Origin of the sequence: Thermogemmatispora sp. (genome assembly GCF_042408735.1) — a bacterium.
GTDB lineage: Bacteria > Chloroflexota > Ktedonobacteria > Ktedonobacterales > Ktedonobacteraceae > Thermogemmatispora.
This window is the reverse complement of record NZ_JBHOQV010000163.1, coordinates 1-55,513: the sequence shown is the minus strand read 5'-3', so window position 1 is coordinate 55,513 and position 55,513 is coordinate 1. Positions and strand designations below refer to the sequence as shown.

52 protein-coding genes are annotated in these 55,513 nt (G+C 62.7%); 29 read left to right on the top strand and 23 right to left on the bottom strand.

Going from position 1 to position 55,513, the window contains the following annotated elements; all coding sequences use genetic code 11:
- Nucleotides 1–405: 405 nt before the first annotated feature.
- The gene (locus ACFMO7_RS18435; protein ID WP_376796956.1) at nucleotides 406–891 is read right to left on the bottom strand and encodes a hypothetical protein; all 486 of its coding nucleotides are present in this window, start codon (nucleotides 889–891) and stop codon (nucleotides 406–408) included.
- 418 nt (nucleotides 892–1,309) lie between these two features.
- Here ACFMO7_RS18435 and ACFMO7_RS18430 point away from each other — a divergent pair, with 418 nt between their 5' ends.
- The 3 genes from ACFMO7_RS18430 (at nucleotide 1,310) to ACFMO7_RS18420 (ending at nucleotide 4,625) form a co-directional block, all read left to right on the top strand.
- The gene (locus tag ACFMO7_RS18430; RefSeq protein ID WP_376796955.1) at nucleotides 1,310–2,347 is read left to right on the top strand and encodes a thiamine pyrophosphate-dependent dehydrogenase E1 component subunit alpha; all 1,038 of its coding nucleotides are present in this window, start codon (nucleotides 1,310–1,312) and stop codon (nucleotides 2,345–2,347) included.
- Complete coding sequence (locus ACFMO7_RS18425) at nucleotides 2,344–3,360, top strand: alpha-ketoacid dehydrogenase subunit beta (RefSeq protein ID WP_376796954.1); 1,017 nt, start codon at nucleotides 2,344–2,346, stop codon at nucleotides 3,358–3,360. Before ACFMO7_RS18430 ends, ACFMO7_RS18425 begins: the two co-directional genes overlap by 4 nt.
- 497 nt (nucleotides 3,361–3,857) lie before the next feature.
- Nucleotides 3,858–4,625: a hypothetical protein gene (locus ACFMO7_RS18420; protein WP_376796953.1), complete on the top strand. Its 768-nt coding sequence runs from the start codon at nucleotides 3,858–3,860 to the stop codon at nucleotides 4,623–4,625.
- Nucleotides 4,626–4,681: 56 nt separating this feature from the next.
- Here ACFMO7_RS18420 and ccsB read toward each other — a convergent pair whose 3' ends face one another.
- The 4 genes from ccsB to ACFMO7_RS18400 all read right to left on the bottom strand — a co-directional run bounded on the left by ccsB (nucleotide 4,682) and on the right by ACFMO7_RS18400 (nucleotide 8,351).
- Nucleotides 4,682–5,758 carry a c-type cytochrome biogenesis protein CcsB gene (gene ccsB, locus ACFMO7_RS18415; RefSeq protein WP_376796952.1) on the bottom strand — a complete coding sequence of 359 codons (1,077 nt, stop codon included), beginning with the start codon at nucleotides 5,756–5,758 and terminating at the stop codon, nucleotides 4,682–4,684.
- Between the two features lie 247 nt (nucleotides 5,759–6,005).
- Nucleotides 6,006–6,569, bottom strand: coding sequence for a PadR family transcriptional regulator (locus tag ACFMO7_RS18410; RefSeq protein WP_376796951.1), 564 nt, complete (start codon nucleotides 6,567–6,569; stop codon nucleotides 6,006–6,008).
- Nucleotides 6,570–6,781: 212 nt separating this feature from the next.
- Nucleotides 6,782–7,531, bottom strand: coding sequence for a DedA family protein (locus ACFMO7_RS18405; protein ID WP_376796950.1), 750 nt, complete (start codon nucleotides 7,529–7,531; stop codon nucleotides 6,782–6,784).
- The gene (locus ACFMO7_RS18400; protein WP_376796949.1) at nucleotides 7,512–8,351 is read right to left on the bottom strand and encodes a YjbE family putative metal transport protein; all 840 of its coding nucleotides are present in this window, start codon (nucleotides 8,349–8,351) and stop codon (nucleotides 7,512–7,514) included. The genes ACFMO7_RS18405 and ACFMO7_RS18400 overlap by 20 nt, the downstream gene beginning before the upstream one ends.
- A 460-nt stretch (nucleotides 8,352–8,811) precedes the next feature.
- On the opposite strand from ACFMO7_RS18400, the gene ACFMO7_RS18395 reads away from it, so the two are divergent.
- The gene (locus tag ACFMO7_RS18395; RefSeq protein ID WP_376796948.1) at nucleotides 8,812–9,720 is read left to right on the top strand and encodes a hypothetical protein; all 909 of its coding nucleotides are present in this window, start codon (nucleotides 8,812–8,814) and stop codon (nucleotides 9,718–9,720) included.
- A gap of 325 nt (nucleotides 9,721–10,045) precedes the next feature.
- Here ACFMO7_RS18395 and murJ read toward each other — a convergent pair whose 3' ends face one another.
- From murJ to ACFMO7_RS18370, 5 genes are all read right to left on the bottom strand, one after another.
- Complete coding sequence (murJ, locus tag ACFMO7_RS18390) at nucleotides 10,046–11,818, bottom strand: murein biosynthesis integral membrane protein MurJ (RefSeq protein WP_376796947.1); 1,773 nt, start codon at nucleotides 11,816–11,818, stop codon at nucleotides 10,046–10,048.
- Between the two features lie 203 nt (nucleotides 11,819–12,021).
- Nucleotides 12,022–12,642, bottom strand: a complete 621-nt coding sequence (locus ACFMO7_RS18385) for an adenylyltransferase/cytidyltransferase family protein (protein ID WP_376796946.1) — start codon at nucleotides 12,640–12,642, stop codon at nucleotides 12,022–12,024.
- Entirely contained in the window at nucleotides 12,635–13,663 is a 1,029-nt protein-coding gene (locus ACFMO7_RS18380; protein WP_376796945.1) for a bifunctional heptose 7-phosphate kinase/heptose 1-phosphate adenyltransferase, read from the bottom strand. The genes ACFMO7_RS18385 and ACFMO7_RS18380 overlap by 8 nt, the downstream gene beginning before the upstream one ends.
- Nucleotides 13,660–14,475 carry a WecB/TagA/CpsF family glycosyltransferase gene (locus ACFMO7_RS18375; protein ID WP_376796944.1) on the bottom strand — a complete coding sequence of 272 codons (816 nt, stop codon included), beginning with the start codon at nucleotides 14,473–14,475 and terminating at the stop codon, nucleotides 13,660–13,662. Before ACFMO7_RS18375 ends, ACFMO7_RS18380 begins: the two co-directional genes overlap by 4 nt.
- Before the next feature lie 56 nt (nucleotides 14,476–14,531).
- Nucleotides 14,532–14,822, bottom strand: a complete 291-nt coding sequence (locus tag ACFMO7_RS18370; RefSeq protein WP_376796943.1) for a DUF503 domain-containing protein — start codon at nucleotides 14,820–14,822, stop codon at nucleotides 14,532–14,534.
- A 438-nt stretch (nucleotides 14,823–15,260) separates the two neighbouring features.
- Here ACFMO7_RS18370 and upp point away from each other — a divergent pair, with 438 nt between their 5' ends.
- The 3 genes from upp to ACFMO7_RS18355 all read left to right on the top strand — a co-directional run bounded on the left by upp (nucleotide 15,261) and on the right by ACFMO7_RS18355 (nucleotide 17,477).
- Nucleotides 15,261–15,929, top strand: coding sequence for a uracil phosphoribosyltransferase (upp, locus tag ACFMO7_RS18365; RefSeq protein WP_376796958.1), 669 nt, complete (start codon nucleotides 15,261–15,263; stop codon nucleotides 15,927–15,929).
- A 20-nt stretch (nucleotides 15,930–15,949) separates the two neighbouring features.
- Complete coding sequence (locus ACFMO7_RS18360) at nucleotides 15,950–16,432, top strand: hypothetical protein (protein WP_376796942.1); 483 nt, start codon at nucleotides 15,950–15,952, stop codon at nucleotides 16,430–16,432.
- Between the two features lie 226 nt (nucleotides 16,433–16,658).
- The gene (locus ACFMO7_RS18355) at nucleotides 16,659–17,477 is read left to right on the top strand and encodes a M55 family metallopeptidase (RefSeq protein ID WP_376796941.1); all 819 of its coding nucleotides are present in this window, start codon (nucleotides 16,659–16,661) and stop codon (nucleotides 17,475–17,477) included.
- Nucleotides 17,478–17,776: 299 nt separating this feature from the next.
- Here the strand turns inward: ACFMO7_RS18355 and ACFMO7_RS18350 are convergent, their stop codons facing one another.
- The 3 genes from ACFMO7_RS18350 to clpB form a co-directional block, all read right to left on the bottom strand.
- A complete protein-coding gene (locus ACFMO7_RS18350; RefSeq protein ID WP_376796940.1) occupies nucleotides 17,777–19,615 on the bottom strand; it encodes a methyl-accepting chemotaxis protein in 1,839 nt (612 codons plus the stop codon).
- Between the two features lie 318 nt (nucleotides 19,616–19,933).
- A complete protein-coding gene (locus ACFMO7_RS18345) occupies nucleotides 19,934–21,331 on the bottom strand; it encodes a LuxR C-terminal-related transcriptional regulator (RefSeq protein ID WP_376796939.1) in 1,398 nt (465 codons plus the stop codon).
- Nucleotides 21,332–21,446: 115 nt separating this feature from the next.
- Nucleotides 21,447–24,047, bottom strand: coding sequence for an ATP-dependent chaperone ClpB (gene clpB / locus ACFMO7_RS18340; RefSeq protein WP_376796938.1), 2,601 nt, complete (start codon nucleotides 24,045–24,047; stop codon nucleotides 21,447–21,449).
- A gap of 280 nt (nucleotides 24,048–24,327) precedes the next feature.
- On the opposite strand from clpB, the gene scpB reads away from it, so the two are divergent.
- Together scpB and ACFMO7_RS18330 are read left to right on the top strand one after the other, a co-directional pair.
- Nucleotides 24,328–25,002: an SMC-Scp complex subunit ScpB gene (scpB, locus tag ACFMO7_RS18335; RefSeq protein ID WP_376796937.1), complete on the top strand. Its 675-nt coding sequence runs from the start codon at nucleotides 24,328–24,330 to the stop codon at nucleotides 25,000–25,002.
- 114 nt (nucleotides 25,003–25,116) lie between these two features.
- A complete protein-coding gene (locus ACFMO7_RS18330) occupies nucleotides 25,117–25,989 on the top strand; it encodes a deoxyribonuclease IV (RefSeq protein ID WP_376796936.1) in 873 nt (290 codons plus the stop codon).
- 222 nt (nucleotides 25,990–26,211) lie between these two features.
- Here ACFMO7_RS18330 and ACFMO7_RS18325 read toward each other — a convergent pair whose 3' ends face one another.
- Nucleotides 26,212–26,973 carry an FG-GAP repeat domain-containing protein gene (locus ACFMO7_RS18325; RefSeq protein ID WP_376796935.1) on the bottom strand — a complete coding sequence of 254 codons (762 nt, stop codon included), beginning with the start codon at nucleotides 26,971–26,973 and terminating at the stop codon, nucleotides 26,212–26,214.
- Between the two features lie 1,039 nt (nucleotides 26,974–28,012).
- Between ACFMO7_RS18325 and ACFMO7_RS18320 the strand changes: the two genes are divergently transcribed.
- The 20 genes from ACFMO7_RS18320 (at nucleotide 28,013) to ACFMO7_RS18225 (ending at nucleotide 46,660) form a co-directional block, all read left to right on the top strand.
- On the top strand, nucleotides 28,013–29,041 hold the full coding sequence (locus ACFMO7_RS18320) for a hydrogenase expression protein HypE (RefSeq protein WP_376796934.1): 1,029 nt from the start codon (nucleotides 28,013–28,015) through the stop codon (nucleotides 29,039–29,041).
- Nucleotides 29,042–29,176: 135 nt separating this feature from the next.
- Entirely contained in the window at nucleotides 29,177–30,979 is a 1,803-nt protein-coding gene (locus ACFMO7_RS18315; RefSeq protein ID WP_376796933.1) for a nickel-dependent hydrogenase large subunit, read from the top strand.
- Between the two features lie 87 nt (nucleotides 30,980–31,066).
- Nucleotides 31,067–31,726: a NifU family protein gene (locus tag ACFMO7_RS18310; RefSeq protein ID WP_376796932.1), complete on the top strand. Its 660-nt coding sequence runs from the start codon at nucleotides 31,067–31,069 to the stop codon at nucleotides 31,724–31,726.
- A complete protein-coding gene (locus tag ACFMO7_RS18305) occupies nucleotides 31,726–32,499 on the top strand; it encodes a DUF5947 family protein (protein ID WP_376796931.1) in 774 nt (257 codons plus the stop codon). Before ACFMO7_RS18310 ends, ACFMO7_RS18305 begins: the two co-directional genes overlap by 1 nt.
- Nucleotides 32,486–33,142, top strand: a complete 657-nt coding sequence (locus tag ACFMO7_RS18300) for a DUF6084 family protein (protein ID WP_376796930.1) — start codon at nucleotides 32,486–32,488, stop codon at nucleotides 33,140–33,142. Before ACFMO7_RS18305 ends, ACFMO7_RS18300 begins: the two co-directional genes overlap by 14 nt.
- Nucleotides 33,139–34,227 carry a hypothetical protein gene (locus tag ACFMO7_RS18295; RefSeq protein ID WP_376796929.1) on the top strand — a complete coding sequence of 363 codons (1,089 nt, stop codon included), beginning with the start codon at nucleotides 33,139–33,141 and terminating at the stop codon, nucleotides 34,225–34,227. The genes ACFMO7_RS18300 and ACFMO7_RS18295 overlap by 4 nt, the downstream gene beginning before the upstream one ends.
- A complete protein-coding gene (locus ACFMO7_RS18290; protein ID WP_376796928.1) occupies nucleotides 34,224–34,595 on the top strand; it encodes a hypothetical protein in 372 nt (123 codons plus the stop codon). The genes ACFMO7_RS18295 and ACFMO7_RS18290 overlap by 4 nt, the downstream gene beginning before the upstream one ends.
- Nucleotides 34,592–35,212 (top strand): hydrogenase maturation protease, encoded by a 621-nt coding sequence (locus ACFMO7_RS18285; RefSeq protein WP_376796927.1) that lies wholly within the window; start codon nucleotides 34,592–34,594, stop codon nucleotides 35,210–35,212. The genes ACFMO7_RS18290 and ACFMO7_RS18285 overlap by 4 nt, the downstream gene beginning before the upstream one ends.
- A gap of 49 nt (nucleotides 35,213–35,261) precedes the next feature.
- Nucleotides 35,262–35,366, top strand: coding sequence for a DUF6893 family small protein (locus ACFMO7_RS18280; RefSeq protein WP_376796926.1), 105 nt, complete (start codon nucleotides 35,262–35,264; stop codon nucleotides 35,364–35,366).
- Between the two features lie 96 nt (nucleotides 35,367–35,462).
- Nucleotides 35,463–35,849 (top strand): hydrogenase maturation nickel metallochaperone HypA, encoded by a 387-nt coding sequence (locus tag ACFMO7_RS18275; protein ID WP_376796925.1) that lies wholly within the window; start codon nucleotides 35,463–35,465, stop codon nucleotides 35,847–35,849.
- 12 nt (nucleotides 35,850–35,861) lie between these two features.
- Nucleotides 35,862–36,581: a hydrogenase nickel incorporation protein HypB gene (hypB, locus tag ACFMO7_RS18270; protein WP_376796924.1), complete on the top strand. Its 720-nt coding sequence runs from the start codon at nucleotides 35,862–35,864 to the stop codon at nucleotides 36,579–36,581.
- A gap of 29 nt (nucleotides 36,582–36,610) precedes the next feature.
- Complete coding sequence (hypF, locus tag ACFMO7_RS18265) at nucleotides 36,611–38,971, top strand: carbamoyltransferase HypF (protein WP_376796923.1); 2,361 nt, start codon at nucleotides 36,611–36,613, stop codon at nucleotides 38,969–38,971.
- Between the two features lie 174 nt (nucleotides 38,972–39,145).
- Nucleotides 39,146–39,418 (top strand): HypC/HybG/HupF family hydrogenase formation chaperone, encoded by a 273-nt coding sequence (locus tag ACFMO7_RS18260; protein WP_376796922.1) that lies wholly within the window; start codon nucleotides 39,146–39,148, stop codon nucleotides 39,416–39,418.
- A 25-nt stretch (nucleotides 39,419–39,443) separates the two neighbouring features.
- Nucleotides 39,444–40,055 (top strand): SIS domain-containing protein, encoded by a 612-nt coding sequence (locus ACFMO7_RS18255; RefSeq protein WP_376796921.1) that lies wholly within the window; start codon nucleotides 39,444–39,446, stop codon nucleotides 40,053–40,055.
- Nucleotides 40,052–40,333, top strand: a complete 282-nt coding sequence (locus tag ACFMO7_RS18250) for a HypC/HybG/HupF family hydrogenase formation chaperone (protein ID WP_376796920.1) — start codon at nucleotides 40,052–40,054, stop codon at nucleotides 40,331–40,333. The genes ACFMO7_RS18255 and ACFMO7_RS18250 overlap by 4 nt, the downstream gene beginning before the upstream one ends.
- A gap of 141 nt (nucleotides 40,334–40,474) precedes the next feature.
- Nucleotides 40,475–41,206: an SIS domain-containing protein gene (locus ACFMO7_RS18245; RefSeq protein WP_376796919.1), complete on the top strand. Its 732-nt coding sequence runs from the start codon at nucleotides 40,475–40,477 to the stop codon at nucleotides 41,204–41,206.
- Nucleotides 41,190–42,329, top strand: coding sequence for a hydrogenase formation protein HypD (hypD, locus tag ACFMO7_RS18240; RefSeq protein WP_376796918.1), 1,140 nt, complete (start codon nucleotides 41,190–41,192; stop codon nucleotides 42,327–42,329). The genes ACFMO7_RS18245 and hypD overlap by 17 nt, the downstream gene beginning before the upstream one ends.
- 186 nt (nucleotides 42,330–42,515) lie before the next feature.
- Complete coding sequence (gene hypE / locus ACFMO7_RS18235; protein ID WP_376796917.1) at nucleotides 42,516–43,634, top strand: hydrogenase expression/formation protein HypE; 1,119 nt, start codon at nucleotides 42,516–42,518, stop codon at nucleotides 43,632–43,634.
- 213 nt (nucleotides 43,635–43,847) lie between these two features.
- The gene (locus ACFMO7_RS18230; protein WP_376796916.1) at nucleotides 43,848–44,840 is read left to right on the top strand and encodes a hypothetical protein; all 993 of its coding nucleotides are present in this window, start codon (nucleotides 43,848–43,850) and stop codon (nucleotides 44,838–44,840) included.
- A 902-nt stretch (nucleotides 44,841–45,742) separates the two neighbouring features.
- Complete coding sequence (locus ACFMO7_RS18225; protein ID WP_376796915.1) at nucleotides 45,743–46,660, top strand: hypothetical protein; 918 nt, start codon at nucleotides 45,743–45,745, stop codon at nucleotides 46,658–46,660.
- Nucleotides 46,661–46,915: 255 nt separating this feature from the next.
- Here the strand turns inward: ACFMO7_RS18225 and ACFMO7_RS18220 are convergent, their stop codons facing one another.
- From ACFMO7_RS18220 to ACFMO7_RS18180, 9 genes are all read right to left on the bottom strand, one after another.
- The gene (locus ACFMO7_RS18220; RefSeq protein ID WP_376796914.1) at nucleotides 46,916–47,368 is read right to left on the bottom strand and encodes a F0F1 ATP synthase subunit epsilon; all 453 of its coding nucleotides are present in this window, start codon (nucleotides 47,366–47,368) and stop codon (nucleotides 46,916–46,918) included.
- A gap of 1 nt (nucleotide 47,369) precedes the next feature.
- On the bottom strand, nucleotides 47,370–48,788 hold the full coding sequence (gene atpD / locus ACFMO7_RS18215; protein WP_376796913.1) for a F0F1 ATP synthase subunit beta: 1,419 nt from the start codon (nucleotides 48,786–48,788) through the stop codon (nucleotides 47,370–47,372).
- 269 nt (nucleotides 48,789–49,057) lie between these two features.
- Complete coding sequence (atpG, locus tag ACFMO7_RS18210; protein ID WP_376796912.1) at nucleotides 49,058–49,954, bottom strand: ATP synthase F1 subunit gamma; 897 nt, start codon at nucleotides 49,952–49,954, stop codon at nucleotides 49,058–49,060.
- Between the two features lie 19 nt (nucleotides 49,955–49,973).
- Entirely contained in the window at nucleotides 49,974–51,533 is a 1,560-nt protein-coding gene (gene atpA, locus ACFMO7_RS18205; protein ID WP_376796911.1) for a F0F1 ATP synthase subunit alpha, read from the bottom strand.
- 483 nt (nucleotides 51,534–52,016) lie between these two features.
- Nucleotides 52,017–52,661: an ATP synthase F1 subunit delta gene (atpH, locus tag ACFMO7_RS18200; protein WP_376796910.1), complete on the bottom strand. Its 645-nt coding sequence runs from the start codon at nucleotides 52,659–52,661 to the stop codon at nucleotides 52,017–52,019.
- Nucleotides 52,661–53,188 carry a F0F1 ATP synthase subunit B gene (atpF, locus tag ACFMO7_RS18195; protein WP_376796909.1) on the bottom strand — a complete coding sequence of 176 codons (528 nt, stop codon included), beginning with the start codon at nucleotides 53,186–53,188 and terminating at the stop codon, nucleotides 52,661–52,663. Before atpF ends, atpH begins: the two co-directional genes overlap by 1 nt.
- Nucleotides 53,189–53,660: 472 nt before the next feature.
- Nucleotides 53,661–53,876 (bottom strand): ATP synthase F0 subunit C, encoded by a 216-nt coding sequence (gene atpE, locus ACFMO7_RS18190; RefSeq protein WP_112429942.1) that lies wholly within the window; start codon nucleotides 53,874–53,876, stop codon nucleotides 53,661–53,663.
- 348 nt (nucleotides 53,877–54,224) lie between these two features.
- The gene (gene atpB, locus ACFMO7_RS18185) at nucleotides 54,225–55,163 is read right to left on the bottom strand and encodes a F0F1 ATP synthase subunit A (protein ID WP_376796908.1); all 939 of its coding nucleotides are present in this window, start codon (nucleotides 55,161–55,163) and stop codon (nucleotides 54,225–54,227) included.
- A gap of 59 nt (nucleotides 55,164–55,222) precedes the next feature.
- Nucleotides 55,223–55,450 (bottom strand): AtpZ/AtpI family protein, encoded by a 228-nt coding sequence (locus tag ACFMO7_RS18180; protein ID WP_376796907.1) that lies wholly within the window; start codon nucleotides 55,448–55,450, stop codon nucleotides 55,223–55,225.
- Nucleotides 55,451–55,513 lie beyond the last annotated feature (63 nt).

The following is a 55,513-nucleotide window of genomic DNA, read 5'->3' as shown; positions in this document are numbered from 1 at the left end:
CTCTTCAATCCTCCCTGGCACTGGCCGGAGAGCGCTCACTCACACTGATTGACGCCCTTGCGCAAGCCGTGACGCTTGCGCTCGCAGCTTGACAGCGAAGACATGCGGCAGCGGCAGCAACCGCTCTCGTTAAAGACTGTAACATGATCAGCTCGCTTAGACAAGGGGCTGCACGCTGGCTATCCATCTGTGAATCCTGCTTTTGTATGTAGCAGCAGGCACCAGGAGAGGGGGGCGGGTGAATAGGAATGGGTCGTCGGCTGACCGGCTGGCTGGCCGGTCCGCTCGCTGATCCAAGGGGAAGCGAACGCCGCAGCCGTCCCCCTTGTCTTCTGCGAGCCTCGGGTATCTTCGACAGAAGAAACTAGATGAGCTGTCCGGTACGCCGCCCGAGACCGAGCCGGCTTACCAGGGCAAGAGCTGGTTGCGCCACTCGCTCGGCTGCTCCTCGATGACCGCCGGCTGCCATCCTGGCTCTCCGTAAAGAATATCCCCCTTCCAGTTGGGATTCTTGCGGCAGAAATGATAGCGAATGCGCCAGCGCTGGTTGACCCGCTGCTTCTCGTGATAGGCCGTCTCTACTCCTAGGTGAAAGCTGAGCAGGCGGGCATAGTAAGGCTGTAGACGATACTCCAGGTCGTCGGTATCAAGGTTATGCTCCGTGAAAGTGAGCTGCAGCGTGAAGACGTAGGGATAGCTGAACACCTCTGGAGCACGATCTTCTTCTTCAAGATAATGAATTAATACGAGCATTCCCAACATTTCGAACTGGTAGTAGAGGGTATCGCGGGCGGGCTGCCGCTTGGAAGGAGGTAAGGAAAGGAGCGTGCCAATCTCGCTGGCCAGTTGATGCAAGGATTTCTCTGTTCGGATGAAGACCTGGAAAGACATACAGATACTCCTTACAGGGGCGGAGATCCGAGGACAGTCGTGCCATTTTGAGTAGCCCTCTTTCTGACTGAGAGTGCTATAAGCCTCATCTTACTGCTCATGAGAGGGCCTGTCAATCTTCATCAAGCTGGTTGCTGCCTTGCCTTGACAGCCTCGCCGGGGATCGGGTAGAGTTGAAGCAGACGAGAAGACAAGCAGAGCTGAGCTAGGTGACCTGCTCACGGGCTTCGTGATCTGCCCAGACAGAGCGGGCACCAGTCATGAGCTGGGGCAGGTCCTGGCCTTCTCTCCTGCGTCAAGGTGGTCCTGCCAGGCGTTCATCCTCACCTCGGGCCTTCTTCTTCCCAAGCCGGAAGCGGCTCGGCGAATCTCTTGTAGCGCTAGCGCCTTTTAGCCAGCCAGTCAGAAGGAGGTGGCCATGATCAAGCCTGAACCCAGCCTGCAGGACCTGCAGTATCTTCTTGCGCAGGCCGGGCTGGACGCGGACCAGTTACTCCGGGCCTATCGGCAGCTCTGCCTGATTCGCTCCTTCGAGAACCTCATTGCCGACCGCTACTACATCGGCAAGGCGCCTGAGTTCAACATGGCCGCTGGGCCGATCCGGGGAGAGATGCATCTCGCCGTCGGCCAGGAAGCGGTAGCGGTAGGCGTTTGCTCTCTGCTGGAAGAGAGCGACGCGGTTGTCAGCACCCATCGGCCTCACCATCATGCCCTGGCCAAGGGAGTTGAGCCAGGGAAGCTGGCAGCGGAAATCTTTGGCAAGGCCAGCGGTCTCTGTGGTGGCAAGGGGGGCCATATGCACCTCTTCGACACGAGCAGGCATTTCGCCTGCAGCGGCATTGTCGGCGCCTCCTTTCCCCAGGCGGCGGGGGCGGCCTTTGCCTTCCGCAGGCTTGGTCAGCGCAACGTGGCTGTCGCCTTTGCCGGCGAGGGAGCAGCCAATCATGGGACATTTGCCGAGACGTTGAACGTTGCCAGCCTCTTCCAATTACCTCTGGTGGTGGTTATCGAGGACAATTTCTACGCCGACTCCACTCCAAAGTGGGCGGCCCTCGCTACGGTTCATCACTTTCAGCGAGCCTTGAGCTTCAATGTCCCCTCGTATGTCGTTGATGGCATGGATGTCATCGATGTTTACCGGGTGGCGAAGCTCGTCATCGAGCATGCGCGCGCTGGCATGGGGCCAGCCCTCATCGAGGCGGTCTGCTATCGCTATCGCGGCCACTTTGAAGGTGATGCCGAAGAGTACCGCACGCGCGAGGAGGTGGAGCGCTGGCAGGCTCTCGATCCGATTGGGCGCCTGGGCGAGCGCCTCAAGAGGCTTGGTTGGGCTGATGAGGCGACGCTGAGCCACCTGCGAGAGGAGGCTCAGCGCGAGGCGGAGGCGGCCATTCAGTTTGCGGAGAGCAGTCCATTGCCGGAGCCGCAAGAGGCTCTGATGGGGGTCTTCCGATGAGAAAGCTCAGGGGTTTAGCCTTTGCTATTGCTGAGGCCATTGATCAGGAGATGGCTCATAACGAGCGCCTCGTGGTCCTGGGAGAGGACGTCACCTACTGGGGGGCCGTCTTCGGCTTTACGATGGGCCTCTTCCCGAAGTATGGACGTGAGCGCGTGGTTGACACGCCTATCACGGAGCAGACCTTTATGGGAATGGCCGTGGGAGCGGCCTCGGTCGGACTCCATCCCGTGGTCTCTCTAATGTTCGTCGACTTCTGTGGGGCCGGCTTCGACCAGATGTTTAACCACATGGCTAAAAACCATTACATGTCTGGGGGACAGTTGCCGATGCCGGTGACGGTCATCACTGCCATCGGTGGCGGCTACGGCGATGCCGCCCAGCATTCTCAGGTCCTCTATGGTCTCTTTGCTCACCTGCCGGGCTTCAAAATTGTCGTGCCTGCCACAGCCTATGATGCCAAGGGCCTGACGGTCCGGGCCCTGGCGGATGAGAATCCGGTGATCATCTTCGGGCACAAGCTACTGACGGGCCTTCCCTTCTTACCCTTCGAGGGCGAGGAGGAAGAGGTCCCCGAAGAGCGTTACACCGTCGAGTTCGGCCAGGCCGCTGTTCGCCGGCAAGGTACGGACCTGACCATTCTTGCCGCCGGCCTGATGGTGCCTCGCAGCTTGAAGGCTGCCGAACGGCTAGCGCAAGAGGGCATCTCGGCGGAAGTGATTGACCTGCGGACCCTGGTTCCCCTGGACGAGACTACGCTGGTCGCCTCGGCCCGCAAGACTGGTCGAGTGCTGATTGTTGATGAGGACTACATGAGCTATGGGCTGAGTGGCGAACTGGCCTTTCGTATTCAGGCCGGCGCCTTTGGCGCTCTCAAGGCCCCCATCCAGCGACTGGCCGTGCCCGATGTACCGATTCCTTTCTCGGAGCCACTGGAGAGGACCGTTATCCCCAGCGTCGAGCGCATCTATGAAGCGGCCCGCAGCCTCGTTGGCGTCCGCGCGATGGCTTAAAAGGTAGGTGAGGTGCAGCTCCCTCTCGCTCTTGCGCGAGGCAGTGCCTGGGTAGGGTAGGGCTGGCCGGCCTGAGCGGATCGGCTCCGGTTCAGCCCTATCCCTCGTCAGGGGACAGCGAGCCTTGCACCCCTTACTCCCTCCTGCTATACTAGGCAAAAGCCAGCGGGCAGGTTCCACCCGGCTGCATCAGCAGGGGTGAGTGAGGGGTCGACAGCAAGGCAAGAGAGGCAGTGGCCGCTGCGGTGGGCTGGCCTATGCTGCGGAGATGGCTGCGTTGTGGTGGGCCGTCTCTCTCTGCTGTTGCCAGGGCTGATGCTAGCCCACGAGAGAGCGGCCTTGTTGAGTCCCCGCGTCGCTTGCCGTCTTGATGGCGCGCAGCTCGCTCTCCCCTCTGCTCGGACGGAGAGGGGAAAAGGAGAGGAGACGAGTCGTCAACGGGCGGGCCAGTCGACGAGGGAAACTGCATAGCAAACGAGTAAAGAGCAACGAATCCTATGGCTGCAAGACGTAAACCCGGCCTGCCAGCTCTTCCACCTGTGCAGGCCGGTCCTATTCTGCATGCCACGCCGCTGGTAGAGCGCTGGTTTTGGCACTACTGGCAGCGGTTAGAGCTACCAGATGACGAGCTGGCGCTATTGGCACTAACCCAGGATCGACGTGAGTATCAGCGCTGGACTGGCAAACGTCTCAACTTCATGGTGCTCGGCTGCTACTGCTACGTGCAGCTTGCGGGGAAAGTGGCTTCTTCCCTGGCCGATCGGGCTGGCCGCAGACCTGGCCAGGCGGAGGGAGGGCGAGGCAGCCCCACGCTGCCACTGCCAGGTTTTGGCGAGGGGCCGCCGTCCCGCCTTGTGACCGTGCCGGGCGAGGCGCCGCGCCATCGACACTGCATTTTCATCGAGCCGGACATGCAGCCGCGCTCTATCGAGGTCACCGTAGCTCATGAGCTGATCCACCTCGCTGACCGCGTACGCGGCACTCCACGACGCCACCGCCATCATGGCTATGATTCCATCGCCGCTGACGAGGCGGCCATCACTGGCTATGATCTGGAAGAGCTACGACAGCTCCTCCATGAAGAAAGCGCCCGCCGCGAACAACTCCGACGGGCGCGAGCGCCTCTGCGCTATATCTATGTCTGCCCTAACTGTGGCAAGGAATACCCACGTGCGCGCCGCTACAGTCGCCCTGTCTCGTGCAGCCTCTGCGACAAGACCTATAACCCCCGCTATCGGCTGCTGCTGGCGCGCGAGCTACTTTGAGAGCTGCGCCGCGCCGAGCGAGCTGTGCGGCTGGCTGCCAGCGGGAAAAAGCTGGTCTACTTGGCGTAGCTGTGTAGGCTTGGCACCAGGAAGCTCACGCCGTAGTAGGTGAAGAGCGTGGCGGCGAAGCCTATGACCAGTAGCCAGCCGATGCGTTGACCACGCCAGCCGCGGATGCCGCGCGCGTGCAGATAGACAGCGTAGATCAGCCAGGTGATCAGGGCTGAGGTCTCCTTGGGGTCCCAGCTCCAGAAGTGGCCCCAGGCGTAGTTCGCCCAGTAGGCGCCCAGGATCAGATTGAGGGCCAGCAAGGGGAAGCCAATGATGACCGCTTTGTAGCCCAGCTCATCGGCGGCCTCCGCGGAAGGCAGCCAGGCGATGCGCTGGCCACTGCCGCCCTGGAGCAGGATAATCAGACCCGTCCCAAAGGCCACGCTGAAGAGGGCATAAGCGAAGATGGCCATCGAGACGTGCAGCGTCAGAATGGGCTGGTCCTGCAGGGCCGGGATCAGCTGGCTGGAACCTGTGATCAGGTTATAGGTGGTTCCCACGTAGATCGCGATGACCAGCGTCACTACCGAAAGCAGACAGACGTAGAGGCCCCAGGCGCGCACTCGCTCGTGAAAGCGCGCCTCGAAGAGCAGATAGCTGAGCAGCAAGGCCGCCGTAAAGCTGACGCTGAACTCGAAGAGATTGCTCCAGGGAGCGTGGCCCGTCACAAGCGTGCGTAGCACCTGCGAAAGAATCAGGGTCAGCGTTGCGAACCAGCCAACTGTCGTGCCGATCCGTCCGATGGCGATCAAACTACGATTCAGGGGGATTGGCTTCTCTCCGTCGGGCTGCTCGTTGAGAATAACTTCGCTGCGCACCAGGGTCGCTACGCCTCCCTCGCCACTCGCTGAAACAGCCGCCGCCTGCTTGTTGCCGCGGGCCAGCTTTCCCTGGCGCCGCTGGCCTTGCTCTTGACTGGCGACCTGCCTGGCCAGGCGCGCGGTGCCGATCGTATACCACAGATAGGCTACCGTCATGACGCCGATCATACAGAGGCCAGTAGTGAAAAGATACTTCGACAGGGTTGCCAGCCCCTGCAGAGCCGCCGTACTGCTACTGGCCGTCACCATAAAAAGCTGCATCGCTAACCTCGTTAATCATGTCATATCAGGACTGCCAGGCTGCTTCTATTCTTCTTGCTTTCCACACCTTGCGCGCATCAAAGGCGCGCAAGGAGAGAGATCGATCGAAGGCTTGGATCTGGTTATTAAAGAATAGTAGCATAGCGGGGAAGGGGCGTCAAATGAGAGAAGAGAGCGCAGGCGGTGGGGCAGTCTCGTGTCTATTATCCTGATGATCAGGTCGCTAAAGAGGGGCCGGTCCCTCTGGCTAGGGCCTGCTGCTCACAAGGCTGCAGTCATGTTGCAGCTCCTGAAGCCAGGCGATGAGCGCGCGCGTCTGATGGAGGCGGCTGCGCAAGACGACGCGCTCAAAGAAGGTCAGATCCTGTACAGGGGCGCGCTGCTCCTGATGGGCTTGCAGCTCTTCCAGATGCTCTAGGAAGGCCTGGCAAGCGGCGATCTGGCGCTCGATCAGCGAGGGCAGCTCGTCGGGAAGAACGTGGCGGATAAAGTAGAGCTTCAATAAGAAGAGAATGCGAATATCGCGCGGGCGCTCAACTGGCTCCGTCAGCCAGTGCCGAAAGTAGTCCCTGCCAGCATCGGTCAGATGAAAAACCTTGCGCGGTGGACGCGAGCCTTGCGGCTCCAGCTCCGCAACGATATAGTTGAGCCGCTCCAGCTTTTTGAGAAAGGCATACATCTGGCTCATCTCCAGGTGGACGATCTGGCCCAGCGTACCGCCCTGGAAGTGCTGGAACATCTCATAGCCATGCATGGGGCGCGCCTCCAGTAGCCCCAGAATGGCATATTCAGCAGGCTCGCTGACGTGCATACGCCGCTCCTCTTGTGCAACAAACCGGTTCCTGGCTGGCGCGGTCTGTGCTCCCATTATAATCTACGCGCGGAGAGGCGACAAGCGGTTGCGGCTGGCTGATCCGACAGAGCCAGCGAGCGCAGCCGGATCCCGGCCACGGACGGCTCCCAGGACAGGAGCGGAGAGCAAGAACTGCACAGGACCTGACGCTGAATTGCGAGCTTTCTATCTTAGGCACCTGGGCGCGCGCGCTCGCTGGTAGCAGGGTCGCTCTGGTGCTGGCTTAGGGCAAGCCCCATCTCAGGGATGGGGCGCGAAGCTGACCGCGGGCCTCGCCGCCTGGAGCGCGAGCGCGAACGACTCAGGCGCCAGGCCATCCAGCCCAGGGCGATGCCCAGCACCACCAGGGAGGCGGCCCAGCCGCTCCCCTGCAGCAGGCGACTCAGCAGCGCGTACTCGCCGGCCAGCAAGTAGCCGAGGAGGCAGTAGAGGCCACTCCATAAGCCGGCGGCCAGCAGCTCCCAGAGCAAAAAGCGTTGGTAACGCATAGCCAGCATGCCGGCGCTGAGGGCAGTCAGGGAGCGCATGTGACCGACCAGATGGGAGAAGACAATAGCCTTTCCCCCATGACGATGGAGCCAGCGTCGAGCCAGTCGCAGGCGGGCGGCCAGCCGCCAGCGCCGACCGTAGCCCACAGGAAAGCGACGGAAGACGACCCTGGCGAGCAGTAGGCGTCCCATCAGATAATCGCAGTGATAGCCGAGCAGCGTGCCCAGCCAGACGCAGAGAAAAACTCCTCCGATATTGAGCTGGCCACTGCCCGCCAGAAAGGCTGCCAGCAGGGCCAGGGAGCCGCCAGGCAGCAGCAAGCCCAGCAGGGCCGTATTCTCGCAGAAGGCTCCCAGCAGCGCGGCAAGGTAGCCGTACTGCTCATAGAGCTGCTCAAGCTGGTCCAGGACCTTAACGCTGTGCTCGCTCATCTGGCCTTCTCGGCAGAGAGATCTCATCGCGCATGGAACCTGCCGCCGTCGGGCGGGACTCCGGGGGCGTCGCAGAGTGGGAAGAGGAAGAAGCAGCCTGCGGCTGTGGCCGGCGCGCGCGCAGGCGCAGAGCGATGTCGACGGCCAGGATCAGGCCGAGACAAATGGCATAGACCAGGTATTCGCTCCACCAGACCTGCTTCAAGAATGGTCCCAGACGCAGGTCGCTCAGAATCATATGGCCTGCCGTCCAGCCGAGGACCAGGGCCGCCACATCGAGCAGCCAGGGAAGGCGTCCGATCAGCTCCGCGACCAGGGCGCTGCCAAAGAGCAGGATGAGCAAGCTCAGCAATATGCCGGCCGCCAGCAAGAGCAGATTGCCGTGAGCCAAAGCGCCGACAGCGATGACGTTATCCAGGCTCATGGTGGCGTCGGCAATCATAATGGTCAGCAAGGCCCGCCCGAGCGAGTGTCTGCCCTCTTGGGAGAGCGCGCCTGCTCTGGACGAACCGTCGCCTCCGCCTCCAGATGACTGCTGGTTCTCTGGGTGATTGATGCGTTCTACCAGCAGATGAATAGCAATATAGAGAAGGACCGCTCCGCCCAAGGCTTGCAGAAGCGGGAACGTCAGTAGTAAGGTAGCGGCGATCGCGAAGAGGATGCGCAAAACCACGGCTCCCCCGCCGCCGATTACGATCGCCAGCCAGCGCTCTCGCCGCGGTAATCGTGCTGCCGCGGCCCCAATGACCAGGGCGTTATCGCCGCTGAGCACCAGGTCGATCAAGACAATGCCGCCAATAGCCCCAAGGATTTCCAGCACCGTTTCCCTCTTTCCTCTCCTCCTGAGTGATGTCATCCCTCGCGTCCCCCCTTCACCATCCCCCACCTGGCCAGGCTGTCTCTGCTGGGCAGGTCGTCTGAGGCGAAAATCGAATCGACACTGCCAGAGGCCAGTTTGCTCAAGGCGCTCTCGCCTGCGAGGTCTCTAGTGGGAGTACGAGAGAGGCGCTCTTCTAGTTACCAGCAATCCTACTGACAGCGACGCTGAGACACAAGTTACCTGAAAGTAGTGACTCTCTTCCCCTGTAAGCGAGTGCCTCAACTGGCATTTTTAGCAGGTCTATGGTATGCTCTCTAGTACCAGGACAAGCGCAGATAGATGTCAACCTATCACTGCGGCAGAGCATGCAATCACTCCTTGCATCCTTGCAAAGTGCTGTGTTACAATAGCCGCATCTTTGCGTTGCCAGACGAGAACAAAAGTTCTAAGGGGCCTATGCATGGCGAACGGGAGCAGCTACAGACGCAACAGCCAATCAGAGGACCAACCGTTATTATTTGTGCCCCCGCGGCGCAGGGCGACGCGCATCCTGCCCGCAGACGAAGGAGGAGTGACGGAGGCGCCGCGCATGCGGGGGCGGGCCTCCTCCTTGCCAGTCACAACGATTGAATTGCCGGAGAGTCGTCTCCCCGCGGGGACGTTGAGGGCCCAGAGGCACTGGCTTGGGCCGTTTTTGATCTGCCTGGCCGCGGTTGTCCTCGGGCTGCTGGTCATGTTGAGTGCGGTCATCTATGAGCGGGGCACGCATCTCAATCTGGTGACCGTACCCGGTCAGGTCTATCCGGTACAGATTGGCGGTTCCTTCGACGCCTTCAACACCTGGGAGACCAGCACTGGCCCCCTACCACCCAAACAAAGCATTCCCTCCCATCCCGGTCCTTACTCGGTCCTGGGGAAACCGACAATCAGCGCCGACTTCATTAATAAGGTCCTTGCCGCCTATCACTCGCCGGCGGCTGGCAAAGGCAAAGCCCTCTACGATTATGGCGTGCAGTACGGCATCGACCCGGTCTATGCGCTGGCCTTCTTTATGCATGAAAGCACCTTTGGCACCCAGGGGGTAGCGCGTGAGACGAAGTCGCTCGGCAACATCCGCTGTATTCCCACTCGTCCCTGTACCAGTCCTGACGGGCATGGCTTTGCCATTATGTATAGCTGGGAAGATGGCTTCCTCCAGTGGTACAAGCTGATCCGCAATCTCTACGTGGCCCAGTGGGGCCTTGTGACCATCGAGCAGATCATCCCGAAGTATGCTCCGGCTGCCGATCACAATGACGAGAAAGCTTACATTCAGGCCGTTGAGCATGCCGTCGATACCTGGCGGGCCGGCAGCATCTACGTGACCTGAAAGCCCCAGAGCGGCTCTGGCAGCCTGGCCGGCCCGGTGGCCACTCCCGTCCATCGCGTTCTCCTGCTCCGCCACGCCTGGGCAGGGCAGGCTGCCAACCCGGTTTCCGCCCGAGCCGGGCTGAGCTGAGCTGAGCGGACGATTAGCCGCCCGGCTGCCTTTACTGGCGCCTTCCTTTCTTTTCTTTGCTTTGCCCAGGGACCTCCTCACCGCCTGTGCGCCGCGCGAAGCCTTCTCTGACCCGGCTGCGCTCTCTGCCTGCCTGGACCAGGCAGGCTCGGAGAGGAGCAAGCCTGAACTGCTCGCTTGCTAGCCTGGAATGTTCTCATTTTCTGCCCAGTTTGGCCAGCACGGCCCGGGTGAGCAGGTGAATCTCCTCAACCCGCAAGGCCAGGATGCAGGCGAAGTAGACCGCCGCTGCCAGTCCGCCAGCCACGACCACTGTCAGCAGGGCGCCCAGTGTTGTCGCCGGTGAGAAGAAGGGCAGGTGTTCCAGTCCCATCTGCAGCAGCCAGGCAGTAAGGCCCATAACGCTGGCGGCCAGCAGAATCTTGCCCAGGGCGGGGAGAGTCTGGCGCAGCCGTAGAGAGCCGTGCCGCGCCCTCCAGATCAGGAGCAGGATCAGGGCGTGCGAGGAGTTCTGCACCGTATTGGCGAAGGCCAGGGCTGGCATGCCGATTGTGCTGTAGCCCGGCAGAGCAACGGCCAGATAGCCCAGAATCGTGATGAAGCCCACCGTGACCGGCACAACTGTATTTTTGCGCGCGAAGAAGGCGGCCATCAGGAGCTGATCGACGGCCACAAAGGGCAACTGATAGGCGTAGTTCTGCAGGGCTGTGGCCGCCAGGATGGTATCGTGCTGGGTATAGCGACCGTGGCGATAGATCAGATCGCAGATCGGCTGGCGCAGTATGATCAGTCCCAGGGCTGCTGGAATCATCACCATCAGTCCCAGGCGAATACCGGCCATCAGGGTCTCCTTAAACTGCTCCTCCTCGCCAGCGTTGGCCTGAACGGAGAGCAGCGGCAAAATCGAGAAGGCCAAAGCCGAGGCCACCAGTCCAATGGGGAACTGCAGCAGGCGGGTAGCGTTTTGGAGAGCGGTGACGTTGGCGGCTCCGTCACCGGGCGTCAGCGAGGCCAGGTGCAAATCAAAGTTGGCCAGCAGCACGTTGAGGACAAAATAGCTGACGGCCACTGGGGCATAGAGCTTGAGAATGCGCGGAATGCCCGGGTGACGGAGACGAAAGGCGAAAAGATAGCCCAGCTTCTGACGCCGTATCCCCGGTAACAGCAGGAGGATCTCGCCGGCGGCACCCAGCAATACCCCGCAGGCGATACCGTACTGGCCAAAGTGCTGCTCACCGATGATGGCGCCGACGATGACGCCGACGATGATGCCAATGTGGAACGCGGCGGTTGCAAAGGCTGGCCAGCCGAATTCTCGCAGCGTATAGAGAGCGGCTAACAGGACCGAGAAAGGGCCAAGGCCGACGAGCGAGAAAAAGATGATCTGCGAGTAGTGAAGCGTCAGCGTCTTCTCAGCTCCCGTATAGCCCTGGGCGATGAAGTTGACAAAGAAAGGCGCCAGCAGCGCGTAGGCGGTGGCTATCAAGAGCATGAGGAGGGTGACGACGTTCACCAGGGTAAAGACCAGTTGGCGAAACTCCTGGCGTTTCTCGGGCGCCACGTAGTCGCTGAAGGTAGGGATCAGGGCCTTATCGACCGAGCCATTGATGACGAAGTCATAGAAGGTTTGCATGGAGACGCTAGCGGCCAGAAATGGTCCGGCGATGCTCTTGCCGAGGGCCGCGATGACGATCTGGCGCACCATGCCCATGATGCTGCTGCCCAGATTGCCAAGCATAACGAGTGAGGCGCCGCGCGCGACCTGGCCATGGGGGCTGGCTGGGGCTGCCGGCGTGGCTGCGCTCTCGCTCTGCTCTTCTCCTACCTCGACCGGCAGCGGTAGTTCTCTTTCGACGGTCGGTGGGCTTACCATGATCAGCGGCTGCGGCTCAGAGGCGGGCCCCTGGGCTGGTGATTCCTCCGCTTCCGCTTCGGGCTGGGCCGGATGAAGTCCTTCGTAGTCTGCCATAGGCTAGATTGATCCTATCTCCGTGCGATTTAGGGCTTGCCTGTCCGGCTATCGGGCGCCTGGCCATCCTCGCCGCCCCTCGCCGACTCGGCCCGCTCAGTCCAGCCAGCGCAAGAGCGGAAAGCCTCTGGCCGACAGGCCAGGGAGGCCAGATAGACAGGCAGCAAAATAAAAACCAGAAAAAGAAGCAAGAGGGCCGATACTCAAGGCAGACGCTTGATGGCCATGATCAGCTCGGTCGTTGAATGATGGGCCAGGTATGGGAGCAGACGAACGCTGCCGCCATAGGTCTGGACGACCTGGGCTTCTGGCAGGCGGGTAGGATCGGGCGCGTTGCCGCCATGGGCTGCTGTCGAGGGAGCGGCGTAGTCTCCGCCTTTCACGTAGATCGCTGGGCGCAACAACGCTACCAGATGGCAGGCCGTTGGCTCGCCGAAGATGGTCACGTAGTCGACACAAGCCAGGGCCGCCAGAATCTCGGCCCGCTCCTCCTGAGGCACCAAAGGTCGCCCGGGACCTTTCAGGGCCCGCACGCTCTCATCACTATTCAGTCCAACGATCAGGAAATCGCCCAGGGCACGGGCCTCCTGTAGATAGCGCACATGGCCCAGGTGCAGCAGATCGAAGCAGCCATTCGTAAAGACTGCCCGCTCGCCGGCCTGCTGACGCCTGCCTACCAGGGTGGCCAATTGCTCGCGCTCCATGATCTTGGCGCGCGTTGCCAGGGGCCCGGCGAAGCGCTCGGCGGCCTGGGACAGGACTGAGGCGCGCTGGTTCTCCCTCTCGGTTCTCTGCTCGGGTGCTTCTTCGCTATGGTTACTCATGCAGCGCATCCATCAATTCTTCCGGTGTATTGCTGGCGCAGCCGAGACGGCGGACCACCAGGGCTGCGGCCACGTTCGAGAGAAAGGCGGCCTCGGCCATCGTCGCGCCGGCCGTCAGGGCCAGGGTGAAGGTCGCGGCTACTGTATCGCCGGCCCCATTCGTATCAACCACCTCGCTGCTGTGGCGGTTCAGGCGGTAGATCGGAAGGTGCAGCGGTTCCTTGCCAGCCTCAAACAGGCTCATCCCCTCGCTGCCGCGGGTAATCAGGACACCGCGGGCCTGGCTGCCCTCTAGCAGGCGGCGCCCGGCCTCGTTCAGCTCCTCCTCATTGCGAATCGTCGTGCCCAGGGTCGCTTCGGCCTCGGGCTGGTTCGGCGTTAAGGCCGTCACGCCCTGAAAGCGAAAGAGCGAGCCATGCGAGTCCACCACAATGATTTTGCCCAGCTCGCGCGCCAGTGGCAGGCAGGCGGCAATGATATCGGGGCTGATCACCCCGTTTTCGTAATCGGCGACCATGACCGCATCCATCGCGGGGAGCATCCGCTGAATATAAGCGATGATCTGGCTTTTGCAGGGTTCGGCAACCTCCGAGGTATCGACGCGGTCCAGGCGCACGATGTGCTGACGGACCACCTGCGGGCTTCCGGCCAGGATGCGTGTCTTGGTGGAGGTCGGGCGATGGGGGTCAGTGAAGAGGCCCTCCTGATGAATGCCCCAATCGCGAATGGCCTGACGTAAACGGGCGCCGGGGGCATCATCGCCAACCACGCCGGCCAGAAAGACCTCTGCGCCCAGTGCGCGGGCATTGACGGCCACGTTTGTCGCCCCGCCCGGAATAGTACGCTCTTCGCTCAGCTCGAGGATCAAGACCGGCGCCTCGCGCGCGATGCGCGTCGGTCGCCCGATCAAATACTCATCGGCGACCATATCGCCGATGACCAGCACGCGCTTACCGGCGAAGGCCGAAATAAGGGTCCGCAGGCGTTCAAGCCTGCTGGCGCCAAGCTCTTCCTGCATCATGCCTGTGAGTGCCTTCCTCGTCCCTTGAAGATTACCAGCAGTGCAAAGCGGGGCAGCGCCAGCATGCGGCGCCAGCGCCACGGCTCGCGGTAGAGGCGATAGAGCCATTCCAGGCCCAGGCGCTGCCAGGCGTGAGGCGCCCGCTTCTTGTGGCCCGAAAGGAAATCGAGAGCGCCGCCGACTCCTATAGCGACGGCCACTGGCAGGCGCGCCAGATTGCGCCAGATCCATAATTCCTGGGCGGGGGCGCCGTAGGCCACGCAGAGCAGGTCGGCCTGAGCGGCGGCCAGACGCTCAAGAATAGTTTCCTCTTCGGCGGGATCAGGCGAACCGGCGTAAGTGCCGGCGATCTGCAGGCCCGGGAAGCGGCTGCAGAGGCGGGCGGCGGCGGCCTCTGCCACACCGGGGGCGGCGCCCAGCAAATAGAGACGGTAGCCGTGGATGGCACAGCGCTCCGCCAGGGCTGGAATCAGATCGGTCCCCGTGATGCGCTCGGGGGCGGGCTGGCCTAGATAGCGGCTGGCCCAGACCACGCCAATGCCATCGGGCACGTTCAGCGCCGTCTCATCAAGGACCCGGCGAAAGGCCGGATTGCGGCGCGCCTCCATCACAAACTCAGGGTTGACCGTCGCGACCTGACAGCAGGGCAGACGATTGCCGCTGGCGCGCCGGCGGCGAATCCGCTCCTCGATAAAGGTAAGTGCTTCCTCCTGCGTAACGCGATCGATGCGCACGCCAAGCACAGAGACAGAACGAGCGTTCCCCCAGCTCTGGCCAGGCGTGCTCTCCACTTGCTCTACTGATGACATCATGCCTATCTTCACTACTCAGCTTGGTCTGGCGGACCTGGCAGGGGAGGGCATCACCATCACCAGCTCATGACCTCGGTCCTGGCGTCGGTCACGATCACATCGGGGCGGGTCTCCTCGATAAAGCGCCAGACGTGATCGAGTACCTCTTCGGCGTGCTGACTGCTGGTGCTCACGTAAGACAGTCCCAGGTGCGCGATCTGCCAGCGGTCATGTCCATCCACTTCGGCAATCGCTACCTCGAACTGGTTGCGCACGCGCGCCATGATCGATTTCAGAACCTGCCGTTTCGCTTTCAGCGAGTGGCACGACGGCAGATGTAGCGTGATTTCGCAGACTCCCACGACCATGAGGCTAGTATAGCACAGTCGGTCGATTCTCGTGACCTACTCGTTTCTCTGCACGTACCGCAAGGCCCCAGCCCCAACCCGGACCGGCCTGAGCCTGGCCCGGCGCGCCCTACAGGGCCGGGCTTCTTGCCAGCCAGCTCGTGCTCACCCACTGGCTGACTGGCTGGCCCAGGTGCTGGAAGGCGAAGGAAGCGGGGTCAGCCTGGGGCCGCCACTGGCTCCGCCTCCGCCCATGCCAGTCGCCAGATGCCTGCCGCTCGCTGAGCAGCTTGCTGGCAATTGGCGGGCGGAATGAGACACTCTCGACGCCCTTCATTATGTCTGATAGAATGCATAAAGGCAACCGTACAGGCCACTTTTCTTCCGCCAGGAGCATATCAAGGAGAAGGCAACATGACAGAAGTGGGTACCCGGAGCGAAGAACAGCCCGTGCTCCCAATGCAGGGAGTGCCGCAGCCTCACCGAGAAGAGGTGCTTAATCTGCCACGTGTCCATATCTCTCAACATCCCGTAGTAGCGCATAAGATGACAGCCCTGCGCGACAAGCGCACGCCGCCAACCGAGTTCTATCGCCTGGTCAAGGAGATTGGGGCCTTGCTGGCCTACGAGGCCACGGCCTCGCTCGCGCTGGAGCCGGTCGAGGTGGAGACCCCGCTGCAGAAAACCACCGGCCAGCGCCTGGCTGGTGGCATTGGCATTACGCCGATTCTCCGCGCCGGCCTGGGACTGGCGGAGGGCTTTCGCGAGGTCATTCCTGACGCGCAGGTCTGGCATTTGGGCCTGCGGCGCGATGAGCGGACCCTCCAGGCGCAGGAGTACTACAATCGGCTGCCAAGTACTGTCAATCTGCAGGTCTGCTATGCGGTCGATCCTATGCTGGCTACCGGTGGCTCGGCCATCGATGCCATCACGATTCTGAAACAGCGCCGCATTCCCCGCATTTGCTATGTCGGCATTATCGCCGCTCCCTACGGGTTACTGCGGCTCTCGCGAACCCATCCAGATATCGACATTTATATTGCCGCTCTCGACGAGAGCCTCAACGATTACGGCTTTATTCTGCCGGGCCTGGGCGATGCTGGCGACCGGCAGTTTGGGACCTTCTGAGGAGGATAACGAAGGGTGCGATGTCGGATCTGAACTATGACCCGCAGCAGCTCAGCTCGGAGACTGCTGAGGAGGCGGTCCGGCAGAAGCAGGAGCAAACGGCTGGCGAGGCTGCGCTCTCTGTGCCGGCTTCCCAGGCCGAGGTAGCTGAGGCGCAAGCTGAGCAGCCCGCTCCAAGCCAAGCGCCAGCGACCCCTCCCGAGTGGGAGACCAATGGGGGCCCGCTGGGCTGCTGCCTGGGGGTGACCATCGGCCTCTTGCTGAGTCTGGTTGTGCCTGTGGCTGCCCGCCTCATTGGCTCTCCGCTGACCGACTTCTTCAGTGGCGCCTTGCTGAGAGTGGTGATGGGGCTGGCCGCTCTGGTAGCCGCCATCATCTGCGGCTACTTCGGGTGGAAGGTTGGGCGCCGCCTCTATCGTGAGTACGAGCTTAGCCCCCGCCAGCGGCGCCGCCTCGAAGAGCTAGAGCGCAGATATGCCCAGCGGCAACGGCGGCGCCTCTGAGCCTGCCAGAAAAGGGAGAGAGGGAGGAAGGCAAGGGCCTGAGCTGCCTCCCCACCCACGGGGGAAGGCTGGACCAGAGACTCCAGAGTAGGAAGATTGGGGTGGTCTTGTTTTTTTTGCCCTTTGAGTCCTGCTGCGTCCTCTAAGATAGAGAAGGCCGATGTCTACAGACTGATTGTGGACAGGCGTATATGACCGTTCTGCATCGCTTGAGAAGGATTTCTCCATGCGTGTCGTGATTTTTTGCGATATGGAGGGCGTGGCCTGTATTGAGACCTGGGAGCAGGTCACGGCTGGGCACTCTCTTTATGAGGAAGGGCGCAGGCTCTATACCGACGAGGTGAATGCGGCGGTGCGTGGGGCCCGCGCCGCTGGCGCCACGGAGATCACGGTGGTAGACTGTCACGGGGCTGGGGGAGCCTATAACTTCAAGAGCTTCCTCGCGGAACGTTTAGAGTCCGGTGCTCAGTATGTCCTGGGCCATCCCTGGGGACGCTACATCGAAGCCTTCGAGCGTGGCTGCGACGCCATTCTCTTTGTCGGCGCTCACGCGATGGCTGGCACAGCGGACGGAGTGCTCTGCCACACCGTTTCTTCCGAAGCCTGGTACAATGCTTCCATCAATGGGACGCTCGTAGGCGAGAGCGGCATTCTCGCCGCCATCGCTGGCTCTTGGAACGTACCTGCCATCTTTGTCTCTGGGGACACGGCCACCTGCCGCGAGGTCACAGCGCTCCTTGGCCCACAGGTAGTCACTGCCGAGGTCAAGCGGGGTCTGAGCTGCTTCTCCGCCGTCCATCTGGCGCCGCGCGATGCCTGCTCGCTCATCGAAACGGGTGTGGCGCGGGCGCTGAGCACACGCAACTGGCCCAAGCCCTACAAGCCCGACTCGCCGGTCACCTTCAAGGTCGAATTGGCCGGGCCTGAGCGGGCAAGCGACTTCAGGGGCAGACAGGGTGTGGAGATCGTCGGGCCGCGAACGGTGATCTCCACGGCTGCCACCTTCTGGGAAGCCTGGAATCAATTCTGGTATCGTCAGGCTTAGCTGGGGAGCGGGTCAGTCCTGCCCGGGGCGGCCGTTGCTCCCCTTAGCCCTTGGGGCTGCCCTGCCCGCTGCGGCGCGGTGCGACGTGGCGTGGCGCGGCGCCGCGGAGGCAGATCCAACCGGGGCTGGGGCCTTCAGCGACAGGACGGGTGGGCGGTATGGCCTTTGTCAGCCAGGGGCAGAAGGGGAGACTGATAGACCACCTCGCTCGTACTCTCATTCTCCACTTGTCCGCTCCCCTCGCTCTGGTCTCTGTCTCTCTCTTCAGAAGGACCGCCGCGGCGTGAATGGACCCTGCTTCACAGCTCCTCTATCACCTTGAACGGAGCCACCCGCCGACGCAGGCTCTCGGTCAGACTGACCACGGCGTCAACAGCCTGTTTGCTGTGCTGCAGGTGCTCGTTCAATTCGGCGCTCATGCGCGACATCTCCCCTACTGAGGCGACAGCTAGCTGCGAGCTTTTGCTCTGGCGTTCCGTGTCAACATGGATCACATCGGCCAGATCGGCGATCTGCTCAGCCACCGTAAGAATAGCATCCAGCTCGATACCGGTCTGGGTGACCAGGTCGGTCTGAGTGATCACCTGCTGCGTGTTGCGCTCCACGCTCTGAGAGATGGCCGTCGTCTCATGCTGGACCGTTCGAATATGGGTAGCGACCTTGCGCGCCGCTTCGGCGCTGCGCACCGCCAGTGTGCGGATCTCCTGAGCGATCACCGCGAAGCCCTGGCCGTACTCGCTGGCGCGCACCGCCTCGATCGCCGCGTTGAGCGCCAGCAGATTCATGCTGGCCGTCAGATCGGTGATGGCCGTTACTGTCTCGTTGATCTCCTGGCCGCTCTCGCTCAGGCGCTTCATCAGGCGGGCCGACTGCATAGTGGCCTCGCGCACCTGACGGATACCCTCCACAGCGCGATCGACCGTCTCCTGGCCTTTGGCCGTCACATCCAGGGCCTCAGAGGTCATTTGTGTCAGCCGGGCGGCATGTTCGCCGAGCTGGCGGATCAGGGTCGTCAGTTGATCCACCTCGTGGGAGAGGTGGTAGACCTGGCGCTCCTGCTGATCGGCGTCGCGTACCAGTAGCTCGCTGCTGCGCTGCAGGCCATGAGCGTAGTCATCAAGCAGGCGAGTGATTTTTTGCACATCGGAGACCACGGCATGGAGCTGTTCGATCAGAGCGTTGACAACCTCGGCGATCGGCTGAAGAGAGGCATGCTGCACCTGCAGCCGGACACGCAGGTCGCCGCGGCTCAGCGGCTCCAGGTCTGCCCGCAGGGAGGCGATGGCCTCCTGCAGGGCGCGGTGCTCGGCCTCCTGCTGCGCGAAGACCTGGGCGTTATCGATCGCGATGGCCGCCTGGTTGGCAAAGAGTTCAAGGATCTCAATGCGCTCGAGCGTGGGGATCTGGCCATCCTCTGGCTCATCGAGGGAGATAAAACCGACGAGCTGTTTCTTGCGCGGACTGTAGAGCGGCACGATCAGCATGTCGAGCGGGTGCCAGCCACCGGGTCGGTAGTCGCTGAGCGGCATGTTACCAACCAGCGTTACATCGGCGAACTCGTGGATATGCTCGTGCGAAATAAAGTAGCTCTGGCTGATGCGGAACTCTGGCCGCATCTGACGCAGCATCTGTTCCACCCGCATCGGATGCTCAATGAGGCGGCGCTGATCCTCGGCGGAAATGCCGGCGAAGGCCACGGCTTTCAGGTACTCGCTATTCTCCTGCAACAGCTTGATCACCGCGCTACGGAAGCCGGTGCAGGCGGTAATCGAAGCGGCAATCTGCTGGAGCACCTCCTCCAGGCCCAGCTCGGCGCGCAGCATATTCCCCAGGCGAATCAGCTCCTTGACCTGGCGTGTGTAAAGCGCCTGCTCCTGGGTCGGAGAGCTGGGGCCGGCCGTACCGGTCGCGCTGGCGCTGCCTGTGGCGGGCACTGTGGGTCCGGCGGACTGAGGTCGAGAGGCGAAGCGCTCGCGCTCCGCTGAGGTATTGAGCGGGGGGAAGGTAGTCATAGCAACCCTACTCCGTGCATGGTTAGTCTCGTGATGGACGCTCCGTTCCTGACGTGTCGGCTCGTTGCCGCTGCGCAGGCGTACACGCAGGGGAATAAACCAGTTCTGCTGTTTTCTCTCTGCCATGCCAGCATCGTATTCCTTTCCAGTGCGGCCCGCGCGGTCTGGTCTGGCCTGGCGGCAAAAAACGGTTCAGCCGGTCTTGCCTCCTGTGCTCCCGGTGGGCGAAAAGACTCCCATGCCGCACTAAGAAGTCGCCTCCAGTCTCAGGGTGAGGATAGCATATTCTCATGCAAGAGTACAAGGTGAGTGGGAAGATGGTTTCGTTGTGGCCGAAGCGCGCCAGGAATCGGGCGGTCCGGGACGGGAGGGTCGCAATCAACGATGGAGGAGTGGCTGACGGCGGCCCTGGCCTGGCCTGCTCCTGGGCCCGGTCATCCCCTATCACTCGTCCTTCGGTTGGGGCGAGGCCAGGGCGTCGAGAGGCAGCAGGCCCTCCTCCAAAGCCCGACTCAGCGCCTCGGTGCGTCCCGAGACGTGCAGCTTCTGGTAGATATTGGCCAGATGGAAGTTCACAGTGCGCTCGCTGACCTGCAAGCGACGCGCGATTTCTTTGTTGCGCAGGCCGCGGGCCAGCAGCAGCAGCACCTGGCGCTCGCGCGTTGTCAGACTGGTAGCGGGAGCGCGCTCCTCTCCCTGGCTGAGGCTCGTCAGCAGGCGGGCCGCCAGTTGAGGCTGAACTACGGTTTCGCCTCGGGCGATGGCGCGAATGGCCTGGACCAGCTCATCGGGGGCCACCTCCCTGAGCAGGTAGCCATCGGCTCCCGCCCGTAGAACGGCTGAGAGGTCCTCGGGGCGACTGGAGGCGGACAGGACGAGGATGTGGGCATCGGGGCTGAGCTGCTTCATCTGGCGCAGCGTTTCCAGGGCTTGCGTCTCGAGAAGCGGCAGATCGAAGACCACTACCTGTGGGCCCAATTCCAGGACCTCGCCGCTGGCCTGGATGCCGTTGGCTGCTTCTCCAATGACCTGCAGGTCCGGGTAGCTTTCTAGAAGACGACGCAGGCCAGCGCGCATCACTGGCTGGCCTGCCACTACCAGCAGCCGCAGGGTCTGCAGGTGCGTTGGAGGCGGCCTCGTTCCTCTGGCGGCTGCCGGTGCCGGCGGACTGGAACCGGGCGGGCGCTCGTAAGGCAGGCTGGCCCTGATCTCGTGTCCCTGGCCGGGCCTGGCGCTGCTGGTCAGGCTGCCGCCCATAGCGCGCAGTTGCTGGCCCAGAGCCTCCAGGGCCTCCTGACCGCTGGCGGCCGGAGTAAAGGGAGGGGCAGCCACCACCGGACCTTCCTCATTGGCCTCCCCATCATCGCTGAGGATCAACTGCAGCTCCTGGCGACCGTAGTGGAGGGCCAGGCGCAGGTGGCGGACGGCCCGGTGATGAGCGATTGTCGCCAGGGCCGCGCGTGTCAGACGATAGAGCAGGACCGCTGCCGAGGGGTCCAGTCGCTGGGCCTCGCCCGTCACCTGGAGGCGACTGGCCGCACCAAAAGCCTCAGCGCGCTCTTCCACCAGCCGTCCCAAGGCCTCTACCAGCCGCTCCGTCTGCTGCTCCGGCTCTTCTCCCTCAAGGGTCTCACTGGCGAGGCGCAGTTCGGCGAGCAGCGTCGTCACCCTTTCCTCCGTCTGAGCCAGCCCCTGGGCCACGCGAGCCAATTGCTCAGGGGTGGGTGGCTCAGCCAGCAGCGCGCGCAAAGCCCGTAGCTGCACGGCCAGCCCACTCAGCACCTCAACCAGGTCCTGGCTCTGGCTATTCCCAAGAGCACGAGCGCTCTCCACTGGTAACATCGGTCAGCAACTCCCGAAAGAGAGTGGGCCTGCCAGCCCGGGTCGGCTGGAGGGTGGCCTGCAGGGCGGCGCGAGCCTGAACAGGCCCGCCGCGCCCCGGCACGGCCCCGTCCCCTCAGACCTGGGCCGCCGCCCGCAGCGGCTCAATGACAATCTGGCCGTCGCGCACATCGATCTGCACCGAATCGCCCTCGCGGATCGTCCCATCCAGCAGCGCGCGCGCCAGGCGATTCTCGACCTCGCGCTGGATCACCCGCTTGAGTGGGCGCGCGCCGAAGTTTGGATCGTAGCCCTCGCTGGCCAGCAGTTCGCGTGCGGCCTCGCTCACCTGCAAGCTGATATGGCGCTCGGCCAGGCGCGGGCGAAGGCGATTGATCTGAATATCCACGATCTCCTTGATCCGCTCAGGAGTCAGCGGGTGGAAGATCACGATCTCATCGATGCGGTTAATGAACTCTGGGCGGAAACCCTCCTCGCGCAGGCGCTGGCGGACCTGGCGCTGGACCTCTTCCTCATCGAGCCGCTCCAGCTCGGGCAGCCAGCTCGTGCCGACGTTGCTGGTCATAATGATCACCGTGTTCTTGAAGTCCACGGTGCGACCCTGGCCGTCGGTCAGGCGGCCATCGTCGAGCAGCTGCAGCAGCACATTGAAGACGTCGGGCGCCGCCTTCTCGATCTCATCGAAGAGCACCACGCTATAGGGATGGCGACGCACCGCCTCCGTCAACTGGCCGCCCTCCTCGTAGCCCACATAGCCCGGCGGAGCGCCGATCAAACGCGAGACACTGTGTTTCTCCATGTACTCCGACATGTCGATGCGCACCAGGGCCTGCTCATTATCGAAGAGGAACTCCGCCAAAGCGCGGGCCAGCTCCGTCTTACCAACGCCGGTCGGACCCAGGAACAGGAAGCTGGCCAGCGGACGATTGGGGTCCTGCAGCCCAGCGCGCGCCCGGCGGATAGCATCCGAGACCGCGCGCAGCGCGTGATCCTGACCCACTACGCGCTCACGCAGACGCTCCTCCATCTTCAACAGCTTCTGAACCTCGCCCTCCATCAGTCTGGCCACCGGGATATGCGTCCACTTAGAGACAATCTCGGCGATATCCTCGGCGTCGACCTCCTCCTTCAGCATGCGAGCGCCCTGAATCTCGCTCAACTTCCCTTCCATCTCGCGGATGCGGCGCTCCAGCTCTGGAATGACCCCATAGCGCAGACGGGCCTGCTCCTCCAGATTATACTCGCGCTCGGCCTTCTCGAGGGCCACCTGGGCCTCCTCCAGCTCCGTCTTCAGGCGGCGCAGGGTCTCCACAGGCTCCCGTTCGCGTTCCAGCGAGAGGCGCAGGCTATGCAACTGCTCATTCAGATTGGCGATCTCCTGCTCCACGCGCTCGCGCCGCTCGCGGCTGGCCGGGTCCGTCTCCTTCTTCAGGGCCTCATGCTCCACCTGGAGCTGACGGATGCGGCGCTCCAGGGCATCGATCTCGCTCGGCGTGCTATCCAGCTCTACCCGGCGCCGGCTGGCCGCCTCATCGATCAGGTCGATAGCCTTATCTGGCAGGAAGCGGTCGCTGATATAGCGTTTCGAGAGCACCGCCGCCGCCACCAGCGCGCTATCCTGGATACGGACGCCATGATGGACCTCATAGCGCTGCTTGAGGCCGCGCAGGATGCTGATCGTATCCTCAACCGAAGGCTCCTCGACCATGATGGGTTGGAAGCGGCGCTCCAGGGCGGCATCCTTCTCGATATATTTACGATACTCATCGAGCGTCGTTGCCCCGATGCAATGCAGCTCGCCGCGGGCCAACAGAGGCTTAAGCATATTAGAGGCGTCCATTGCCCCCTCGGCTGCGCCGGCACCGACCAGCGTATGCAGCTCATCGATAAAGAGGATAATGCGGCCCTCCGAATTCTGGATCTCGCGCAGGACGGCCTTGAGACGCTCCTCAAATTCACCGCGATACTTCGCGCCAGCGATCAACGCTCCCAGGTCGAGAGCGATAATCTGCTTATCCTTTAAGGTCTTGGGCACATCGCCGCGCACAATGCGCTGGGCCAGGCCCTCAACGATGGCCGTCTTACCCACGCCGGGATCGCCGATCAGCACTGGATTATTCTTTGTGCGCCGGCTGAGCACCTGAATCACGCGGCGGATCTCCTCGTCGCGCCCGATCACCGGGTCAAGCTTCCCCTGGGCCGCCAGGGCTGTCAGATTGCGCCCGTACTTCTCCAGGGCCTGATACTTGCCCTCGGGATTCTCATCCGTCACGCGCTGCGAGCCGCGGATAGCGCTCAGCGCACGCAGCGCCGTATCGCGCGTCACCCCCGCGGCGCGGAAGGCGCGCTGAACGGCCTCACCACCAACCTCAAAAAGCGCCAGCAGCAAATGCTCGACACTCAGATACTCATCCTTGAAACTGCCCATCTGGCGCCAGGCCTCTTCCAGGACGCGGCGCAGCTGCGGCGATAGACCCGGCTCGCTGCCCCCATAGACGCGGGGCATCCGTTCCAGCTCATTGTGCACCACACGCCGCGCCGCCGCCAGGTCGCCACCGGCCTTCTGGATGACCTCGCTCGTAATCCCTCCCTGCTGCTCCAGCAAAGCGGAGAGCAGATGCTCCGGTTCAATCTGGCTATGGTTATAGCTGCGTGCCAATTCTGAGGCATCCGTGATGGCCTCGCGGGCCTTCTCAGTTAAGCGCTCTAACTTCATAGCTCTCTGGTCTCCCCCTGTTTGCCAACATCTTATCTTGTCTGTTACTATACCACATTGAGTGGCTCATTGCAAGAAGATTTGAGTGATATCTTATCAAAGTTGGGCCAGGAGAACCAAAATTGCCAGCTATGCTCGGCGGAAGGGCTATGGTATAATGGCCGCACCATCCCTGGCTCTCTGGCAAAAGGGGGATGGGCCAATCGCTCAGGTTAGTCAGTCAGTTAGTGACTCACTCACCCACTATCCACTCACTATGCAGAGGCAGGACAAGGTGAGCGTGGAGACGCCGAAGGGCGGCACGACAAGCGGCGCGCTAGAGATGGCCAGTCTGCCGCAGACCCTCCAGGGAGACGAGGTCCGTCTGGCGGCGGCCATCGAAAGCCTGCTCTTCGTAGCGGGGCGACCGCTGGAGCACAACGAGCTGCGCAAGGTCTTGGGCGTCAGCGAGGAGGAGCTGCAGAAGGGACTGCATGCCCTGGCCCGTACTTTGGAGGAGCAGCGACGTGGACTGCGTTTGCAGCGCCTGGGCACACAGGTGCAGCTCGTGACGGCGCCTGAAAATGCGCGCTATGTGGCGGCCCTCCTGGGCCTGCCATTGACTGCCAGGCTGACGCCGGCGGCTCTGGAGACGTTGGCGGTCATCTGCTACCGTCAGCCGATTACGCGCGCCCAGATCGAGGCCATTCGTGGGGTGAACAGCGATCGGGCCCTGGCGAGCCTCATTCAGCACGGGCTGGTGGCCGAGGTGGGCCGGGCTCCCACGGTGGGCCATCCGGCTCTCTTTGCGACCACGCCGGAGTTTCTGCAGCAGTTTGGGCTGACCAGCCTGGACGAGTTGCCTCACATCGATGGGCTGCCGGATGTCCAACGCGCCGTTCAGGCCCTGCAAGAGCGTCTGCCCTTGAGCGAAGGGGCGGCTGCATCAGATAGCCTGCGCGAGCAGGCGCCCTGAGTCCAGTTCCTGGAAGCAGCTGTGCTTCCCCTGTCTGGCCGCCGGAGGAGACAAAGCCGAGGGCCAGGCCCCATCGGTGCGAGGAAGCAGGCAGAAGGTGGAGTCAAGAGCACGATGCGCATAGGACGACACATGCCGCTCAACGGCAGACCGCTGCAGGCCCTAGAGATTGCCTGCTCCCTTGGCTGTGAGACGATCCAACTATTCGCGAGCAATCCCACAGGCTGGAGGCCACCGGCCGGCGGAGAAGAGGCTGCTCTGGAATTTGCTCAGGCGGCCCGCGCGCGGGGTCTGGCCCCGCTGGTTGTGCATGCTCCCTACCTGATCAACCTCGCCTCGCCGCGCGAGGAGACCTGGCAAGCCTCGATCAGCCTGCTTTCCTGGACGCTGGCCCGCGCGGCTCTACTGGGCGCCTCCGACGTGGTGGTACATGTCGGCAGCCATCGCGGGGCCGGTCTCGAGCAGGGCCTCGCCCGCCTGAGCCAGGCCCTGCGCCGCGTTCTGGCCGGAGTGCCAGCCGGGGTGCGCCTTCTGCTCGAGAACGATGTTGGGGCCGGCCATACTCTTGGACAACGCTTCGAGGAGCTGGCCACCGTGTTGGAGCGGTTGCCGGAGGAACAGGAGCGGCTGGGGATCTGTCTGGATACAGCCCATCTCTGGGGGGCGGGCTACGACATCGGCTCGCCTGCGGGAGTGGAGGCCATGCTGCAGCGCTTCTCCGAGTTGGTTGGCCTGCCGCGGCTCAAGCTGATCCACCTCAACGACAGCCGGCAGGCTTTGGGCAGCCATCGCGATGTCCATGCCCGGATAGGAGAAGGCCAGATCCCTGTGGCCGGTCTGCAGGCCCTACTCAACGACAGTCGCCTGGCCGGGCTGACGGTGGTGCTGGAGACACCGATCAGGCGTGACGAGCGTGACCGCGAGGACTGGGACCACGATCGCCAGCACCTGCGTTACGTTAAGAGCCTGCGCGCTCACGACGACTAGCCTTCTGCGTCGCAGGAGCGGGGCCGGCGCCGGCGGATCTTCAGGCTGGTTCCTGTGGTCCATAAGAGGCATCGCCTCGGAAGCGAAGAAAGGACAGAAGCCAGCTCAGCGAGTCGCCGGCTCTATTGAGAGCAGGCGTCGAGAGAGTCTGGCTTCTGCCCTCTGATCATCCGGTAGGGGCCCTGGAAGGCCCCAGGCGCCGCGCTTGTGCCGGCGCCCGGCTTAGAGGCTGATGTGATCGGCGGCGGTAGCCGGACGGAAGGTGTCCCCCTCGTTTAGCAAGACCAGACGCTGCTCGCCGATATGGACGATCAGGTCTGGCCGACCATCGCCGTTCACATCGTGAACCTCGGCGGTAATCGGTACCAGGTCCTGATTGGGACCAAAGAGCACCGGGCCATTGTAGACGCGCGCGCTGCTGCCGTCCCCACCGGGAAATTCGATGATCTCAACATGTCGATTGAGATTGATGAAGACGAAATGGGTGGGGTGGCTCGGGCTGTCGTTGTGCCCGACCACGGCGTCCATCTGCCAGGTGCGTGGGCGCCCAAACTGGACGTCCTCCTGATGGAGCTGCCACCAGGAGCCGAGGTAAGCCAGGCCCAGGCCGAGCAGGGCGGTGAGCAAGAGGCCCAGAAGGATGGCGCGCAAAGCCCAGAGCCAGGAGCGACCCGAACGCCGGGCCTTGATGCGCGTCGGCGCCACCGTGCGCAGCCCCTCGGGCACTACCGCCTTAGAGGTCGTTCCGTATTCCGGCCTCATCTGGCTACTGGCGCGCCTCCGTTGGATGAAAACCGCCGGCTGCGGGCCAGTAATACCACTCAGCGGTCCAACCACGTCCGCGCTGGCGGGTGGCAGGGGCTGATAGCGGCGTGTGCTGCTCGGCAGCCGCGGCGCAAGGTAGATGGCATCATCCTCCTCCTCCCCGGTGATGGCCTGCCTCTTCCTGGTCACCCCGGGCGGCTGACGAAGCTGTATCGTCATGGAGTAATTTCCCCTTCTTTATGCCGGCCCACTTGGGCCTAGAATGCATGTTCTATATACTAGGGTGATCACTGCTCGTTTGTCAAGTCCCCCGGTAGGAAAATCTTAGATGTGGTCTGAAGTCGTCCGAAGTGAAACAGGCTATAGCAATGTGAGACAGATGCAACTGCGTTGCAACGCCAATGTCTGCTTTGCAGGGATTCAGGCTTGACTCTCCTGATTTTTCTATGTTATAGTTGATTCTGTCTCGGGATGCTTGCCGGGCATGAACCTCAACCATACTTCGAAAAAAGCGAAAGTCCATCCCTGAGCGGAAGTTTCTGTCAACGCTCTCACCTGAACAAGGAAGCGCTATTTGCTCTCAGGGAAGAGCTGGTCCTTGGATGTTGGATCGTTAGCGCCTGTTGTGCTCACGAGGAGGAACAACGGACCGGCTGAGGGCTTTCCGGCTGTGCTGCTTACATCGGAACCCCCTTGCCTGCTCCTTCGCTCTACTCGCTTCGCCGCTCGAGCCTGCGCCCTTCGTTCTGCCTGGAAACGAGTCTTAATCAGCCCTAGCAAGCTTACGATTTCTCCACCAAGTCTTGGGGTGGCCTGGTCTGCTCGCTGCTTCCAGGCTCAGCCTGGCTCCTGCCTGTTCGCGGGCCTGATCGTCTCCCTGGCTCCCGAACGAACAGGCTCGAGTTGCGACCTGGTGTTCTCCGCCCCTCGGGGTGATGGTGATGGGCCATCTTGACGGGCTGCTGAGCGGGTTCGCGATTTGGTGCTGCTCGCTATCCTCAATATAGGGATGAGGGAGGGGTCGAAGCGATAGGGCTGGAGGCGATCAGTCTGCTAAGCTGAGCAAGCAAGGAGGCCCGCGTCTCCCCTAGCGCATCCACAGGCAGAGAAGGCTCTATTGAGGGCACGTGTCTGTGTTGTTTGTTGGTCTGCCGGTCAGTTCGTTGGAGACCCTGTCTGGGAGGGCCGGGCCATGAGTGAACTGGCCGGGCTGCGAGCGTGCGTGCACTGGCGCGCTCTCGTTGAAGGAGGCACCGCTATGACCAGGACGCGCGTGGAGGCGGTCCATATCGTCTGGATCACCGCGGGCCTGGGCTGCGATGGCGACTCGGTCTCGATTACGGCGGCCAGTCAGCCAAGCCTGGAAGATGTGCTTCTGGGCGCAATCCCGGGACTGCCCCGCGTCTATTTGCACAATCCTGTGCTGGCCTATGAGTTGGGCGGCGACAGCTTTATGACCTGGTGGTACCAGGCGGAGCGTGGCGAGCTTGATCCCTTTGTGCTGGTAGTCGAAGGCTCGATCCCCAATGAGCGGATTAAGCGCGAAGGCTATTGGGCCGCGCTCGGTACCGATCCGGCAACTGGGCAGCCGATCACGACCTGTGAGTGGATCGATCGGCTGACCCCCAAAGCGTGGGCGGTGGTGGCCATTGGAACCTGCGCTACCTATGGTGGTATCCATGCCATGCAGGGGAACCCCACCGGAGCGATGGGCCTGGCCGACTATCTGGGCCATGGCTGGAAGTCTTGGGCTGGTATCCCTATTGTCAATGTCCCTGGCTGTCCCGTGCAGCCGGATAACTTTATGGAGACCCTCCTCTATCTGCTCTATCAGGCTGCCGGCCTGGCACCGATGATCCCCCTCGACGACCTTGGACGCCCCACCTGGCTCTTCGGCAGAACGGTTCATGAAGGCTGCGACCGCGGTAGCTACTATGAGCAGGGCGATTTCGCTAAGGAGTATGGCGCTCCTCAGTGCCTGGTGAAACTCGGCTGCTGGGGTCCGGTTGTGCAGTGCAATGTGCCGAAGCGTGGCTGGATGGCGGGCATCGGTGGCTGCCCCAATGTGGGCGGCATCTGCATCGGCTGTACGATGCCTGGTTTCCCCGATAAGTTTATGCCCTTCATGGATGAGCCTCCTGGCGCCAAGCTCTCTACGGGCATCGCTGGCGCCTATGGCGGGGCGATTCGGGCGCTGCGCAACATTACGAAGTCAACGCTCAATAAAGAGCCTTCATGGCGGCGCAAGGGCCGCGAGCTGGCCACCGGCTATCAGCCGCGCTGGTAGGAGGCAAACGGCCAGGGCTTCTGACGGAGGCAATTTCCGAGCCTGTTCTGCTCAGGTTGCTCTGCTGAGGCTCTCCTACGCTGTTTGGCTCGTCTGAATGTTTGCTTGCTCCTGTTCGGTAAAGGAGAGAGCACGATGACTACAGAAGTGCGACGTCAGGCTGCCCCGGCTGAGCCTGGCCAGGTGATCGAGATGGCCTGGGACCCGATTACGCGCATCGTTGGCAGCCTGGGGATCTATACCAAGATCGATTTCAAGAAGCGGCAGGTGGTGGAGTGCTACAGCACGTCCTCGATCTTCCGCGGCTATAGCATTTTTCTGAAGGGCAAGGACCCGCGCGATGCCCATTTCATCACGAGCCGGATCTGTGGGATCTGTGGGGACAATCACGCGACCTGCTCCGTCTATGCCCAGAATATGGCCTATGGGGTGAAGCCGCCGGCCCTGGGCGAGTGGATTCTCAATCTCGGCGAGGCGGCGGAGTACATGTTTGACCACAACATCTTTCAGGAGAATCTGGTCGGGGTCGATTTCTGCGAGCAGATGGTGCGCGAGACCAATCCCGGGGTCTGGGAGCTGGCTCAGAAAACCGAGGCTCCGCATGCGGCGGACCACGGCTATCGCACGATCGCCGATATTATGCGGGCCTTGAACCCTTTCACGGGCGAGTTCTATCGCGAGGCGCTGCAGATGAGCCGCCTGACGCGCGAGAAGTTTTGTCTGATGGAGGGGCGCCATGTGCATCCGTCGACGCTCTATCCGGGTGGCGTGGGTACGGTGGCGACGGTCCAGCTCTTCACGGATTATCTGGTGCGCCTGATGAAGTATGTCGAGTTCATGAAGAAGGTCGTGCCGCTGCACGATGACCTCTTCGATTTCTTCTATCAGGCCCTGCCCGGCTATGAAAAGGTGGGACAGCGTCGTATTTTGCTGGGCTGCTGGGGTTCGTTCCAGGACCCCGATGTCTGCGACTACGATTATCGCACGATGGATAAGTGGGGCCGGGCGATGTTCGTGACGCCGGGCGTGGTGGTCGATGGGGAGCTGGTGACCACGAGCCTGGTCGAGATTAATCTGGGCATCCGTATTCTGCTGGGCAGCTCCTACTACGAGGATTGGGAGAACGAGCGCACCTTTGTCGATCGCGATCCGTTAGGCAATCCCGTCGATCAGCGCCATCCCTGGAACCAGACGACGATTCCGAAGCCGCAGAAGCGCGACTTCAAGGGCAAGTATAGCTGGGTGATGTCGCCGCGCTGGTACGATAAGCGCACGGGGCAGTATCTGGCGCTGGATACGGGCGGTGGACCGCTGGCCCGCCTGTGGGTGACCGCTCTGGCCGGCCTGGTCGATCTGGGAGGCTACATTAAGGCGACAGGGCACAGCGTGAAGATCCGTCTGCCCAAGACGGCCCTCAAGCCCGAGGTCGAGTTTGAGTGGAAGATCCCCAAGTGGAGCAATGCTCTGGAGCGCGATCGGGCACGCTCCTACTTCCAGGCGTATGCGGCGGCGGTCGCTCTCTACTGTGTGGAGCAAGCTCTGGCGGAGATTCGCGCCGGACGCACCAGGACCTGGAGCGATTTTACGGTCCCCAAGGAGGCCATCGGCTGCGGCTTCCATGAGGCGGTGCGTGGGGTGCTCTCTCACCATCTGGTGATCGAGAATGGCAAGATCGCGAACTATCATCCGTATCCACCCACGCCGTGGAACGCCAGCGTGCGCGATGTCTATGGGACGCCCGGCCCCTACGAGGATGCGGTTCAGAATACCCCCATTTTCGAGGAGAATGGCCCCGACAAGTTTAAGGGGATCGATATCATGCGGGCGGTGCGCAGCTTCGACCCCTGCCTCCCCTGTGGCGTCCACATGTATCTGGGCGATGGCAAGGAGCTGGAGGTCGTGCATTCGCCGACCTTCGGACGCCTGCCGGAGCAGTGAGGAGGCACATGGCTTCCGCCGGGCTGCCTTGCGCCGCCTGTTCCGGCTGCACGCTGGGGCCGACGGCGCGATCGGGAGGAGAAGGCTATGGGCAGCGATACCTGGGAGTGCCAGGGGCGCCATCCGGCTGAGGAGATCGAGCGCTTGCTGGCTGAGATCGAGGATCTGCCCGATGCGCGAGGGCGGGCGTTGGCCGAGGAGCTGGTCCGCTCGTTGCTCTCGCTCTACGGCGAGGGCCTGCGCCGCATGGTGGAACTGCTGAGCGCCGCGGAAAGCTCTCAGAGGTCGTCCTCTGGAACACACCTGCTTGAGCTGTTGGCGAGCGATGAGCTGGTAGCCGCTTTGCTGCTCCTGCATGACCTGCACCCTGTGCCGCTGAGGGTCCGGCTGGAACAGGCTCTGGAGGAGCTGCGGCCTGTGGTACAGGGACACGGGGGCGAGCTGGTACTGGTCGACCTGGCGGAAGGGGTACTCTCTCTTCGCCTGACTGGGAGCTGCCACGGCTGTCCCGCCTCGCTTCAGTACTTGCGGCAGAGGATCGAAGAGGCGGTGTATCGTGTGGCTCCCGATTTGAGCGGGTTGGAGATTGAGGAGGGGACAGAGGCCGCGGGTGGAACGGTGGGGCAGAGGCCGCCCCAGGGAGGGAGACCGGTTCCGATGGTCTTTGTCCCGCGGCGGCGCGCCGGGTCCCCTGCGCCGGTCACGGTGCAGGGGACTGGGGGCGGCGCCAGAGGAGGTGAGGGCTGATGGGAACGAGGGAGGGACCGCGGCCAGGAAGGGGCGCCTGGCCTGAGTGGGCGGAAGGGGAGAGCGAGCAGCAGACGACCCCGGCTCCTTTGGCGCTCCCTCTGGGCACGCTGCGGCGCTTCGTGCAGAGCGAAGCCAGGCCGCAGCGTCGCCCTCCGGAGCGTTGTGAGCTTTGTCGGACGCCGCTCTTGTCGGCCCATCGTCATCTGTTGGCGCCCGAGAGCCGCCAGGTGATCTGTGTCTGCGGGGCCTGTGCCCTGCTCTTCGGTACGGAAACCCACCTGGGCCAGGGGCGCTATCGCTTGATCCCCGAGCGCTACCGCTGGCTCTGCGATCTGGAGCTGACGGCTGGCGAGTGGGAGGCGCTGGGGGTGCCGGTGAATCTGGTCTATCTCTTCTACAGCACGCCAGCCGGGCGAGTGGTGGCCTGCTATCCTGGGCCGGCCGGGACAACGGAGTCCTTGCTCTCTCTCGATGGCTGGCGGATGCTGGTCGCTCGCTATCGGCTGCTGGCCGAGCTGGCGCCCGATGTGGAGGCCCTGTTGCTGAATCGCGTTCGGGGGGCGCGGGATGCCTATCTGGTGCCGATCGACGCCTGCTATCGTCTGACGGGCCTGATCCGGGCCAACTGGCGCGGCCTGGGAGGTGGCAGGGAGGTTGAGCGTGTCCTGACTGCCTTTTTTGAGGAGCTGCGGGCGCGGGCCGAGCGGGTTGTGGTCGCGGGACGCACGGCACCGGACCGGGGGAAGGGGGAAAACGATGCCGGAGCTTGATTTTGCGCTGGTCGGGGCCGAGGTACCGGTCGCGGCTGCTGCACCCACCTTGCTGTTTCGGTTGCAGGTCAGCAACCGCCTGCCTGCTGAGCCGGTGCGGAGCGTGGCTTTGCGGGCCCAGATCCAGATCGAGGCCGCACGCCGCCAGTATGGTCCCGCCGCTCAGGCGCTGCTCCTGGAGGTCTTTGGGGAGCCATGGCGCTGGGGCGAAACCTTGCGATCGCTGCTCTGGACGCATGTCGGAACGGTTGTGCCGGCCTTCGAGGAGCAGATCGAGGTGGAGCTGCCGGTGCTCTGTACCTACGATTTTGAGGTAGTCAGTACCAAGTATCTGGCAGCCCTGGAAAGCGAGGAGGGAACGATCCCGCTGCGCTTCCTTTTCAGCGGCACGGTCTTCTACGAGGGGGCAGAGGGGCGCCTGCAGGTCGCACCGATCCCCTGGTCGAAGGAGGCTACCTTCGAGCTGCCGGTGCGCTGCTGGCGTGAGCTGATCGCGCGCTTCTATCCGGCGAGTGCCTGGCTGCGTCTGCAGCGCCAGGTCTTCGATCGGCTCTATGCCTACAAGCTGGCTCACGGATTGCCAACCTGGGATGAGACGGTCCTGCATCTGCTGGCGGCGGCAGAAGGGAAGGTGAAGCCGTGAAGCTGGAGGGTCTTAAGGCCATTGCGGATGCGGTCCTCTACGAGGGCTATCTGCTGTATCCGTATCGTCAGTCAGCCATCAAGAACCGTCACCGCTGGACCTACGGCGTGCTCTATCCACGCGCCTACAGTGAGGCGGGGGACGCGGTGGAACCCTGGTGCTTGCAGTGTGAGTGCCTGCTTGAGGCCGGCTTCGGCTCCGGCTCCGGCGCAGGAGCCGAGCCACGGCTCGCTGTCCATGTGCGCTTCCTGCAGCTGATGCGCTGTAGACGCCAGGAGGAACAGACAGCGATGGAGCCGGAGAGGGGTCGCTCACGGGAGGGGCTGCTCTGGGCTGACCCTTCCCTGGTGGGATGTTGGGAAGAGGGGGTGGAGCGCACGGTGAGTGCAACGGGGCTATCGCTGGCTGAGCTGCTCAAGGCGGCCTGGCGCCAGTCCTTCGCTTTTCCGGCGCGCCGCCTGGTGGAGGAAGCACCGGGAGACCGAAGGCCAGATGCACCCCGCTGGATTGTCCGCGAAGGGGGCGAGCTGTGTGGTGAGGTCTCGATCGCTGCTGAGGCGCTGCCCGAGCGCGAGGGGCTGTTCAAGCTGCGCGTCATTGTGGCCAATACCACGCCAATGAGGGCGCCGGCTGACCTGCGCGCAGAAGCGGCCCTGCTTTCGGCCTGTGTCTCGACGCATGCCATCCTCCAGCTAGAGGGAGGCGCTTTTGTCTCCCTGATTGAGCCGCCAGAAGAGCTGCGCCAGTTCGCGGCCTCCTGTCACAACAGTGGCACCTGGCCGGTCCTGGTCGGCGAGCCAGGTCAGCGCGATAGCCTGCTCTCGGCGCCGATCATCCTCTACGACTATCCGCAGATTGCCCCCGAGAGTCCGGCAGCCCTCTTCGACGGCACCGAAATCGATGAGTTGCTGGCCCTGCGCATCATGACACTGACCGACGAGGAGAAAGAGCAGATCCGTCAGGGCGATGCGCGCGGCCGTGCCATACTCGAGCAGATTGAGCGAATGACGCCCGAGCAGCTTCTGCACCTGCACGGCACCATACGCGATCTGCGCTCGCTGTCTCGGGAGGAGGGTGAACCATGAGCGGTGCAGGTGGGAGTGGCTGGACCTTCCCGGGCGAGGATTCCCCGCCACCGGAGGTAATTACGATCGCGGGTCGGCAGGTGAGGGCTGGGACGCGCGTTCGGCTCTGCCCAGGACGGGCGCGCCTGCGGACCCAGTCGGCCCATCTGAGCGATGCTTTTGATCTCCTGTTGGAAGGGCGCATTGGGCGCGTCGAAGTCATTCAGCAGGACTTCGAGAACCGCCTGTATCTGGTGGTCACGCTCGATGATGATCCCGGTCGAGAGCAGTGGGATGAGCGTGTCCTGCCCGGCCATCGCTTCTTCTTTTTCCCCGAGGAGGTAGAGCCACTTGGCGGGGACGAAAGGGAGAGCGGAGGGTCTCTATGAGCGTGAGCTGTGCTGAACGGTTTGATCTCTCCGAGCAGGGGCGGGCCACCTCGTCGGCCCTCGAAGAGGCTTTGGCCGGTACGGCTCCAGACGAACTACATCGCCTGCTGGTGGCCGGCATTGGCAATATCTTTCTCGGCGATGATGGCTTTGGATGCGTGGTGGCTCAGCGAGCACGCGGACGCTATCCGCCAGGGGTTGAGGTGGTTGATTTTGGGATTCGTGGCCTGGAGCTGGCCTATGCCCTCCTCGACGGCTACGACGCACTCGTCCTGATCGACGCCGTGCCGCGTGGTGGCAGTCCCGGGACGCTCTATCTGCTCAAGCCCCTGCTGCCCGAGATGGATCAGGCCGCCGATCTGGCTGCCGGGAGGCTTGGCCTGGAGGCTCATAGCCTGGATCCACTGCGGGTGCTGACCTTCGCCCGTGCTCTGGGAGCGCCGGTCATTCCGACCCTGCTGATTGGCTGTGAGCCAGGGCCCCTGACTGAGGAGGCGCTGCAGATGGGGCTCAGTCCCCCAGTGGAGGCGGCGGTCGAAGCGGCCTTGCAGCTGCTGGACGCGGTGGTCGCTCGGCTCTATCAAGGCTCAGACCCGGCTGAGAGCGCCTGGCGCTGATGTCCCTATGCCTCTCGCTCTCCTGCCGACCGAAAGGAGGTACTCACCAATGGCAAAGTGGATCACAAGCGCTGTTGTATTGGCTCTCTTGCTGCTCGTGCTCAGGCAGCAACTTCCCGATATCCAGCGATATTTACGCATTCGCTCGATGTAGCGGCCGACGGAGCGCAGCGTGTAGTGTCGGGCGCTGGCAGGGAGACCATGCGGGTCGCCCTCGCTGGGGCTGCGGCGCGAGAAAGGTTGCAAGGCGATGCATGAGCTGGCGCTCGCTCAGAGCATCATCGAGGTGGTAGAGTCCAAGGCGGAAGAATGCGGCCTGCGACGGGTGCGAACGGTCCATCTGCGCGTGGGCGAAGCCAGCGGTGTCCTGGCCGAGGCTCTCCAGGGGGCCTTCGCCATGCTGGCTTCGCTCTCACCTGTCCTGGAGCAGGCCCAACTGGTCATCGAGGTCACCCCTCACCGGGCCTGGTGCGAGCCATGTGCCCGGGCCTTTGCTGTGGTGGACTTTCTCGCACGCTGTCCCGTCTGCGGCGCCTGGTCCACTCGCATTCTCTCAGGCACCGAGCTGCAGATCCTCGATATGGAGGTCGAGGCTGATGATCAGCAGGGAAGCCAGGAGCGGGAGCGCAACGAATGAGGAGCGGCACCTATGCCGAGAGTGACCATTGCTCGCAATATTCTGGCGGCCAATGAAGAAATTGCGGCGGATGTGCGGCGCCGATTGGCGGCCGCCTCTGTGCGCTGTATCAACCTCATGAGCGCCCCAGGGGCCGGCAAAACGACTTTGCTCGAACGGAGCGTTGCCAGGCTGCGTGGACAGGTGGCTATCGGAGTCATAGAGGGGGACATTGAAACCAGCCTGGATGCCGAGCGCATAGAGGCTGCCGGGGCTCAGGTGGTGCAAATTAACACGCGAGGAGCGTGTCACCTGGAGGCGCACATGGTGCGCGACGCGCTGGAGGCTCTCGACCTGCAGCGACTCGACCTGCTCTTTATCGAGAATATTGGCAATCTGGTCTGCCCTGCCGCCTGGGACCTGGGCGAGGACCTGCGGGCCGTGGTGGTCTCTACCAGCGAGGGCGACGAGAAGCCAGCGAAGTACCCGCAGATGTTCGCTGCCGCCCAGGTGTTGGTGATCAATAAGCTGGATCTGTTGCCCTATGTGGACTATGACCTGGCGCGCGTGCGCGGCCAGGCCCTGGCCGTCAATCCTGAGCTGCGCCTTTTCTCGCTGAGCTGCCGCAGCGGTGAGGGGCTGCAGGCCTGGTGTGACTGGCTGCTGCAGGTCGTGCATCCGCGTAAGCTGGAGGGAGGCCCAGGCTGCCGCTGCGGCGAGAGCAGCGCTCACCCAAGGGGGCATGCGTCATGAGTGAGGGCCTTTCAGGAGTCGGGGCCGCCATGAGAGCGCGCCACCGCCTGCGTCTCACTGTGACGGGAATCGTCCAGGGGGTCGGCTTTCGTCCCTTTGTCTACAGCCTGGCCCAGCGCCTGCAGCTTGCTGGCTTCGTCCTCAACGACAGCCAGGGCGTGACCATCGAGGTGGAGGGGGCGAGCGAGGCCCTGGCCCGCTTTCGCGAGCTGCTCCAGGCCGAGGCCCCACCGCTGGCGCGCATTGCCAGCGTGGCCGTCGAAGAGGTGCCGCCGCGACAAGAGGCCGCCTTTGTCATTGCCCACAGCCGACGGACAGACGAGCGCAGCGCGCTGGTTTCGCCTGACACTGCCACCTGTGCCGATTGCCTGCGCGAGCTATTCGATCCGGCGGACCGTCGCTATCGCTACCCATTTATAAATTGCACCAATTGCGGGCCGCGCTTCACCATTATCCAGGATGTGCCCTACGATCGCGACAAAACGACCATGCGCCTCTTCAGCATGTGCCCGGCCTGCCGGGCCGAGTATGAAGACCCGGCCAATCGGCGCTTCCATGCCCAGCCCAATGCCTGCCCGGCCTGTGGACCGCACCTCCAGTTAGAGCTATGGGACGAGGAGGCCCCGCTCCTGGTGGCCCGGAGAGCGGGGGAAGAGACTCCTATCGAGCAAGCGGCAAGGCTGCTTGCTCAGGGAGCGATCCTGGCCATCAAAGGGCTGGGCGGCTATCACCTCGCCTGCGATGCCCTCAATGCAGGCGCTGTTGAGCGCCTGCGGCGACGGAAGCATCGAGAAGCCAGGCCCTTCGCGCTCATGGTGCCCGACCTGGAGACGGCACAGCGTCTGTGCCTGGTGAGCGAGGCCGAGGCGGCCCTCCTGCAGTCGCCGCGCCGTCCCATCGTTCTGCTCGAGCAGAGGCCCGCTTCTCCTATCGCCGCGGCTGTGGCGCCGGGCTACCGGACTCTTGGTCTCATGCTCCCCTATACGCCGTTGCATCATCTGCTCCTCCATGCCTTTGCTCAGGCCGTTCCAGCGGGGCGCCCGCCGGTCCTGGTCATGACCAGTGGCAACCTCAGCGAGGAGCCGATTGCCTACCGAGATGAAGAGGCCCGCCGACGCCTGGCGGCCATTGCCGATGGCATGCTCAGCCACAATCGGGTCATCCACATCCGCTGTGACGACTCAGTCACTCGCCTGGCTGCCGGCGGCGAGCAGCTCTTTCGCCGCTCACGTGGCTATGTCCCCGAACCCATTCCCCTGGCCTTTGAGATGCCCTGTCCGGTGCTTGCCTGTGGGGGGCACCTCAAAAACACCTTCTGCCTGGGCAAAGGGCGGCAGGCCGTTGTCAGCCATCACATCGGTGATCTGGAGAACCTGGAGACCCTGGCCTCCTTCCGCGAAGGCATCCGCCATTTCCAGCGCCTCTTCGGCATCGTGCCCGAAGCTGTGGCCTACGATCTGCATCCCGACTACCTGGCGACCCGCTACGCGCTTGACAGCGCCATCGAGCGCCGGATTGGCGTCCAGCATCATCATGCACACATCGCCAGTGTGCTGGCCGAGCACGGCTTGAGCGGTCCGGTCATCGGTATTGCCGCCGATGGCACCGGCTATGGCAGCGACGGAGCGATCTGGGGCTGCGAGATCCTCCTGGCCGACCTGCGCGGCTTTGAGCGTCTGGCTCATCTGGCCTATGTGCCGCTGCCGGGGGGCGAGCAAGCGGTACGCCAGCCCTGGCGCATGGCTGCCGTCTATCTGGCCAGAACCTATGGCGAGCGCTTTCTGGCGCTCGACCTGCCCTTCGCGCGGCGTCTTGATCGCAGTACCTGGCGCATTCTCACCCAGATGATCGCGCGAGGTCTCAACTCGCCGTTGACCTCCAGCCTTGGGCGCCTCTTCGATGCGGTGGCCGCTATCCTGGGCGTGCGCGACGAGGTCTGCTATGAAGGCCAGGCGGCCATCGAGCTGGAGATGCTCGCCAGCAGTGCCAGGCCCGATGACCAGCCGCCCTATCCGTACGCCATCCTGCGCTCTGGTCAGGGACCGCTCCAGATCGATGTGGCCCCGCTGCTTTCCGCCCTGATCGAGGACCTGCAGCGTGGCGGGGAGCTGGCGCGCCTCGCTCGCCGCTTCCATTGCTCCCTGGCGGCCATGTTCTGTGATCTCTGTCAGCAGATCAGGGCGGCGAGCGGCCTCTCGCAGGTGGCGCTCAGCGGGGGCGTCTTTCAGAACCGCCTCCTGCTCGAAGAGCTGGTCAACGAGCTGCAGGCCAACGGCTTCACCGTCTACCTGAATCGTCGTGTGCCGCCCAACGATGGCGGCCTCAGTCTGGGTCAACTGGCGGTTGCTGCGGCCCGCCTGGCGGCGGAGAGCGAAGCCGTCCCACACTGACTGACCCCTGCCGACCGGCGAAGCGTGACCAGCCAGGGCGAGGCCAGGCCGGACAGGGCAGCGAGCGTCCGCTCGGGGCAGCACCGTCATAGCTCAACCGCAGGACGAGCCGCCTTGCGTGTCCCGTCCCAGGTGCTGCGAGAGCAGTGCTGAGAAGAGAGAGGAGCCAATGCAATGTGTCTGGGAATTCCCGGTCAAGTGCTTGAAATTGTCGATGACGCCAACTCCATTGCCCGTGTCGACGTCTCAGGTGTCAGGCGCAACGTCAGCGTTGCGCTCGTCCGCGCCGAGGGGATTGCCCCGGGCGACTGGGTGCTCATTCACGTCGGCTTTGCCATGAGCAAGATCGACGAGGCGGAGGCACGTGAAACGCTCAAGGCCCTGCAGTTGATGGGCGATGTCTACACCGATGAGCTGAAGCTTCTGCGCTCCAGCCAGATCGAGTGAGCGGCCAAGGAAGGGAGCGAGCCTCATGTCAGCAGAGACCCCAGAAGGGCTTGCCGCCGTTCTGGAGCGGCGGTTTGCCCTCAGCACCAGCCTGCCGGCAACCTTCTTTGAGAGCGAGGCGCCGCGCATTGCCGAAGCCTGCTGGGCGATGGCACGCCGCTTCCATCAGGGCGGGCGCCTGCTCGCCTTTGGCAATGGAGCCTGGGCGAGCGATGCGCAGCATGTCTCGGTCGAGTTTGTTCACCCGGTCATCGTGGGCAAGCGGGCCTTGCCGGCTCTGGCTCTGACCAACGATAGCGCCACGCTCACGGGTCTCATGGCCGGGGGACGGCCCGAGATGCCCTTCAGTGAGCAACTGCGCATCCTGGCCCGCCCCCAGGATATCGCCCTTGGCTTCTCGCCAGACGGGCGCTGCCCCAACGTCGTGGCCGCCCTGGCCCAGGCGCGGCGGATGGGTCTGCTCACTCTGGCCATGCTTGGTGGCGACGGCGGTCTACTGGGGGGTGAGGCCGTCGATTACTGCTTTGTCGTGCCCGCCGACGATCCGCTGATCGTTCAGGAGGTGCACGAGACCCTCTACCACATTCTCTGGGAGCTGGTGCACGTCTTTTTCGAAAACGAGGGATTGCTGTCATGAAACCGGAATCTGAACCTATCCAGGGACAGGCGCGGTCGCCCTGGCAACCGCTGTGTCAGCCAGATCCCGAAGGGCACTGTCCCACCTGTGCAGACGAAGCTGTCGTGGCGACTGTCCTCAGCGTCGATGAGGAGGCGGGCATGGCCTGCGTCAGCCTGGGACTGGCTGAAGCCATGATCGACACGACCCTGTTGGGAACAGTCCGACCGGGCGATTGCCTGCTCGTCCACGGTGGCGTTGCCCTGGAGCGGCTCGACAAGCCCGCGGACAGAACCTGAGCAAGAGGCACCTCCTCTCAGCTACCTGCCATCGATGCGGCGGACATCTGGGATCGGACTTGCCGCGGCGGGAGGGGAAGAGGAGGCACGCCTGCTTGAGCGCAGCCAGGCAACACAAGCCAGAAAGCGAGTCAGTCACCCATGACCGAGAAACAGACCGAGAAGCAGGCCCAGAATACAGAGGGGTCAGAGTACGATCGACTCTTTTACCCCTATCTCTTTGCGGGAGGCAAGGCCAGTCTCGAAGAGGTCCTCAAGCAGGTCCAGCATTCTACGCTGGAGAAGTGCCGCGAGGTCATCGCTCTGCGGCGGGCCACCCTGGCCACCTCGCGCCAGCCGCTACTGGCGGCTGCCGAGGCGATGGCGCGGGCGTTTGCCGCAGGGGCCACCCTGTTGGCCTTTGGCAATGGTGGCAGCACGACTGACGCCCAGGACCTCGTGACAGACCTGCTCCATCCGCCGTTTGCTCACTGGCGTCCCCTGCCGGCCATTGCCCTGACCAACGACATCGCCGTCGTTACTGCGGTGGGCAACGACGTTGGCTTCGAAAATATCTTCACGCGCCAGATTATCGCTTTCGGGCGGCCCGGCGACATCGCGGTGGGCATCTCCACCAGCGGCAACTCGCTCAACGTCCTGCAGGCCTTCGAGCAGGCCAAAAAACAGGGACTGCTCACCATTGGCCTGGCCGGCTACGACGGTGGCAAAACCCGGCGCTCGGCGGCGGTCGACTTCTGCCTTGTCTCGCCGGGCGACCATATCCCGCGTATCCAGGAGGCCCAGGCCACCGTCTATCATGCCCTGATCGAACTGGTGCAGACCCTCCTGATCACGCAGAAAGAGAGAGCTGACAGCGATGAAGTTCGTCGATGAATATCGCGATCCCGAGCTGGCCAAACGCATCGCCTCCGAGATTGCCCGCCTCAGCGCTGGGCGCCCGCTCAAGTTCATGGAGGTCTGCGGCGGCCATACCCATACCATCTACAAGCACGGCATCGAGGACGTCCTGCCGCGCAGCATCGACCTGGTGCATGGGCCTGGTTGCCCCGTCTGCGTGCTGCCGATGGGCCGCATTGACGACGCCATTGCCATTGCCCGCATGGACGGCGTCATCTTCACCACCTTTGGCGATATGATGCGCGTCCCTGGCTCTCGAGGGAGCCTGCTGGATGCCAAGGCCGAGGGGGCCGACGTGCGCTTTGTCTACTCGCCGCTCGATGCCCTCAAGCTGGCGCGTCAGTACCCTGATCGCCAGGTGGTCTTCTTCGCCATCGGTTTCGAGACGACCGCTCCCTCGACGGCGGTGACCCTGCTGCGCGCCAGGGCGGAAGGGATCAAGAACTTCTCCGTCTTCTGCAATCATGTGACCATTATCCCAGCCATCAAAGCTATTCTCGACTCGCCCGATCTGCGCCTGGATGGCTTCATTGGTCCCGGCCACGTCAGCATGGTCATCGGCATGCGCCCCTACACCTTCATCGCCCGCGACCATCACAAACCGGTCGTTATTGCGGGGTTTGAGCCACTGGACATCATTCAGGCCGTCTATATGCTGGTCAGGCAGATCAGCGAGGGGCGGGCCGAGGTCGAGAATCAGTACACGCGCGTGGTGCGTCCCGAGGGGAACGTGCGCGCCCTGGAGGCGATGGCCCGCACGATGGAGCTGCGCCCCTTCTTCGAATGGCGTGGCCTGGGCTTCATCACTCACAGCGCCCTCAAGCTCCGCCCCGAATTCGCTGACTGGGATGCCGAGCTGCGTTATGAGGTACCGGGCCTGCGTGTGGCTGATCCCAAAGCCTGCCAGTGTGGAGAGGTCCTCAAGGGCGTGATCAAGCCCTGGGAGTGTAAAGTCTTCGGTACTGCCTGCACGCCTGAGACCCCCATTGGCACCTGCATGGTCTCGCCGGAAGGCGCCTGTGCCGCCTACTACAACTATGGCCGCTTCTCGATGGCCGCCGAACGCGACCACCTGCGCAGTCTCTCACAGACGCCGTAAGCCAGAGGAGCGCAGGGCGGGCAGAGGCTGGGCTGTCCTGCCCGGCCCAACTACTGGCTATCAAGCCACCCTGTCGTCGCATGGCCTGCCAGCCGCTAGCTCTTCACTTCAGCAAGCAAAAGCTATTTGTGGAGTACAAGAGGTAAAAAATAAAAAGAAAAAGAGAAAGAAGGAAGGGAACATCCGATGGAAGTCAGGCCCAGCCCTGAGCAGGAGGCCGCACGCCTCGACGCGGTCCTGCAGAAAATGGAGCGTGTCCGGCAAGCGCGCCGGCACAAGTTCTATTTGCGCGATGACCACATCACGCTCAGTCATGGCAGTGGGGGCAAGGCTACCCATAACCTGATCGAGGGCGTCTTTGCCCCGGCCTTCTCCAATCCTCTACTCGATCGCATGGACGACGCTGCGGTCTTCGCCCTCGATGGCAGTGGGCTGCAGGTAGCCTTTACCACCGATACCTACGTGGTCAGCCCGCTCTTCTTCGCCGGCGGTGACATCGGCAAGCTGGCTGTGCATGGCACCATCAACGACCTGGCAATGGCCGGAGCTCAGCCCCTCTACCTGTCGGCCAGCTTTATTTTAGAAGAAGGCTTTCCCATCGCCGAGCTGAGGCGCATCGTGGCCTCCATGCAGCAGGCGGCCCAGGAGGCCGGAGTGGCCATCGTGACCGGCGACACCAAGGTGGTGCAGCGCGGCAAGGGCGATGGCGTCTTCATCAACACCGCCGGTGTTGGCCTGCGGCGGGCGCACTGGCCGCTGGGCCAGACGGCGCTGCAGCCGGGAGATGTTGTCCTGTTGAGCGGCAGCGTCGGCGACCACGGGATTGCCATCATGCTGGCGCGCGAGGCGCTTGACATCGAAACCGACGTGCAGAGCGATACGGCGCCGCTGCATACCCTGGTCGCTGCCTTGCTCGAGGCCGTTGGCGAGGGGGTCCACTGCCTGAAGGATCCCACGCGCGGTGGTGTGGCGACGGCTCTCAACGAAATGGCCCTGGCCTCCGAGGTGGCCATTGGCCTCGACGAGCAGGCCATTCCGGTGCATCCAGGCGTCCGCGGTGCCTGTGAGATCCTGGGGCTGGATCCGCTCACCATCGCCAACGAGGGCAAGCTGCTGGCCGTGGTGGCCCCCGAGGTGGCCCAGCAGGCTCTGGCGGCGATGCGCGCCCATCCACTGGGACGGGAAGCGGCCATCATAGGTAGCGTACAGGCTGATCCTGCAGGTATCGTCTTTTTGCGCACTGAAATTGGTGGGATGCGCGTGCTTGATATGCTGGTTGGTGATCCACTGCCCCGCATCTGTTAGGGTTCTGAGCGGTCTCTTCTGCAGGCACATGAATAAGAGGCCTTTGGACATGGAAGGAGCAAGCTCAGCTCCTTACTGGAGGAAAGTGTTCTATTCTCGGCTGCCTCTTCCATAGCGAGAAGATCTCCAAGATGGAGCGATGAAAATGTAGGAGGTGAGGCGTTTTTCTTAGAGAGGAGACTCTTAATCGTCAAGTGCCTGTAGGAGAAGAGCATGTCAGGATTAGTGCCGCGGCGGCCAGACGGGAGCCGGTCAGAGGGATCGGATCGGCTGACCTGGCTGCCAGGTCTGCTTGCTGGGGGGCTGCTGGGGCTGCTGGGGCTGCTGATGGGTCTGGGGCTGCTTCTCGTGGGGGAGGGGGTGGCTTTGGCAGCGGATGTGACCATCAGCGATGGGGCAGGGGTCCTTGATCAGGGGCGTATCCAGAGGGAGGGAGCCAAACTGGCCTATCCGCTGGCTATCTATACGACCAATGCCTTTAGTGGTAGTCAGGAGGACTTTGAGGGTTATGCGCGTGGGAAGGTGAGCGAGGGGAGACTGATTGTGCTGGCCATTGATACGGTTCATCGCTGGGTCTATATTGAGGCGGGGGAGGAAGTGCCGCTTTCGGATAGTGAGGCGGAGGAGGCGTACAATGCCTTCAAGGAGAACTATCACAACGGAGACTATACGGGAGCTACCCTGGCGGCTATCCGCTCATTGGAGGCGAGCCTGACGGAGACCTCATCGGCTCAGGCATCTGGATCTGGGGAGGCGAGCCTGACGGAGACCCCATCGTCCCAGGTATCTGGAGAAGAAGGGGTCAGTAGCCCTGCTCAAAGCTTTGATTGGAGCCGGGTGGCCTTTCCCTTGTGCTTCCCTTGCGCTATGATTGTCGTGTTTATATGTTCTGTTTTTGCCTCTGCGAGCGGAGTAGAGAGCACGCGAAGGCGTAGCGCTTACCGTAATATTGATCGTCAGAGATATAGCAATCTTTTCTGGGCTGGAACCCCCTGGACGAGCGGCGGGGACAGCTTTGGAGGGAGCAGCGGAGGTAGCTTTGGGGGAGATAGCGGCTTTGGAGGGAGCAGCGGAAGTAGCTTTGGGGGAGATAGCGGCTTTGGAGGGAGCAGTGGGGGTAGCTTTGGAGGAGATAGCGGCTTTGGAGGGAGCAGTGGAGGTAGCTTTGGAGGAGATAGCGGTGGGGGAGCGGGTGGTAGCTTTTGAGGGCAGCGTCCCAGGGTATGAGGGCTGAGGCAGCTTCCCGCTACCTGGGGAAGGCTGCCCTGTCTTGCAGAAACCAACGGCTCAGCTCCCTCCTGGACAAACCATGCAGGCTCCTCGCCGTCCCCGGTGCTGATGCCACCTTTGGCCGAACCCGAGAGAGTGCAGGCTGCCATGCCCTGCAGCATGACAGCCATAGCAGTCCTGGTCGGACTGACTCCTTCTCCTTCTCGGAAGCACCCATCATGTGGACAGCTCTTCTTGGGAGTGAACCTTCCTACCCGACTCATCCAGCTATTCAGCCAGCTCACCCGCCCGTGAGGTCCCTGCCAGCTATCCAGTATAGCCCTGGCAGCTACAGCCCTTTGAAAGAGGACTGTGCTATTCGTTCATCACTATAGCGGGAAGCTCTCTCCATCCTGTACGCTTCAAGAGCAGAACCATGTAGACCAGACCATGTCGCGCCCACCGTCAAGATGGTCTCTGTTGCTTCAGCCTGGCCTTGCGAGGAAGACTTCGGCGCTGCCACCTTGTCTGGGACTGGCCCCTGTAGTGACAGGAGCAAGAGTTGCGGAGAGAGAAGTGACGGTGGGCTTGGCGGTAGTGGAGACGGCGGTAGGTTTGACAATGGAGGTCGGGCGGGAGGCAGCGGCTAAAAGGGCCTCTGTAAGGCGGGGGCGACGCTCCTCTCAGAAGTCTTCTGGACCCTGTCAACCCGGCCGTCTGCCCATCCGTATAAATAGCGTGGCATGGAGCAACAGAGTGCGGCATGATAGGGCAAAAAGAGGAGGGGAAAGATTGTTATGAGCCTTGTACGAGCATCCTCCGCCGGGCAGATGGCTGAAGAACAGCCAACTGGGCCTTCTGCACCAGGCGCCTGCATTTACAGATCGAACAGATCAAGAGTGTGGAAGCCAGTTCTGGCGCTGATACTTGCTGGCTTGCTGGCGATGCTGACAAGCCTTGGGGCTCTGGCCGCGAGTGTGACCATCAGCGACGGCGCTGGCGTCCTTGATAAGGGGCGCGTTCAGAGTGAGGGGGCCAAGCTCCCCTACCCCCTGGCTATCTATACGACCAATTCCTTTACGGGCAGTCAATCTGACTTTGAGGCGCGCACCCAGAGCCACGTCACCAACTCGCGCCTGATCGTGATCGCCATCGACACGGTCCATCACTGGATGTACATTAAGTCAGGCTCACAGGTGCCGCTGTCCAGAAGCGCTGCAGAAGATGCCTATAATGCCTTCAAAGACAATTACAACAACGGTGACTATACTGGAGCCACGCTAGCGGCCATCCGCTCGCTAGAGGAGTCGTTGGCCGCGCGCAGCGGAGAGGGCGGCTCATCGGCGGCGCCCTCGGGAGCTGGGGGCTTGCTTTCGGGGGGGCTGGGTACCCTCTGCTGCCTTGGTTTGCTGGTGCTGATCATTGGAGGGATCATCTTTGCAGTCGTCCGCCGGCGCTCAGGTCAGGGTTGGGGGTGGAGTCGCAGCAATGTCCCCTACGAACCGGTGCCGCCAGCCGGTGGCTATCCCTATCAGCAGGGTGGCTATCCGCCCAACTACTACCCGCCTAACCAGGGAGGAGGCATGAATCCCTGGGCTGCCGGTGGTCTCGGAGCCCTCGGTGGCGGCCTGATCGGCTATGAGCTGGGCAAAATGGCCGGCGAAGAAGAAGCCAAGCATCACGAAGAAGGCGGCTTTGTTGGCGATCCTGGCATGGGAGGTGGCGACTTTGGCGGCGGAGGAGACTTTGGTGGAGGCGCCGGAGGAGACTTCGGTGGAGGTGGTGACTTTGGCGGCGGCGATGGCGGCAGCTTCTAGCGCTCCGGCCTCGTCGACGGTCTTCCCGTAAGGTGGGCCAGGCGACCAGCCGAGACAGATGAAAGGGAGGGCGCCGATCGATCGGCGCCCTCCCTTGCTCTTTTCAAGACTAAAGGCCAGGAAACCTTACCCTGAACTGAGCGGCCCCCCTCCCTGCTTCTGACAGAGCACTGAAGGAGACTTGCGCACCTCGCTCAAAAGAGCGGACGCCAGCTCGGGGAGCCAGTCTTTCCGAGAGCCAGACAGGCGGGCGAGCTACTCTTCCTCGCCCATGCTCTGGCGAATACGCCGTGTATGGCGGCGACGCGCCAATTCGGCCACGCGCAGGCGGCTCACCGCCCGCTCCAGAGCCGCCTGTAGCTCGGCGCGCTCGGCATCCGTCTGAGCCTGCTCCAGGCGCTCGATGGCCCGGCGACGCGCCTCCTGAGCGCGGGCCTCGTCGATCTCCTCCGCGTGCTCAGCGGCATCGGCCAGCACCGTCACCTGATTCTCGAACACCTCTAAAAAGCCACCGGAGACGAAGATCGGCTCCTCGGCCTCTCCCAGACGGATGAGCAACTCGCCCGGAGCCAGCACAGCCAACAGCGGGGCATGACGTGGCAGAATCCCCAGGCGGCCCTCCGTACCTGGTGCATTCACCTGGTCCGCCTCGCCGCTGTAGAGCGCCCGCTCGGCGGTCACCACCTCGACATGCAGTCTTCCAGCCATGTTAGAGTGACCTCTGCTCGCGCTCGTGACGCTCGATCACCTCATCGATCGTACCCGCCATGTAGAAATGCTCCTCGCGGATATGATCGTACTTGCCCTCCAGGATGCCCTTAAAGCCGCGCACCGTCTCCTTCAGCGGCACGTACTTCCCCGGGCGGCCCGTGAAGACCTCGGCCACAAACATCGGCTGCGAGCAGAAGCGCTGAATCTTGCGGGCGCGTGCCACGATCAGCTTATCCTCTTCGGACAGCTCGTCGACACCCATGATAGCGATGATATCCTGCAGATCCTTATAGCGCTGCAGCACGCGCTGCACGCCGCGGGCCGTATCGTAGTGCTCCTGGCCCACAAACTGCGGATCCAGCACGCGGCTCGTCGAGGCCAGAGGATCGACCGCTGGGAAAATCGCCTGCTCGAAGATCGCCCGGTCCAACACGATAGTCGAATCCAGGTGAGCGAAGGTTGTCGCCGGCGCCGGATCGGTATAGTCGTCCGCCGGCACATAGACCGCCTGCATCGACGTAATCGAGCCGCGCGTTGTAGAAGTGATGCGCTCCTGCAGCTCGCCCATCTCCTCCGCCAGGTTTGGCTGGTAGCCCACCGCTGAAGGCATCCGACCAAGGAGAGCCGAGACCTCAGAGCCGGCCTGAGTAAAGCGGAAGATATTATCGATGAAGAGCAGCACATCCTTGCCCTCCTCATCGCGGAAGTACTCCGCGATCGTCAGGCCGGTCAGCGCCACTCGCAGGCGGGCTCCGGGCGGCTCATTCATCTGACCGAAGACCATCGTCAGACGATCGATCACCCCGGCTTCCTGCATCTCGTGGTAGAGGTCGTTCCCCTCGCGCGTGCGCTCGCCGACGCCAGCGAAGACGCTATAGCCACCATGGGCCTTGGCCACGTTATTGATCAGCTCCTGGATGATCACCGTCTTGCCCACGCCCGCACCGCCAAAGGCTCCGACCTTACCGCCGCGCATGAAAGGACAGATCAGATCGATCACCTTGAGGCCAGTCTCAAAGACCTGTACCTCCTTGGCCTGCTCCTCCAGGCTTGGGGCGGAGCGGTGGATCGGCAGGCGCGGAGCGTCGGTGACAGGGGGCTTATTGTCGATCGGCTGACCGAGCACGTTGAAGATGCGTCCCAACGTCTTAGGGCCAACGGGGACCGAGATAGGCTGGCCACGGTCAATGACCTCCAGGCCGCGCTGCAGGCCATCGGTCGGTCCCATCGCCACGCACCGCACCCAGTTATTGCCCAGGTGCTGTTCCACCTCCAGCGATAGCTCCTGATCGGAGCCTGCGGGGCGAACTACAAGCTCATTATAGATAGGGGGCAGCTGCTCGGGGGGAAATTCCACGTCGACTACGGCCCCGAGCACCTGAACAACCCTCCCCTTAGCAAGTGTCTTTGTCGTCATGTATCTCTTCGCCTCCTGCGGAAGCCTCAACAAGCTCGCTGCCTACTCAGCTTGCTTGCCTCTCCGCTGCGAGTGATGGCTTGCAAGGCGAGCAAGTAAGCCAGCCGGCAATTGCGCTTCCGTTCAGCGTTCATTTGCCTTATAAACTCTTATCATGTGGGCCAGGCCGGCCCTGGCGAGCCAGCGATGAGGCGGACCGGACCGTAAGGGCCATCCTGACCGACTCTCGCTCTCTCCGAGCCAGCGCGGCCCATGACGCCGGCGGACAGCTACAGCTCGCCAGCGCCGGCCACCACCTCAAGAATCTGCGTTGTAATGCTGGCCTGGCGTGCCTTATTGTAAGCCAGCGTCAGATCATCGACCAGCTCATTCGCGTTATCGGTCGCGTTCTTCATCGCCACCATACGCGCCGACTCCTCGCTGGCCCGTGCCTCAAGCAGCGCCAGATAGACCTGGATATCCACGTAGCGCGGGAGCAGGGCCTCGAAGATCGCCCGCGGGTCCGGCTCGTAGATATAGTCGATGCGCTGACGCTCGTTGCTGCCCTCGCTCTGGGGAGGCTGCACCGGCAGCAACTGGACCGCCACCGGCTGCTGAGAGGTCGTACTCACAAAGCGAGCGTAGACCAGATAGACCACATCCACCTCGCCGGCCAGGAAGGCGTCCATCGCCACCTGAGCCACCGCCGAAGCATCGTTCATCGACGGGTTATCGCTCAGCTGGGTGAACTCCGCCAGCAGGTGCTGCTGGGTCCGGACGATGAAATCGCGTCCCTTGCGCCCAATGGCCACGAACGAGACGCCCGGACGCTGCCCCTCGGCCTGCTGAGCCGCCTCCTGCACCTCCAGAGCCGTTGAGGCCGCCTTACGGTTAATGTTGCTCGGCAGGGCGCCGCAGAAGCCGCGGTTAGGCGAGATCACAATGATGCCGACGCGCCTCACTGGGCGGCTGCGCAGCAAGGCCACCTCGTTGCCCAGATCCTCGCCGGCCACCGTAGCCAGGCGAGAAACCAGCTCCCGAATCTGCTCCGCATAAGGGCGCGCCCGCTGCACGCGCTCCTGGGCGCGCCGCATGCGGCTGCTGGCGATCATCTGGAAGGTGCGCGTGATCTGCGCAATGTTCTTTACCGTCCTGATGCGTCGCCGAATCTCGCGGGTTGATGGCATAGCTCTCTCCGCCTCCTAGCTAGCTAGCTGCTGCTTGAGCCTTCTGCGGCTGCGGAGCGGCGGTCTTCTTGAACTCCTCGATAGCGGCTCGCAGACGTGCCAGCAGATCATCGGACATGTTGTTACGCTGCTTGACCGACTTCTCGATGATCTCCTGGCCGATCTCCGGATGGTTGGCCTCCATATAGCGGTGGAAAGCGGCCTCCCACTCCTGGATCAGCTCCAGCGGCACATCGTCCAGATAGCCCTGGGTCGCGGCGTAGATAATCATCACCTGCTTCTCCACCTCAAGCGGCTGATACTGCTTCTGCTTGAGGATCTCCGTCAGGCGCTGACCACGCTCGATGCGGGCCCGAGTAGCCTTATCGAGGTCGGACGCGAACTGAGCGAAAGCCGCCAGCTCGCGGAACTGGGCCAGGTCCAGGCGCAACGAGCCAGCCACCTGGCGCATAGCGCGCGTCTGGGCGCTGCTACCCACGCGCGAGACCGAGATACCGACGTTAATGGCTGGGCGGATACCGGCGTTGAACAGGTCCGTCTCCAGGAAGATCTGGCCGTCGGTAATCGAAATGACGTTCGTCGGAATGTAGGCCGAGATATCGTTTGCCTTCGTCTCAATGATGGGCAGCGCGGTCAGCGAGCCGCCGCCGTAGTCTTCATTCAAGCGAGCGGCGCGCTCGAGCAAACGCGAATGCAAGTAGAAGACATCGCCCGGGTAAGCCTCGCGGCCTGGCGGGCGGCGAATAATCAGCGAAATGTTGCGGTAAGCCTCGGCGTGCTTGGTCAGGTCGTCGTAGACGATGAGGGCATCGCGGCCCGACTCCATGAACTCCTCACCGATGGCGCAGCCGGCGTAAGGAGCAATATACTTCATCGGAGCCGGCTCCGAGGCGCCGGCCACCACCACGATCGTATGCTCCATCGCCCCATACTTCTCCAGGGTCGCGATCGTGCGTGCCACCGAAGAATTCTTCTGGCCGATGGCCACATAGATACAGATCAGATCTTTGCCCTTCTGATTAATGATCGTATCGATGGCGATGGCCGTCTTCCCGGTCTGGCGGTCGCCGATGATCAACTCACGCTGGCCGCGGCCGATGGGGATCATGGCATCGATCGCCTTGATACCGGTCTGCACTGGCGTATTCACCGAGCGGCGTGTAATCACACCTGGGGCCACGCGCTCGATGGGGCGCCGCTTATTGGTAATGATCGGCCCCTTATTGTCGATCGGCTCGCCGAGCGCATTGACCACGCGCCCGATCAGGGCGTCGCCGACGGGGACCGAGATCACTTCGCCGGTCGTGCGCACCTCATCATCCTCGCGCAGCTCGGTATAGTCGCCGAGGATAATGATCCCGACCGTCTCCTCCTCCAGGTTGAAGGCCATGCCCTTCAGCCCGGTGCGGGGGAAATCCACCAACTCCAGATATTTCACATCCTGCAGGCCATAGACGCGGGCGATACCGTCCTGAACGGCGATCACCGTCCCGACGCTGGCCGTGGCAGGCTGGCTTTGGTCGAAGCCAACAATGTTACGTTCGATGATGGCACTGATTTCATCTGCCCACGATGCCATCGTCTTTCCTCCTCAGGTAGTCTCTCCTCGCCATAGAGGCCAGCCAGCCGGAACAAAGGTAGCTGCATGCAGGCGCGTCAAACCAAACCGCCTGTTGAATCCCGGCCTGCAAGCCAGTTCAGCCCGGTGTCGGGCCTGCTCTCCTCTGCCGGTCTGCCGACCTCAGTCAGATAGGCCGATGGCGGGCAGCGGCGAGCAAGGCAGACCACTGGACAGGGCAGCCGGCCCGTTACGGGCGAGAGCGAGCGATGGGCAAAGCGCTAAAGTCCAGATTCAGCAACTGACGAACAAGAAGCAAGCGAATGAACAAACAAAAGAGCAAGGCGGTCAGCCAGCCGGCCAGCCAACGAGCGAGCGAGCGAAGGCGTACGAGAGAGCCAGTCTGGCTGCCAGCCGGCGCTGTCTGCGAGCCGACGGGTCTGCCTGCCTATCTGCCTGGCTGGAGCGGGGGCAGGAACGACTCACTCACTCACTCACCCACTCCTACTGAGTGCGCGTCGGCTCTGGGCGGTCCTGAGCGGGGGGATCGTTGACCGTTGCCAGGGCGGCGGGCAGCTCCAGCGATCCCAGCAGCTCGGAGCTATGGGCGGCGGTCTCCTGCAGCAGGCGCTGCTGGAGTGTTGCCAGCCGATGCTGGACACTGGCATCGATGACCTCATCGCCGACGCGGGCGATGATCCCACCCAGGATCTCCGGATCGACTTTCGTTCGCAGAATAATCTCTTTGCCGGTTCTTCGTTCTAACGCCTGCTTCACGCGCTGAAGCGCGGCCTCGTCGAGTGGCGCCGCCGTGATCACCTCAGCGATTGCCTGGTTCTTATACTGGAGCACGAGCTGTTCGAGTTCGCGCGCAATATTCGGCATCAACTCGACCAGATTACGCTGGACTACCAGCAATGCGAGGTGAAGCGACGTTGGCAAGACCCGCGACGCAAGCGCCTGGCGCAGCGCCTGCTCCTTGCGCGCGAGGGGAATTTTCGGCTCGCTCAGCAGAAAGGCCATCTTGCGCTGGGCGAACAGCCCGGCGATTGAGCGCACCTCGTTGAGGGTGCGATCGATCGTCTGCTGCTGCCGCGCGATATTGAAGATAGCTTCAGCGTAGCGGCGTGCGATCGCTCCCTTAAGCATTACTGTCCCTTCGTAGCCTGGCTGGCGTTCACGAACTCCTCGACCAGGCGGCGATTATCACTGCTATCGACGGATTTACTGATCACCTTACTGGCAGCGGCAATAGAGAGATTGACCACCAGACGGCTCAAGTCGGCACGGGCGCGCGCGGCCTCCTGGCGAATACGCTCGACTTGCTGCTGCTCGATCTGACGGGCACGCGCCAGGGCCTCCTCCTCAATGCGGCGCGCCTCGCGCTCGGCGGCTCGCTGGGCGCTGGCGATGACCTCCTGGGCCTCGCGGCGCGCCTCGGCTAGAAGCTGCTCCGCGCGGGCGGTGGCATTCTTCAGCTCCTCGCGCGCCCGTTCGGCATTCTCGATACCCTCACGAATAAGCGCGGCGCGTCTATCTAGCATGCGCTGGACGGTGGGCAAGGCCCACTTGCGCAGAAGAATCAGAACGATGATGAAGCTAACGAGCTGCGAGAGGAAGGCGAAGGTATTGATACCCAGGCCCTCCAGCGGACTCGCTGCGAGAATCAAAGTCACGCCGACCCCCTCCTTTTTTCTTCAAGGCGTTCGGTTCGTGCCGCAGGCGCGGGCATGTCAGCGGATGAGCTGATCGGAGACATCCTGAGGAGCCTCGGCTCCCCTGCTCTCTCCTGGTCTGAGCAGGCGTCTTCTCCCTGCGGATTGGGGCAACTACCTTGACTGACAATGGACGAACATACCCGCGTCATCAGGTACACTCTGCATGTGCTGGGCTGGCAGGCGCTGCGACGACCAGGGGCGAGCCAGGCACCGGTCCGGCAGGAGCCGATGGACGGCGCCGGGCGCCTGCTTCGGCGAACGGGGCCACAAAGCCGCGCATTCTAAATAGGCAGGCCCTGGCCTCGGGGAGGGAACTGCTCCCTGCCCTGGCTGGCCCTGACCGAAGCGCTGGCCCGGCGTCGAGCAACGGCGTAGGTGCGCACACGCGCTCCCCTGGTCCTCGTCTCTTCCTGCCTGCAGGCCGGCTGGCTTACTTCACGAACTGGAGCAGGATGGCGATGACCAGCGCGTAAATGGCGATGGCCTCGGCGAAGACCAGACCCAGGATCATATTAATGCGGATCTGCGGCTCCGCCTCGGGGTTGCGCCCGATGGCCGAGGCCGCCTGGCCGGCGGCGATTCCGATCCCCAGACCCGGGCCAATGGCCCCCAGACCGATAGCCAATGCGACAGCTAGCTGCTGCATAGTCGAATATCCTCCTTTAAGGACAAAGCTTCGTTGGTTCGTTCCTGTTTGTTGTTGGGTTGATTGGTTGGTTGTTGTCGTTGTTAAGCGGGCACAGAAAACAGGTATGAATTGGACGGTAGCAAGCCATTCAAGAGCGCCCGGCTTGCTGCCAGAGGCGGCCAGCCGGCTAAGGGCAGGCTCGGCGGCCGGCTCACGGCGGACAAGCGGGGCTTTCCTCGCCCTGCCTGCTCTGCACCCGCGCCAGAGTGAGCCCGCTGCACTCAGAGCAATCGGGCGGGCGCGCTCACAAGAGAACCTCCCCGACCAGGTGGCTGAGGGAGGCTCGCAGACGGCGAGGTGCAGGCACTACGCGGCGGCCTTCTCCCCTTGTAGTACCTTCTGCTCCTCTTCGACAAGGTGCTCTTCATGAGCCTCGTGACTGGTGGTGCCGATCTCCATGAAGACCAGGGTCAGCAGGGAGAAGATCAGCGCCTGCATCACCGCGACAAAGATTTCAAAGGGAATGAAGATGATCGCGGCGACGAATGGCAGGATGAAAGCGAACGCGGCCAGCACAAGGCTACCGGCGAAGATATTGCCAAAGAGACGGAAGGAGAAGGAAATGATACGCGCAGCTTCGGAGATGATCTCCAGCAGCCCGACGACGACATCGATGAGACCCATCGGGCCTTTGCGTAGTGCTCGGAAATTGAAGTACTTCGACAGGTGCTCTTTGGCACCCAGATGGTAGAAGCCGAAAAACTGGGTCGCCCCCACTGAGAGCAGGGCCATCGCCACCGTCAGATTGAGATCGGTGGTCGGTGGACGGAACCAGGGGATGATCAGGTTAGAAATGTTGCCAAAGAGGAAGTGAATCGGCCCCAACGAGAGCGGCTGACACGAAGGCAGAAAGCCCAGAACCGGTGCGCAGTTGCCTCCGAGGTGAGCGATCTCCTCTCCCTTGAGATTGCCAATGGTGTCGATGCCCGGCAGGACATCCATCAGGTTGGCGCAAAGAATGAAGATAAAGAAAGAGGCGACCCACGGGAAGAAGCGCGACGCTTTGTCTTTCCGCGAGCCAACCACACCGTTGACCAGATTCACGAGAAATTCAACGATCCACTCAACGAAGTTCTGAAAGCCCGAGGGGATCAGCGATGCATTGCGTGTGCCGAAGTAGAAAAAGGCAACCAGAGCGAGAATGGTGATCCAGGTGCACAGTAATGTATTGGTAATTGGAAAGATACCGCCTGGATTCCATATGACCTCTGGCGCCAGGGATACCTCAGGAAATTTCCAGAGCACTCAATATCCTCCATCCGAATCGTGCTCTGCGTGGCCCGGTCTGTCAACGTCGACGCCGTCTATCTCATGCTTGAGAAGAAGATTTTAAATAAACGGTACGCGCCGTATATTCCCGTAATCAGGCCAAGCAGCAGCCCGAGAAGTATACACAACGGTGCGGTACGTAATACGCCATCCAGGTAGTGACCAAGGATAGCACCTACAGCGATGGGGACTGCGATTGTGAACCCCAATCCTCCCACTGGCCCCACGATTTCCCACAGGGTGGGGGGAGGCTTCTTACTCATCCTTATGTTGTCCCGCTTGTCTCACGATTATATCATACCGTGAGGATTATAGCATAAGGCTGA

Bases quoted from the DNA above. Each gene is read 5' to 3' on its own strand.
- ACFMO7_RS18245 (WP_376796919.1), top strand. From the start codon at position 40,475: ATGACCGAGAAACAGACCGAGAAGCAGGCCCAGAATACAGAGGGGTCA.
- ACFMO7_RS18320 (WP_376796934.1), top strand. From the start codon at position 28,013: ATGACCAGGACGCGCGTGGAGGCGGTCCATATCGTCTGGATCACCGCG.
- hypE (WP_376796917.1), top strand. From the start codon at position 42,516: ATGGAAGTCAGGCCCAGCCCTGAGCAGGAGGCCGCACGCCTCGACGCG.
- ACFMO7_RS18310 (WP_376796932.1), top strand. From the start codon at position 31,067: ATGGGCAGCGATACCTGGGAGTGCCAGGGGCGCCATCCGGCTGAGGAG.
- ACFMO7_RS18375 (WP_376796944.1), bottom strand. From the start codon at position 14,475: ATGATGTCATCAGTAGAGCAAGTGGAGAGCACGCCTGGCCAGAGCTGG.
- ACFMO7_RS18315 (WP_376796933.1), top strand. From the start codon at position 29,177: ATGACTACAGAAGTGCGACGTCAGGCTGCCCCGGCTGAGCCTGGCCAG.
- ACFMO7_RS18255 (WP_376796921.1), top strand. From the start codon at position 39,444: ATGTCAGCAGAGACCCCAGAAGGGCTTGCCGCCGTTCTGGAGCGGCGG.
- ACFMO7_RS18370 (WP_376796943.1), bottom strand. From the start codon at position 14,822: ATGGTCGTGGGAGTCTGCGAAATCACGCTACATCTGCCGTCGTGCCAC.
- ACFMO7_RS18435 (WP_376796956.1), bottom strand. From the start codon at position 891: ATGTCTTTCCAGGTCTTCATCCGAACAGAGAAATCCTTGCATCAACTG.
- ACFMO7_RS18425 (WP_376796954.1), top strand. From the start codon at position 2,344: ATGAGAAAGCTCAGGGGTTTAGCCTTTGCTATTGCTGAGGCCATTGAT.
- hypB (WP_376796924.1), top strand. From the start codon at position 35,862: ATGCCGAGAGTGACCATTGCTCGCAATATTCTGGCGGCCAATGAAGAA.
- atpA (WP_376796911.1), bottom strand. From the start codon at position 51,533: ATGGCATCGTGGGCAGATGAAATCAGTGCCATCATCGAACGTAACATT.
- ACFMO7_RS18330 (WP_376796936.1), top strand. From the start codon at position 25,117: ATGCGCATAGGACGACACATGCCGCTCAACGGCAGACCGCTGCAGGCC.
- hypD (WP_376796918.1), top strand. From the start codon at position 41,190: ATGAAGTTCGTCGATGAATATCGCGATCCCGAGCTGGCCAAACGCATC.
- ACFMO7_RS18395 (WP_376796948.1), top strand. From the start codon at position 8,812: ATGGCGAACGGGAGCAGCTACAGACGCAACAGCCAATCAGAGGACCAA.
- murJ (WP_376796947.1), bottom strand. From the start codon at position 11,818: ATGGCAGACTACGAAGGACTTCATCCGGCCCAGCCCGAAGCGGAAGCG.
- ACFMO7_RS18250 (WP_376796920.1), top strand. From the start codon at position 40,052: ATGAAACCGGAATCTGAACCTATCCAGGGACAGGCGCGGTCGCCCTGG.
- ACFMO7_RS18405 (WP_376796950.1), bottom strand. From the start codon at position 7,531: ATGAGCGAGCACAGCGTTAAGGTCCTGGACCAGCTTGAGCAGCTCTAT.
- ACFMO7_RS18430 (WP_376796955.1), top strand. From the start codon at position 1,310: ATGATCAAGCCTGAACCCAGCCTGCAGGACCTGCAGTATCTTCTTGCG.
- ACFMO7_RS18180 (WP_376796907.1), bottom strand. From the start codon at position 55,450: ATGAGTAAGAAGCCTCCCCCCACCCTGTGGGAAATCGTGGGGCCAGTG.
- ACFMO7_RS18305 (WP_376796931.1), top strand. From the start codon at position 31,726: ATGGGAACGAGGGAGGGACCGCGGCCAGGAAGGGGCGCCTGGCCTGAG.
- ACFMO7_RS18360 (WP_376796942.1), top strand. From the start codon at position 15,950: ATGTCGGATCTGAACTATGACCCGCAGCAGCTCAGCTCGGAGACTGCT.
- ccsB (WP_376796952.1), bottom strand. From the start codon at position 5,758: ATGCAGCTTTTTATGGTGACGGCCAGTAGCAGTACGGCGGCTCTGCAG.
- ACFMO7_RS18355 (WP_376796941.1), top strand. From the start codon at position 16,659: ATGCGTGTCGTGATTTTTTGCGATATGGAGGGCGTGGCCTGTATTGAG.
- ACFMO7_RS18280 (WP_376796926.1), top strand. From the start codon at position 35,262: ATGGCAAAGTGGATCACAAGCGCTGTTGTATTGGCTCTCTTGCTGCTC.
- ACFMO7_RS18290 (WP_376796928.1), top strand. From the start codon at position 34,224: ATGAGCGGTGCAGGTGGGAGTGGCTGGACCTTCCCGGGCGAGGATTCC.
- ACFMO7_RS18285 (WP_376796927.1), top strand. From the start codon at position 34,592: ATGAGCGTGAGCTGTGCTGAACGGTTTGATCTCTCCGAGCAGGGGCGG.
- ACFMO7_RS18350 (WP_376796940.1), bottom strand. From the start codon at position 19,615: ATGGCAGAGAGAAAACAGCAGAACTGGTTTATTCCCCTGCGTGTACGC.
- hypF (WP_376796923.1), top strand. From the start codon at position 36,611: ATGAGAGCGCGCCACCGCCTGCGTCTCACTGTGACGGGAATCGTCCAG.
- ACFMO7_RS18230 (WP_376796916.1), top strand. From the start codon at position 43,848: ATGTCAGGATTAGTGCCGCGGCGGCCAGACGGGAGCCGGTCAGAGGGA.
- atpH (WP_376796910.1), bottom strand. From the start codon at position 52,661: ATGCTTAAGGGAGCGATCGCACGCCGCTACGCTGAAGCTATCTTCAAT.
- ACFMO7_RS18345 (WP_376796939.1), bottom strand. From the start codon at position 21,331: ATGTTACCAGTGGAGAGCGCTCGTGCTCTTGGGAATAGCCAGAGCCAG.
- ACFMO7_RS18325 (WP_376796935.1), bottom strand. From the start codon at position 26,973: ATGACGATACAGCTTCGTCAGCCGCCCGGGGTGACCAGGAAGAGGCAG.
- ACFMO7_RS18220 (WP_376796914.1), bottom strand. From the start codon at position 47,368: ATGGCTGGAAGACTGCATGTCGAGGTGGTGACCGCCGAGCGGGCGCTC.
- atpE (WP_112429942.1), bottom strand. From the start codon at position 53,876: ATGCAGCAGCTAGCTGTCGCATTGGCTATCGGTCTGGGGGCCATTGGC.
- ACFMO7_RS18300 (WP_376796930.1), top strand. From the start codon at position 32,486: ATGCCGGAGCTTGATTTTGCGCTGGTCGGGGCCGAGGTACCGGTCGCG.
- atpD (WP_376796913.1), bottom strand. From the start codon at position 48,788: ATGACGACAAAGACACTTGCTAAGGGGAGGGTTGTTCAGGTGCTCGGG.
- ACFMO7_RS18385 (WP_376796946.1), bottom strand. From the start codon at position 12,642: ATGAGTAACCATAGCGAAGAAGCACCCGAGCAGAGAACCGAGAGGGAG.
- clpB (WP_376796938.1), bottom strand. From the start codon at position 24,047: ATGAAGTTAGAGCGCTTAACTGAGAAGGCCCGCGAGGCCATCACGGAT.
- atpG (WP_376796912.1), bottom strand. From the start codon at position 49,954: ATGCCATCAACCCGCGAGATTCGGCGACGCATCAGGACGGTAAAGAAC.
- ACFMO7_RS18420 (WP_376796953.1), top strand. From the start codon at position 3,858: ATGGCTGCAAGACGTAAACCCGGCCTGCCAGCTCTTCCACCTGTGCAG.
- ACFMO7_RS18260 (WP_376796922.1), top strand. From the start codon at position 39,146: ATGTGTCTGGGAATTCCCGGTCAAGTGCTTGAAATTGTCGATGACGCC.
- ACFMO7_RS18380 (WP_376796945.1), bottom strand. From the start codon at position 13,663: ATGATGCAGGAAGAGCTTGGCGCCAGCAGGCTTGAACGCCTGCGGACC.
- ACFMO7_RS18410 (WP_376796951.1), bottom strand. From the start codon at position 6,569: ATGCACGTCAGCGAGCCTGCTGAATATGCCATTCTGGGGCTACTGGAG.
- upp (WP_376796958.1), top strand. From the start codon at position 15,261: ATGCAGGGAGTGCCGCAGCCTCACCGAGAAGAGGTGCTTAATCTGCCA.
- ACFMO7_RS18275 (WP_376796925.1), top strand. From the start codon at position 35,463: ATGCATGAGCTGGCGCTCGCTCAGAGCATCATCGAGGTGGTAGAGTCC.